General features: G+C 70.3%; 52 protein-coding genes (1 of these 52 cut by a window edge). 13 read left to right on the top strand and 39 right to left on the bottom strand.

The window, feature by feature from the left end; all coding sequences use genetic code 11:
* The 11 genes from lepB (GFH49_RS21390) to proS form a co-directional block, all read right to left on the bottom strand.
* Positions 1–593: the 5' portion of a signal peptidase I gene (lepB, locus tag GFH49_RS21390; RefSeq protein WP_155057708.1), read on the bottom strand. Its footprint begins 187 nt before the window's first position; only the first 593 of its 780 coding nucleotides appear in the window; it begins with the start codon at positions 591–593; its stop codon lies off the left edge, out of view.
* 70 nt (positions 594–663) lie between these two features.
* Positions 664–1,659, bottom strand: a complete 996-nt coding sequence (gene lepB, locus GFH49_RS21385) for a signal peptidase I (protein ID WP_155057707.1) — start codon at positions 1,657–1,659, stop codon at positions 664–666.
* On the bottom strand, positions 1,550–2,641 hold the full coding sequence (gene lepB / locus GFH49_RS21380) for a signal peptidase I (protein WP_155057706.1): 1,092 nt from the start codon (positions 2,639–2,641) through the stop codon (positions 1,550–1,552). Before lepB (GFH49_RS21380) ends, lepB (GFH49_RS21385) begins: the two co-directional genes overlap by 110 nt.
* A complete protein-coding gene (lepB, locus tag GFH49_RS21375; RefSeq protein WP_155057705.1) occupies positions 2,634–3,368 on the bottom strand; it encodes a signal peptidase I in 735 nt (244 codons plus the stop codon). The genes lepB (GFH49_RS21380) and lepB (GFH49_RS21375) overlap by 8 nt, the downstream gene beginning before the upstream one ends.
* A 45-nt stretch (positions 3,369–3,413) precedes the next feature.
* Positions 3,414–3,764, bottom strand: a complete 351-nt coding sequence (rplS, locus tag GFH49_RS21370; protein ID WP_155057704.1) for a 50S ribosomal protein L19 — start codon at positions 3,762–3,764, stop codon at positions 3,414–3,416.
* 135 nt (positions 3,765–3,899) lie between these two features.
* Complete coding sequence (gene trmD / locus GFH49_RS21365) at positions 3,900–4,733, bottom strand: tRNA (guanosine(37)-N1)-methyltransferase TrmD (protein WP_155057703.1); 834 nt, start codon at positions 4,731–4,733, stop codon at positions 3,900–3,902.
* A complete protein-coding gene (gene rimM / locus GFH49_RS21360; RefSeq protein ID WP_155057702.1) occupies positions 4,730–5,275 on the bottom strand; it encodes a ribosome maturation factor RimM in 546 nt (181 codons plus the stop codon). Before rimM ends, trmD begins: the two co-directional genes overlap by 4 nt.
* Before the next feature lie 88 nt (positions 5,276–5,363).
* Positions 5,364–5,603, bottom strand: a complete 240-nt coding sequence (locus GFH49_RS21355) for an RNA-binding protein (protein WP_007384965.1) — start codon at positions 5,601–5,603, stop codon at positions 5,364–5,366.
* A gap of 2 nt (positions 5,604–5,605) precedes the next feature.
* Positions 5,606–6,034, bottom strand: a complete 429-nt coding sequence (rpsP, locus tag GFH49_RS21350) for a 30S ribosomal protein S16 (protein ID WP_155057701.1) — start codon at positions 6,032–6,034, stop codon at positions 5,606–5,608.
* 381 nt (positions 6,035–6,415) lie between these two features.
* Entirely contained in the window at positions 6,416–7,012 is a 597-nt protein-coding gene (locus GFH49_RS21345; RefSeq protein ID WP_155057700.1) for a hypothetical protein, read from the bottom strand.
* Positions 7,013–7,272: 260 nt separating this feature from the next.
* Positions 7,273–8,688, bottom strand: a complete 1,416-nt coding sequence (proS, locus tag GFH49_RS21340) for a proline--tRNA ligase (protein WP_155057699.1) — start codon at positions 8,686–8,688, stop codon at positions 7,273–7,275.
* A gap of 199 nt (positions 8,689–8,887) precedes the next feature.
* Here proS and GFH49_RS21335 point away from each other — a divergent pair, with 199 nt between their 5' ends.
* The gene (locus tag GFH49_RS21335; RefSeq protein WP_155057698.1) at positions 8,888–9,745 is read left to right on the top strand and encodes a type 1 periplasmic-binding domain-containing protein; all 858 of its coding nucleotides are present in this window, start codon (positions 8,888–8,890) and stop codon (positions 9,743–9,745) included.
* A gap of 30 nt (positions 9,746–9,775) precedes the next feature.
* Here the strand turns inward: GFH49_RS21335 and ftsH are convergent, their stop codons facing one another.
* The 6 genes from ftsH to nsdA all read right to left on the bottom strand — a co-directional run bounded on the left by ftsH (position 9,776) and on the right by nsdA (position 19,616).
* Entirely contained in the window at positions 9,776–11,713 is a 1,938-nt protein-coding gene (gene ftsH / locus GFH49_RS21330) for an ATP-dependent zinc metalloprotease FtsH (protein ID WP_155057697.1), read from the bottom strand.
* A gap of 108 nt (positions 11,714–11,821) precedes the next feature.
* Positions 11,822–13,372, bottom strand: a complete 1,551-nt coding sequence (gene ffh / locus GFH49_RS21325; RefSeq protein WP_155057696.1) for a signal recognition particle protein — start codon at positions 13,370–13,372, stop codon at positions 11,822–11,824.
* Positions 13,373–13,593: 221 nt separating this feature from the next.
* A complete protein-coding gene (locus GFH49_RS21320) occupies positions 13,594–16,041 on the bottom strand; it encodes a [protein-PII] uridylyltransferase (protein ID WP_155057695.1) in 2,448 nt (815 codons plus the stop codon).
* 25 nt (positions 16,042–16,066) lie between these two features.
* The gene (locus tag GFH49_RS21315; protein WP_003997576.1) at positions 16,067–16,405 is read right to left on the bottom strand and encodes a P-II family nitrogen regulator; all 339 of its coding nucleotides are present in this window, start codon (positions 16,403–16,405) and stop codon (positions 16,067–16,069) included.
* Complete coding sequence (locus GFH49_RS21310) at positions 16,402–17,745, bottom strand: ammonium transporter (protein ID WP_155057694.1); 1,344 nt, start codon at positions 17,743–17,745, stop codon at positions 16,402–16,404. The genes GFH49_RS21315 and GFH49_RS21310 overlap by 4 nt, the downstream gene beginning before the upstream one ends.
* Positions 17,746–18,140: 395 nt before the next feature.
* Positions 18,141–19,616, bottom strand: a complete 1,476-nt coding sequence (gene nsdA, locus GFH49_RS21305; protein ID WP_155057693.1) for a transcriptional repressor NsdA — start codon at positions 19,614–19,616, stop codon at positions 18,141–18,143.
* A 463-nt stretch (positions 19,617–20,079) separates the two neighbouring features.
* Between nsdA and GFH49_RS21300 the strand changes: the two genes are divergently transcribed.
* Complete coding sequence (locus GFH49_RS21300) at positions 20,080–20,745, top strand: bifunctional DNA primase/polymerase (protein WP_155057692.1); 666 nt, start codon at positions 20,080–20,082, stop codon at positions 20,743–20,745.
* Positions 20,746–20,846: 101 nt separating this feature from the next.
* On the opposite strand, the gene ftsY is transcribed toward GFH49_RS21300, so the two are convergent.
* Positions 20,847–22,058 (bottom strand): signal recognition particle-docking protein FtsY, encoded by a 1,212-nt coding sequence (gene ftsY / locus GFH49_RS21295; RefSeq protein WP_155057691.1) that lies wholly within the window; start codon positions 22,056–22,058, stop codon positions 20,847–20,849.
* A gap of 159 nt (positions 22,059–22,217) precedes the next feature.
* Here ftsY and GFH49_RS21290 point away from each other — a divergent pair, with 159 nt between their 5' ends.
* Positions 22,218–23,267, top strand: a complete 1,050-nt coding sequence (locus tag GFH49_RS21290; RefSeq protein WP_155057690.1) for an LLM class flavin-dependent oxidoreductase — start codon at positions 22,218–22,220, stop codon at positions 23,265–23,267.
* A gap of 9 nt (positions 23,268–23,276) precedes the next feature.
* Here the strand turns inward: GFH49_RS21290 and smc are convergent, their stop codons facing one another.
* The 3 genes from smc to GFH49_RS21270 all read right to left on the bottom strand — a co-directional run bounded on the left by smc (position 23,277) and on the right by GFH49_RS21270 (position 27,949).
* Positions 23,277–26,825: a chromosome segregation protein SMC gene (gene smc / locus GFH49_RS21285; RefSeq protein ID WP_155057689.1), complete on the bottom strand. Its 3,549-nt coding sequence runs from the start codon at positions 26,823–26,825 to the stop codon at positions 23,277–23,279.
* A 220-nt stretch (positions 26,826–27,045) separates the two neighbouring features.
* On the bottom strand, positions 27,046–27,285 hold the full coding sequence (locus GFH49_RS21280) for a hypothetical protein (protein WP_155057688.1): 240 nt from the start codon (positions 27,283–27,285) through the stop codon (positions 27,046–27,048).
* Positions 27,286–27,667: 382 nt separating this feature from the next.
* Entirely contained in the window at positions 27,668–27,949 is a 282-nt protein-coding gene (locus GFH49_RS21270; protein ID WP_155057686.1) for an acylphosphatase, read from the bottom strand.
* A gap of 159 nt (positions 27,950–28,108) precedes the next feature.
* Between GFH49_RS21270 and GFH49_RS21265 the strand changes: the two genes are divergently transcribed.
* Together GFH49_RS21265 and GFH49_RS21260 are read left to right on the top strand one after the other, a co-directional pair.
* Positions 28,109–29,224 carry a CAP domain-containing protein gene (locus GFH49_RS21265; protein ID WP_155057685.1) on the top strand — a complete coding sequence of 372 codons (1,116 nt, stop codon included), beginning with the start codon at positions 28,109–28,111 and terminating at the stop codon, positions 29,222–29,224.
* 68 nt (positions 29,225–29,292) lie between these two features.
* Positions 29,293–29,694, top strand: a complete 402-nt coding sequence (locus GFH49_RS21260; RefSeq protein WP_155057684.1) for a winged helix-turn-helix transcriptional regulator — start codon at positions 29,293–29,295, stop codon at positions 29,692–29,694.
* On the opposite strand, the gene mutM is transcribed toward GFH49_RS21260, so the two are convergent.
* The 8 genes from mutM to GFH49_RS21220 form a co-directional block, all read right to left on the bottom strand.
* Positions 29,667–30,551: a bifunctional DNA-formamidopyrimidine glycosylase/DNA-(apurinic or apyrimidinic site) lyase gene (gene mutM / locus GFH49_RS21255; RefSeq protein WP_155057683.1), complete on the bottom strand. Its 885-nt coding sequence runs from the start codon at positions 30,549–30,551 to the stop codon at positions 29,667–29,669. The two genes, GFH49_RS21260 and mutM, sit on opposite strands and share 28 nt — an antisense overlap.
* An 81-nt stretch (positions 30,552–30,632) precedes the next feature.
* Positions 30,633–31,481 carry a ribonuclease III gene (rnc, locus tag GFH49_RS21250; RefSeq protein WP_155057682.1) on the bottom strand — a complete coding sequence of 283 codons (849 nt, stop codon included), beginning with the start codon at positions 31,479–31,481 and terminating at the stop codon, positions 30,633–30,635.
* A gap of 19 nt (positions 31,482–31,500) precedes the next feature.
* On the bottom strand, positions 31,501–31,674 hold the full coding sequence (gene rpmF / locus GFH49_RS21245) for a 50S ribosomal protein L32 (RefSeq protein ID WP_003951102.1): 174 nt from the start codon (positions 31,672–31,674) through the stop codon (positions 31,501–31,503).
* 2 nt (positions 31,675–31,676) lie between these two features.
* Positions 31,677–32,333, bottom strand: a complete 657-nt coding sequence (locus GFH49_RS21240; RefSeq protein WP_155057681.1) for a YceD family protein — start codon at positions 32,331–32,333, stop codon at positions 31,677–31,679.
* Between the two features lie 145 nt (positions 32,334–32,478).
* Positions 32,479–33,582 carry a F0F1 ATP synthase subunit B gene (locus GFH49_RS21235; protein WP_155057680.1) on the bottom strand — a complete coding sequence of 368 codons (1,104 nt, stop codon included), beginning with the start codon at positions 33,580–33,582 and terminating at the stop codon, positions 32,479–32,481.
* 157 nt (positions 33,583–33,739) lie between these two features.
* Positions 33,740–34,219 (bottom strand): pantetheine-phosphate adenylyltransferase, encoded by a 480-nt coding sequence (gene coaD / locus GFH49_RS21230; RefSeq protein ID WP_196218073.1) that lies wholly within the window; start codon positions 34,217–34,219, stop codon positions 33,740–33,742.
* Positions 34,220–34,248: 29 nt separating this feature from the next.
* Positions 34,249–34,833: a 16S rRNA (guanine(966)-N(2))-methyltransferase RsmD gene (gene rsmD, locus GFH49_RS21225; protein ID WP_155057678.1), complete on the bottom strand. Its 585-nt coding sequence runs from the start codon at positions 34,831–34,833 to the stop codon at positions 34,249–34,251.
* Positions 34,834–34,998: 165 nt separating this feature from the next.
* A complete protein-coding gene (locus GFH49_RS21220; protein WP_155057677.1) occupies positions 34,999–38,091 on the bottom strand; it encodes a helicase-related protein in 3,093 nt (1,030 codons plus the stop codon).
* 168 nt (positions 38,092–38,259) lie between these two features.
* Between GFH49_RS21220 and GFH49_RS21215 the strand changes: the two genes are divergently transcribed.
* Together GFH49_RS21215 and GFH49_RS21210 are read left to right on the top strand one after the other, a co-directional pair.
* Entirely contained in the window at positions 38,260–40,089 is a 1,830-nt protein-coding gene (locus GFH49_RS21215) for an HSP90 family protein (protein ID WP_155057790.1), read from the top strand.
* A complete protein-coding gene (locus GFH49_RS21210; RefSeq protein ID WP_155057676.1) occupies positions 40,086–43,295 on the top strand; it encodes a tetratricopeptide repeat protein in 3,210 nt (1,069 codons plus the stop codon). The genes GFH49_RS21215 and GFH49_RS21210 overlap by 4 nt, the downstream gene beginning before the upstream one ends.
* A 72-nt stretch (positions 43,296–43,367) precedes the next feature.
* Here the strand turns inward: GFH49_RS21210 and fakA are convergent, their stop codons facing one another.
* On the bottom strand, positions 43,368–45,191 hold the full coding sequence (gene fakA / locus GFH49_RS21205) for a fatty acid kinase ATP-binding subunit FakA (protein ID WP_155057675.1): 1,824 nt from the start codon (positions 45,189–45,191) through the stop codon (positions 43,368–43,370).
* 258 nt (positions 45,192–45,449) lie between these two features.
* On the opposite strand from fakA, the gene rpmB reads away from it, so the two are divergent.
* A complete protein-coding gene (gene rpmB, locus GFH49_RS21200; protein ID WP_003993230.1) occupies positions 45,450–45,635 on the top strand; it encodes a 50S ribosomal protein L28 in 186 nt (61 codons plus the stop codon).
* A gap of 148 nt (positions 45,636–45,783) precedes the next feature.
* On the opposite strand, the gene thiD is transcribed toward rpmB, so the two are convergent.
* Complete coding sequence (gene thiD / locus GFH49_RS21195; RefSeq protein WP_155057674.1) at positions 45,784–46,581, bottom strand: bifunctional hydroxymethylpyrimidine kinase/phosphomethylpyrimidine kinase; 798 nt, start codon at positions 46,579–46,581, stop codon at positions 45,784–45,786.
* Entirely contained in the window at positions 46,578–47,543 is a 966-nt protein-coding gene (locus GFH49_RS21190; RefSeq protein WP_155057673.1) for a thiamine-phosphate kinase, read from the bottom strand. The genes thiD and GFH49_RS21190 overlap by 4 nt, the downstream gene beginning before the upstream one ends.
* Positions 47,544–47,749: 206 nt before the next feature.
* Between GFH49_RS21190 and GFH49_RS21185 the strand changes: the two genes are divergently transcribed.
* Together GFH49_RS21185 and GFH49_RS21180 are read left to right on the top strand one after the other, a co-directional pair.
* The gene (locus GFH49_RS21185) at positions 47,750–47,983 is read left to right on the top strand and encodes an Lrp/AsnC family transcriptional regulator (RefSeq protein WP_003997603.1); all 234 of its coding nucleotides are present in this window, start codon (positions 47,750–47,752) and stop codon (positions 47,981–47,983) included.
* A 20-nt stretch (positions 47,984–48,003) separates the two neighbouring features.
* Positions 48,004–48,486 (top strand): DUF3515 domain-containing protein, encoded by a 483-nt coding sequence (locus GFH49_RS21180; RefSeq protein WP_155057672.1) that lies wholly within the window; start codon positions 48,004–48,006, stop codon positions 48,484–48,486.
* A gap of 42 nt (positions 48,487–48,528) precedes the next feature.
* Here GFH49_RS21180 and GFH49_RS21175 read toward each other — a convergent pair whose 3' ends face one another.
* The 3 genes from GFH49_RS21175 to GFH49_RS21165 all read right to left on the bottom strand — a co-directional run bounded on the left by GFH49_RS21175 (position 48,529) and on the right by GFH49_RS21165 (position 51,537).
* On the bottom strand, positions 48,529–49,683 hold the full coding sequence (locus tag GFH49_RS21175) for a D-alanine--D-alanine ligase family protein (protein WP_155057671.1): 1,155 nt from the start codon (positions 49,681–49,683) through the stop codon (positions 48,529–48,531).
* Positions 49,684–49,753: 70 nt separating this feature from the next.
* Complete coding sequence (locus GFH49_RS21170; RefSeq protein WP_155057670.1) at positions 49,754–50,764, bottom strand: NAD(P)H-dependent glycerol-3-phosphate dehydrogenase; 1,011 nt, start codon at positions 50,762–50,764, stop codon at positions 49,754–49,756.
* The gene (locus tag GFH49_RS21165; protein ID WP_155057669.1) at positions 50,761–51,537 is read right to left on the bottom strand and encodes a lysophospholipid acyltransferase family protein; all 777 of its coding nucleotides are present in this window, start codon (positions 51,535–51,537) and stop codon (positions 50,761–50,763) included. Before GFH49_RS21165 ends, GFH49_RS21170 begins: the two co-directional genes overlap by 4 nt.
* Before the next feature lie 187 nt (positions 51,538–51,724).
* On the opposite strand from GFH49_RS21165, the gene cofC reads away from it, so the two are divergent.
* Positions 51,725–52,363 carry a 2-phospho-L-lactate guanylyltransferase gene (gene cofC, locus GFH49_RS21160; protein WP_155057668.1) on the top strand — a complete coding sequence of 213 codons (639 nt, stop codon included), beginning with the start codon at positions 51,725–51,727 and terminating at the stop codon, positions 52,361–52,363.
* A gap of 168 nt (positions 52,364–52,531) precedes the next feature.
* Positions 52,532–52,735 carry a hypothetical protein gene (locus tag GFH49_RS21155; RefSeq protein ID WP_155057667.1) on the top strand — a complete coding sequence of 68 codons (204 nt, stop codon included), beginning with the start codon at positions 52,532–52,534 and terminating at the stop codon, positions 52,733–52,735.
* A 64-nt stretch (positions 52,736–52,799) separates the two neighbouring features.
* Here the strand turns inward: GFH49_RS21155 and GFH49_RS21150 are convergent, their stop codons facing one another.
* From GFH49_RS21150 to leuC, 4 genes are all read right to left on the bottom strand, one after another.
* Complete coding sequence (locus GFH49_RS21150) at positions 52,800–53,435, bottom strand: HU family DNA-binding protein (protein WP_155057666.1); 636 nt, start codon at positions 53,433–53,435, stop codon at positions 52,800–52,802.
* 138 nt (positions 53,436–53,573) lie between these two features.
* The gene (locus GFH49_RS21145) at positions 53,574–53,804 is read right to left on the bottom strand and encodes an SCO5555 family protein (RefSeq protein ID WP_155057665.1); all 231 of its coding nucleotides are present in this window, start codon (positions 53,802–53,804) and stop codon (positions 53,574–53,576) included.
* 265 nt (positions 53,805–54,069) lie between these two features.
* Complete coding sequence (leuD, locus tag GFH49_RS21140; RefSeq protein ID WP_155057664.1) at positions 54,070–54,663, bottom strand: 3-isopropylmalate dehydratase small subunit; 594 nt, start codon at positions 54,661–54,663, stop codon at positions 54,070–54,072.
* Between the two features lie 6 nt (positions 54,664–54,669).
* On the bottom strand, positions 54,670–56,100 hold the full coding sequence (gene leuC / locus GFH49_RS21135) for a 3-isopropylmalate dehydratase large subunit (RefSeq protein ID WP_155057663.1): 1,431 nt from the start codon (positions 56,098–56,100) through the stop codon (positions 54,670–54,672).
* A 197-nt stretch (positions 56,101–56,297) separates the two neighbouring features.
* Here leuC and ndgR point away from each other — a divergent pair, with 197 nt between their 5' ends.
* On the top strand, positions 56,298–57,014 hold the full coding sequence (gene ndgR / locus GFH49_RS21130) for an IclR family transcriptional regulator NdgR (protein ID WP_155057662.1): 717 nt from the start codon (positions 56,298–56,300) through the stop codon (positions 57,012–57,014).
* Positions 57,015–57,274 lie beyond the last annotated feature (260 nt).

Raw genomic sequence — 57,274 nt, 5'->3', positions numbered from 1 at the left:
ATGCCGTCCATGGGCCAGACGACCGCGTCGACCCGGGCGCTGACGGCACTGCGCGCCACGGTGCCACTCGCGGCGTCCGTCAGGTGGGCGGTGGAGTCCAGGGAGCCCTGGCGTTCGTCGCCGAGCAGGAAGAGCCGTCCCTCGGGGACCGTCACGGCCGGGAAGTCCGTGGCCTCGGCCGCGCTGCCCTCGGGCAGATACGGTTCGTCGATCTGCTTGCCGTTGACGGTCAGCTTGCCGTCGGTGCAGCAGGCGACGGTGTCCCCGCCGACGGCGACGACGCGCTTGACCACGGGCGAGTCGCTCACCCAGGTCCGGTCGGTGAAGACGACGACGTCACCACGGCGTACGTCTGCGCCGTCGACCCGCTCCGCGAGCACCCGGTCGCCCATGCCGATCGTCGGCGCCATCGAACTGGTGGGCACGGTGTACGGCCGGTAGACGACCGCTCCCCAGGCGAACCCACCGAGGAACAGCACAAGGCCCAGCGCCACGGCTACTCCGGACAACCGCTGTCCGAGCCGGCCGCCCGCCGGGCTCCTGTCCACCCCACCGCTGCGCGGGGCCGTACGTGTCGTGCTCTCGCCACCCATGAGTCCGCACCCTACCCGGGGGTACGGCACCAGGTCAGCCCAAGGTTTGGTTCATAAACCGGCCGGGGCGTTACTCGGAGACCTTCTGGGACTCGGACGTCTTGCGGTACTCGGAAACCTTCCGCCGCCGCACCAGCACCAGCGGCACCGCACCGGCGAGCCCCAGGGCACCCGGCGAGGTGACCGCGGTCGCCAGCTGGTCGCCCAGGCCGGACTGGCCGAAGGTGTCCGGGACCGGGAGCGTGCCCCAGCGGTTGATCGGCCAGGCCTTGACGATGGCGCGGCCGACGACCTTGTCCACCGGGACCATGCCGTTGTTCGCGTCGGACTGGTTGTAGCGGGAGTCGCGGGAGTTCTGCCGGTGGTCGCCCATGACCCAGATGAAGCCCTCGGGGACCTTCACCTTGAACTGACCGCCCTGGTCGTCGACGCTGCACGGGGTGTTGCCCGGGTAGACGTACGACGTCTCGTTCAGCGCCTTGCCGTTGACCGTCAGCGGGCCCGTGCCCTTGCACTCGATGGTGTCGCCGCCGACGCCGATCACGCGCTTGATCAGGTCCTTCTCCTCCGCGGACGGCATCAGGCCGATCCAGCTGAGGAAGGTCTGCAGCGCGTTCGGGTCGGTTGTCGGCTCGCCCGCCAGCCAGTTGTCGGGGTCGTGGAAGACGACGACCTCGCCGCGCTCGGGCTCGGCGCCGAACCACGGGGTGAGCTTGTCGACCAGGACGCGGTCACCCTGCTGGAGGGTGTCCTGCATCGAGTCGGAGGGGATCGAGAAAGCCTGCACCAGGAACGTCTTGATCAGCAGCGCGAGAACCAGCGCGATACCGATCAGGATGGGCAGCTCCTTCCAGAAGGAGCGTGGCTTCTTCGCCTGAGGGGTCGAGTCGCCCGGCCCCTGGGGACCGGTCGGGTTCTGCTGGTCCGCCGTTGTGCCGTCGCCGGCCGCCCCGGAGTCACTTCCGGAGGTCACGGCGTTGTCCGCCGCCGGGACAGCCGCGTCCACGGGGCGCCCGCGGTCCTCGCCGTCGTGCCCGGACCGTGCGCCAACCGCCACATCCCCCACGCCAACTCCTTACTCTGTGCCGCCGCCTGCCCCATGCGCGGCGCAGGCCCACCACTCCCATAACGAGCGGGAGTTCCGCAGGGGTCGGGAGCTGGATCATTCTGTTCGGATCGTCGGGTGCAACCCTATGCGACAGCCGGGGAGCCGCGGTCGTCCCGGACGCCGAGTCGGTCACGGATGCGTAGGTTTTCGGTTCGTCCAGGCCGTTCCAGTGGCTGAAAGGCCAGGCGATGACCATGGCCCGGCCCACGACCTCGTCCTCGGAGACCGTGCCGCCGTACTCCTGGTCCTGGTGGGAGCGGGAGTCCGCGGAGTTGCTGCGGTGGTCGCCCATCACCCACAGCCGTCCCTCCGGGACGGTGATGTCGAACTGGGTCTGGGAGGGGGCGTTGCCGGGGTAGAGGTAGTCACCCTCCTCCAGCGGAACGCCGTTGACGGTCACCCGTCCCTGCGTGTCACAGCACTTGACGCGGTCGCCGCCGACTCCGACGACCCGCTTGATGAGGTCCTTCTCGTCGTCGGACGGCAGCAGGCCGATGAAGGTGAGCGCTTCCTTGACCTGCTTGACGATGATGGGGTCTTCCTGCTTGGTGGTGGTCTGCTCGTCCTGGAGCCAGCCGCCGGGGTCCTTGAAGACGACGACGTCCCCGCGCTGCGGCTTGGAGCCGAACCACGGGGTGAGCTTGTCGACCAGGACGCGGTCGCCGATCTGGATCGTCTGTTCCATGGAGCCGGACGGGATCACGAAGGCCTGCACGAGGAAGGTCTTCAGGACGAGGGCTATGAGGACGGCGACGCCGACGAGAAGGGGTATCTCCTTGACGGCGGAATGCCTGCGGCGCCGCTTGACCTTGCGCTGGAGCTTGCGCCGCTCGGCCCGGGTACGGCCACCGGCCGGGGAGGCGGCCCGCCGGACACCGGTGGGCAGCAGATTGTCGGCCGCGTGCGCGGAGACCCCGCGCGGCCTGCCGCGGTTACCCATCGGCGCCCGCCCGTGTCGACGCCTCCTGGGCGGCGGGCACGCGCGCGTAGGCGTCGGGGCGGTGCAGGCGCGTGGCGTGTCCGGCGGGCCAGACGATCCAGTCGGCACGGCCCACTACGTCGCCGACGGGGACCATGCCGCCGCCCGGTGAACCGAGGTGGTCGCGGGAGTCGCTGGACTTGCTGCGGTGGTCGCCGAGGACGAACAGGGTGCCTGGCGGCACGACGACGTCGAAGGGCACCGTGGACGGGCTGTCGCCGGGGTACAGGAACGACGACTCGTCGACCGACCGGCCGTTCACCACGATCCTCCCCTCCTTGTCACAGCAGACCACGTGGTCTTTCCCCACACCGACGACGCGCTTGATGTAATCCGCGTCCCCGAAGTACCCGGTTCCGTCGAACACGATGACATCGCCACGCCGCGGCTGAGCACCGAAACGGTACGCCAACTTATTTACGAGAACACGGTCCCCGATCCTCAACCCGCGCTCCATGGATCCGCTGGGGATCTCGAACGGCTGCACCACAAACGCGTTGAGCAGCAGGAGAAACAGCAGGCAGACAAGCAGGGTCAGGCTGATCCGCCCGCCGGGGAGCCAGTCGGTGATCCGCGACGCCAACGCGAAACGCGACCGTCCCTCCTGCCCCCCTGTGGCCGAGATCTCCTCGGATGCGAAAGGGCGGGAGGAGCGGTCGCGCTCCGTCGGCTGTGCTTCGGTGTCCATCGGGGCCAGATGCTATCCGGCCCCGCTGAGACCTCCGGGAAGCGCTCAGTTCTCGCGCTTCTCCTTGATCTTCGCTGCCTTGCCGCGCAGGTCGCGCAGGTAGTACAGCTTGGCCCGGCGCACGTCGCCCTTGGTGACGAGCTCGATCTTCTCGACGATCGGGGTGTGCACCGGGAAGGTGCGCTCGACGCCGACGGAGAAGGAGACCTTGCGGACCGTGAAGGTCTCGCGGACACCGGCGCCCTGGCGACGGATGACCACGCCCTTGAACTGCTGCACACGGGAGCGGTTGCCCTCGATGACGCGGACGTGGACGTTGACCGTGTCGCCCGGGCGGAAGGCCGGGACGTCACTGCGCAGCGACGCGGAGTCGACGATGTCGAGCAGGTGAGACATTTCGTCTGCTTTCCTCGCTGATGCCACAGGTCATCAACGGAAACTAGGTGTTGCGGGATGAGAGCCGTGCTCGTCGGGGCGGGCGTCGTGTCCCCCTGTGGCAGGGGCGCACGCCGGACGGCGCACAGCAGCGGCCTATTCTTCCACGCCCTCTGGCCTGCGCCAAAATCGGCCGTACGGCTCACCCTCCGGGGCGGGCATCCAGCCCAGGATGGAGAGCATCTCGCGGTCCTTCTTGTCGAAGACCTCGGGGTCGCAGCGCTCGATGAGGTCGGGCCGGTGGGCCGTCGTACGTTTCAGCGCCTCGTCCCGGCGCCAGCGGGCGATCTTGCCGTGGTGGCCGCTGAGCAGCACCTCCGGGATCTCCCGGCCGCGCCACTCGGGCGGCTTGGTGTAGACGGGCCCCTCCAGCAGGTTGGCCATGGCGCCGGGCGCGAAGGAGTCGTCCCGGTGCGACTCGGCGTTGCCCAGCACACCGGGCAGCAGGCGGGCCACAGCTTCCGTGATGACGAGTACGGCCGCCTCTCCGCCGGCGAGGACGTAGTCGCCGATGGACACCTCGTAGACGCGCATCCGGGTCGCGTACTCGTCGATGACACGGCGGTCGATGCCCTCGTAGCGGGCGGGCGTGAAGATCAGCCAGGGGCGCTCGGAGAGCTCGACGGCGAGTTCCTGGGTGAAGGGGCGTCCGCTGGGCGTGGGGACGAGGAGTGCGGGGGCGTGGGAGCCGGTCTCGTAGCCGTCGGCGAGGACGGAGTCCAGGGCGTCGCCCCAGGGCTCGGTCTTCATCACCATGCCCGGGCCGCCGCCGTACGAGGTGTCGTCGACGGTGTGGTGACGGTCGTACGTCCAGGCCCGAAGATCATGCACGTGCACGTTCAGCTGTCCACGCGCGCGTGCCTTGCCGACGAGGGAGACGTTCAGGGGCTCCAGGTACTCGGGGAAGATCGTGACGACGTCGAGTCTCATGCTTCGGGGTCCCTCGACGACACGATCTCCGCCTGGTCGTCGATCAGGCCCGGCGGCGGGTCGATGACCGCCCGCTGCTCCTCCAGGTCGATCTCGGTGACGATCTCCGCCACGAAGGGGATCAGCACCTCGCTGCCGTCCGGGCGCTCCACGATGAACAGGTCCTGCGAAGGCAGGTGCGAGATCTCCGTGATCCGGCCGACCTCCGTGCCGTCCTCGGTGACGACGTCCAGGTCCATCAGCTGGTGGTCGTAGTACTCGTCCTCGCCCTCGGGCAGTTCCTCCGGGTCGATCTCGGCGATCAGGAGGATGTTGCGCAGGGCCTCGGCGCCGGTCCGGTCGTGTACGCCCTCGAAGCGCAGCAGGAGGCGGCCGCTGTGCACCCGGCCGGTCTCGACGGTGAGCGGGCCCGCGGACGGGGGGTCGGTGGCCAGTACGGCGCCGGGGGCGAGCCTGAGTTCCGGCTCGTCGGTGCGTACCTCGACGGTGACCTCGCCCTTGATGCCGTGGGCGCGGCCGATCCGGGCGACTACGAGCTGCACTTTTCGAAGATCTCCTGTCGTACGTACGACTGCGGGCCGGGGACGGCCCAGTGGCCCTCCCCGGCCCGAGCCGGTGCTGTGTTCAGCGTCAGCGGACGTGGTCCACGTCGACGAGGTCGACGCGGACACCGCGGCCGCCGATGGCGCCCACGACGGTGCGCAGAGCGCGTGCGGTACGGCCGTTGCGGCCGATGACCTTGCCGAGGTCGTCGGGGTGGACCCGGACCTCCAGCACGCGTCCGCGGCGCAGGGTGCGCGAGGCGACCTGCACATCGTCAGGGTTGTCGACGATGCCCTTCACGAGGTGCTCGAGAGCCTCCTCGAGCATGCTCAGGCCTCGGTCGACGCAGACGAAGAAGACTCAGCGGCGGCCTCGTCCTTCTTCTCAGCCTTCTTCTTCTGGGTGATCGCCTCACCCTTGCCCTCGTCGTCGCCGCCGAGAGCCTCGAAGGACGGACGCGCCGCCTTCTCGGCCGGCTGCAGCAGCGGCGCCGGGGCGGGCTCGCCCTTGAACTTCTGCCAGTCGCCGGTCTTCTTCAGGATGGCGAGGACGGGCTCGGTCGGCTGGGCGCCGACGGAGAGCCAGTACGCCACGCGGTCGGCGTTGACCTCGATGCGCGAGGGGTTCTGCACCGGGTGGTACAGACCGATCTCCTCGATCGCACGGCCGTCACGGCGGGTGCGGGAGTCGGCGATGACGATGCGGTAGTGAGGCGAACGGATCTTGCCCAGACGCTTCAGCTTGATCTTGACTGCCACGGGAGTGGGTTCTCCTGGATTTGACGTGGTTGGGCACGGCGAGATGGCCGCGTGGGGTTGCGGTACCCGAGTGCCCGATGGACGCGTCAGCCGGAGGAGAGAGGGGTCCTGTGCGGCTGTCGAGTACAGCTAGCCATTGTGCCATACCCTGCGGGTCGCTTTGAGCCGACGGTGCGTGAAGCTGGGCATGCTTCAGGGGCACCCGGCGTCTTGGGTGCCTTCGGGGTGGGTCGCGCAGCCCGGCGCTTACGGGGTGCAGCCTGCGCCCACCCGTGCCGCCCCAGCGGCACGACTGCCCGCAGGCTGCGCGAGCTGGGGCGGCACCCCATCGCCACGTGTCCGACCGGCAGCCACGAGATGCCGGTGCTGGAGGTGCCGTGGTTACGCCGCGCCCATAACCTCCGGGATCCGGAACGGCTTGCCGCAGCCGCCGCAGACGATCGGGGCCTGGGCCAGGACCGACGGGACGACGCGGACGTTGCGACCGCAGTCGCAGACGGCTTTGACGCGGACGCCGCCGCCCGAGGAGCCGTGGCGGGCCGCCGGGCCGCGGAAGGTGCGGGACGTGTCGGCGGACGTCGCCACGGTGTGGGCCTTGAGGGCGCGCTGGAGCCGCTCGATCGTCGGGCGGTAGCGGCGCTTCGCCTCGGGGTTGAGCGTGACCAGGGAGAAGCCGCTGCTGGGGTGCGGTTCCTCCGGGTGGTCCAGGCCCAGCTCCTCGGCGATCGCGAGGAATCTGCGGTTGTGGTAGCGGCCGGCGCGCGAGGTGTCGCGGACTCCGCGAGCGGCGGCGATGCCGTGGACTGCCTCATGGAGCAGTCGCTCGAAGGAGAGCTCGTGCCCGCAGGCGGACGACGACTCCCCGATCAGTGACTCGGGCGCGGCAAGATCCGGCAGCTCGGGGTGGTACCGCTGAATGTCGGCCCACGCCTGCGCCAGCTCTGCGGCGAGAACAGGTGGTGTCTGTGTCGTGCTCACGTAATGACAACGAGCCAGAGTGCCGCTGTGTTCCTATTCCGGGGCATCCCAAATAATTTGCACGTACCCGTCAGTTGCCGCTGATGCGTCCGGACGAGGGCGGGTGCGCTGATCTGCGGAGAAGCCTCACAGCTCATGCCAAGCCGGTACGTAGTCTGACGTAGGACCCGGCGCGTAGAGCCTGTCCGCGCGCCGGGCACGTGTGTTCGCGCGATGCGCAAGAGGCGTTTCGGTCGCTCTCCCACGGGAAGGACGCTGTCTCAGTAAGCGCGCGCGACGATCGCGACGTTACCGGGTGCGTCGTCGGCGTCCGGCACCGACCCGTCCTCGGCGACCAGACATCGCACGGTCACCGCATGCTCACCCAGCTTGACCTCGCCTTCTTCGCCGAGGACCGCCCAGGGGATGCGCGCCCAGCCACCGGCGATCGTCGCGTCGACGGCCTCCGCGATGCTCGACACGTCGGACGTACGCGACTCGCGGCGCTCGCGGGACTGGGCCAGCAGCAGCGCCTGATCCTCTTCGAGGACCGTGGGGAGCAGTCGTACGAGCGAGTCGATCGCCACCGGCTCCTTGCCTCCGGGAATCCGGCGGGCCAGCATCGCGGTGCCGTTCTCCAGGTCGCGGGGCCCGACCTCGATGCGTACCGGCACGCCCTTCAGCTCCCAGTCGACGGCCCGGCGCCCGAAGGGGGTGTCCGTGCGGTCGTCGACGTGGACGCGGATGCCCGCGGCCTTCAGCTGATCGCCGATCTCGCGAACCTTGGCCAGAACCGCCTCGTCGCCCTTGATCGCAAGGACGACGGCCTGCACCGAGGCGAGCCGCGGCGGGACCCGCAGCCCGTTGTCATCTCCGTGAGTCATCACCAGGGCGCCGATCATGCGGGTGGTGGACCCCCAGGACGTCTGCCAGACCAGTTCTTCCCTGCCGTCCCTGGACAGGTACCGGGTGTTGAAGGCCTTGGCGAAGTTCTGGCCCAGCTCATGACTGGTGGCCAGCTGGAGGGCCTTGCCGTCGCCCATCATCGCTTCGAGGGTGAGGGTGTTGAGGGCGCCCGCGAAGCGCTCCTTGGGGGTCTTGCGGCCGGGGACGGAGTCCATGGCGAGGACGTTCACCATGAAGTCCTCGTAGACCTCGCTGTGGATATGCGCGGCGAAGTCGCGGGCGTCCTCGTAGGTGGCGTGCGCGGTGTGGCCTTCCTGCCACAGGAATTCGGTCGTCCGGAGGAAGAGACGGGGCCGCAGCTCCCAACGGACCACGTTCGCCCACTGGTTGATCAGCAGCGGCAGATCGCGGTAGCTCTGCACCCACTTCGAAAAGTAGTCGTTGATGATCATCTCGGAGGTGGGACGGACCACGGCCGGCTCTTCGAGGTCCTTGCCGCCGCCATGGGTGACGACGGCGAGTTCGGGCGCGAAGCCCTCGACGTGCTCGGCTTCCTTGGCGAAGTACGACTGCGGGATCAGCAGCGGGAAGTACGCGTTCTGGGCGCCCGTCTCCTTGATGCGGGCGTCCATCCCGGCCTGGATCCGCTCCCACAGCCCGTACCCGTACGGTCGGATCACCATGGTGCCGCGCACCGGACCGTTGTCGGCCAGTTCGGCCTTGCTGATCAGATCCTGGTACCAGCGCGGGAAGTCGTCCGCCCGCGGGGTGAGTACGGGTGCCTTTGCCATGGCGAGATGGTACGGGCCCACGTTGCCGGAATGTGAAATCTGGCCACTCGCACAGCGAACCCACAAGCCCGGCGGCACAACCCTCTGGACGAGGCGACGGACGCGGAGTTTCCTGGCATACGGGGGGACAGCGAGCGCACGTCACGGGGGCTACGGAATCGGGTACAGCGGCAACTCTCGTCGGATTGGGGCGCTTTAGATGACACCTACGCTCGTGCGGCAGCACCTGTCTCCCGCGGGCCCCAGGCCACGCGTGGATCTGTGTGCACGCGCGCGTGACTGGTCCGAGATCCAGGAGCGGATGCTGGTTCCGCTCTTCGAGGCCGTCTACGAGCGACTGGAAGTGGGCGCCGGCACCCGGCTCCTCGGCCTCGGCTGCGGATCCGGGCTGGCCCTGTTGATGGCGGCCTCCAGAGGCGCCGCCGTCACCGGTGTCGAACCCTCCTCCGCAGAGCGGCTCGCCCTCGCGCGGGAGCGGCTGCTGCCCGGGGCGTGGGACACGCGCGCGCGTGCGGGCATCCGGCTCGTCGACGGCTCACCGCGGGACACGGCCGACGCCAGGACGCCCGCGTACAGCGTGGTGACCGCCTTCGAGCCCATCGGGTGTCTCGCGGGCGACTCGGAGGGGCTCGGCGAGCTGATCGAGGCAGCGACACCGCTCGCCGGGCGGCGGGCGCCCATGGTGCTGGCCGGCTGGGGTCCGCCGGAACGCTGCACCACGTCGTCCGTGCTGCGGGTGGCCGCAAAGCTGGCGGATCCGCTGCGCAGCACGGGGAGTTGGCGCCCCGCACTCCGCGACGATCTGGAGGAGGTCGCCCAGCGGGCGGGTCTGAAGCCCGACGGTTCGGGCCGGGTGGCGTGCCCCTTCGGCTACGCCGACATGGACAGCGCGCTGCGCGGGCTGCTGTCCACGAGGCTCTTCGACGCGGCGATCAGCGCGACGGATCAGGCGCAGGTCGAGAAGGAGCTGACGGAGGCCCTGCATCCGTATCTGCGGCGGGACGGGACGGTGTGGATGCCGAACGTGTTCCGGTATCTGATCGCCCGCACGCCCTAGGGGGTGCGGGCGCCGGCTCACCGGTACGCCCTACACGTCCACGTCCTTCGCCAGCCGCGTGATCCCCGCGATCCGGTACGCGTCCGCCTCCTCCAGCGTCTCCCGCTCCAGGAGGGCCTGGGCGAGGGCGTCCAACCGGCCGCGGTGGTCGCGGAGTTTGCGGCAGGCCTCGTCGTAGCACTCGTCGACGATCCGGCGCATCTCGCTGTCGATCACGTCGAGCGTCTGGGGCGCGGCGGCGAGGCCGTACGCCTGCTGGGCGTCGTTCGGGAGCGCGGACAGCCGTCCCACCCGCTCGCTCATCCCCCACCGCGCGACCATGCCGCGCGCGATGGCGGTGACCGTTTCGAGGTCGCTCTCGGATCCCGTGGTCACTACGCCGTAGACCACCTGCTCCGCGGCCATCCCCCCGAGCGCGCCGATGATACGGCCGCGCAAGTACCCCTCCGAGTGCGCGTAGCGCTCCACCTCGGGGGTCGACATCGTCACCCCGAGGGCCCGGCCACGCGGCACGATGGTGATCTTGCGTACCGGGTCGGCGCCGGGCTCCAGCATGCCCAGGAGGGCGTGGCCGCTCTCGTGGTACGCGGTACGACGGCGGTCCTCCTCCGGCATCACCAGGGTGCGCTCGGCGCCCAACTGCACCTTTTCCAGGGCCTCGGACAGGTCCGACCACGTCACGTGGTCCTGCCCCCGCTTCACCGCGAGCAGCGCGCCCTCGTTCGCGAGATTGGCCAGATCCGCACCTGACATGCCTGGGGTCGTGCGAGCCAGCCGGGCCAGGTCCACGTCCTCGGCGAGCGGGATGTCGCGCGTGTGGATCCGCAGGATCGCCTCGCGCCCTCCGCGGTCCGGCGTCGCGACGCTGACCACCCGGTCGAACCGTCCGGGCCGGGTCAGTGCCGGATCCAGGATGTCGGCGCGGTTCGTCGCCGCGATGACGATCACGCCCTCCGATCCGGAGAAGCCGTCCATCTCCGTGAGGATCTGGTTCAGCGTCTGCTCGCGCTCGTCGTGACCGCTCACCGACGCGCCGCCGCCCCGCACGCGTCCGATGGTGTCGATCTCGTCGATGAAGATGATCGACGGCGCCACCTTGCGGGCCTCGGCGAACAGCTCCCGGACCCGGGACGCCCCGACGCCGACGATCATCTCGATGAACTCGGACGCGGAGGCGGAGAAGAACGGCACGCCCGCCTCGCCCGCCACCGCCCGGGCCAGCAGGGTCTTGCCGGTGCCCGGCGGCCCCGCGAGCAGCACGCCCCTCGGCATCTTCGCGCCCATCCTGCGGTAGGCGTCGGGATGTTCCAGGAAGCCGACGACATCGTCCAGTTCGCCCTTGACCTCGTCGATACCGGCCACGTCGGCGAAGGTGGTGCGCTGTCTGCCCGGCTGGAGCTCGACCGGCTTGGGTGGTGCCTTGCGGCCCAGCATGCCGCCCGCGCCGCCCAGGCCCGAGCCGATCCGCCGGGCGAAGAAGATCCACACTGCCACCAGAAGCACGATCGGGATCAAGGAGAGCAGTACGTTGGACAGCAGTCCGCGCTCCCGCACGACCGGCTCCGCTGTCACCGTCACGTCGTGGGTGCGCAGACTCTGCCAGAGGCCGTCGTCCGCGAAGGCGGGGCGCTGCGTCTTGAACCTGGTGTAGTCGCCGTCGCCTTCCGGGTTGTCCCGAGCGCTCTTGAGCTGCCCCTGGATGGAGTCGCCCTTGGAGTAGATCTTGTCGACGTTGCCCGCATCAACCTGCCTGCTGAACTCCGTGTACGAGATCGTCGGCTCGTTGCCCCTGTCGAGGTACGTCAGCCCCACATACGCCAGCAGGAACACGAGCACCGCGGTGAGCAGCAGCCCCCACCACCGCCCGCGCGTCCGCCTGCCACCCGGCTGCCTGGGCGGTTCCTCCGGAGTGCCTTCGGTGCGCCACGGCTGGTCAGGGGCCTTGCGAGGTGGCGCGGCATTGCTCATATCTGGACGTTACGGCAGATGACAAAGCACAGCACGCGCTGAGGGCGCCCCGTGTGAAGAAGGGCGCCCTCAGGGCCGTATCGAGGCAACAGGACCGTATCGAAACAATCAGCCCATGAACTTCTTGAAGTCGTCCGGCAGCTCGAACTCCTGCGCGCCCTGCTGCGGCACGCCGAACGCGTTGCCGCCCTGAGCGGCGGCGGCGCGGCGGGCGGCGGCCTCCTGCTCCTGCTGCTTGCGCTTCATCGGGTTGCCGGAGCGCTGCTTGCCCTTGGCCTTCTTGGGCTGCTTCTTCGACCGGCCGGGGCCGCCACCCATGCCCGGGACGCCCGGCATACCGGGCATACCGCCGCCCTGAGCCATGCGGGACATCATCTTGCGGGCCTCGAAGAACCGCTCCACCAGGTTCTTCACCGCGCTGACCTCGACACCGGAGCCCTTGGCGATACGGGCGCGGCGCGATCCGTTGATGATCGTCGGCTCCTGGCGCTCGGCCGGCGTCATCGACTTGATGATCGCGGCCGTGCGGTCGACGTCACGCTCGTCGAGGTTGTTGATCTGGTCCTTGATCTGGCCCATGCCGGGCAGCATGCCAAGGAGCTTCGAGATGGAGCCCATTTTCCTGACCTGCTCCATCTGGGCCAGGAAGTCGTCCAGGGTGAAGTCCTGGCCCTTCTTGGACGCCAGCTTCGAGGCCATCTTCTCGGCCTCTTCCTGGCTGAACGTCTTCTCCGCCTGCTCGATCAGGGTGAGCAGGTCACCCATGTCGAGGATGCGGGAGGCCATCCGGTCAGGGTGGAAGGCGTCGAAGTCGTCGAGCTTCTCGCCGTTCGACGCGAACATGATCGGCTTGCCGGTGATCTGCCGGATCGACAGGGCCGCGCCACCGCGGGCGTCACCGTCGAGCTTGGAGAGCACCACACCGTCGAAGCCGACGCCGTCACGGAAGGCCTCTGCGGTGTTGACCGCGTCCTGGCCGATCATCGCGTCGACGACGAAGAGGATCTCGTCCGGGCCGATGGCGTCCCTGATGTCCGCGGCCTGCTGCATCATCTCCTGGTCGATGCCGAGGCGGCCGGCGGTGTCCACGATCACGATGTCGTGGACCCGGGACTTCGCGAAGTCGATGGAGTCCTTGGCGACCTTCACCGGGTCGCCCACGCCGTTGCCCGGCTCCGGCGCGAAGACCGCGACATCGGCGCGCTCGGCGACCACGCTGAGCTGGTTCACGGCGTTCGGGCGCTGGAGGTCGGCGGCGACGAGCAGCGGGGAGTGGCCCTGCCCCTTGAGCCAGCGGCCGAGCTTGCCCGCGAGGGTGGTCTTACCGGCACCCTGCAGACCCGCCAGCATGATCACGGTGGGCGGCTGCTTGGCGAAGCGGAGTCGACGGGTCTCGCCCCCGAGGATGGTGACCAGTTCCTCGTTGACGATTTTGATGAACTGTTGCGCCGGGTTGAGAGCCTTCGAGATCTCGACGCCGAGCGCCCGCTCCTTCACGTTCTTGATGAACGTGCGGACGACAGGGAGGGCGACGTCTGCTTCCAGCAGCGCGATGCGGATCTCGCGCGCCGTGGCGTCGATGTCCGCCTCGGACAGCCTGCCTTTGCCGCGGAGGTTTTTGAAAGTCGCGCTGAGGCGGTCGGAGAGGGTATCGAACACGGTGGCGTCGGTCCTCGGGGTCGGAGTCGTTTTGGGCTGCCCTCCAGGGTATCCGGCCCCGCAAGCAATTCGTCCCCGGCCGCTGTGTTCGGCGGCCGGGGACGAGAACCCCCGCGGTGGCGGGGAGCAGGCGTTGCCCGACTTCAGCACGTGCTGAGCCGGGGGACCATCCCCGCGTCTGCAGGGAGCACATCAGCTGAACGCACGACATGACCGCAAGGTCACGCCCGCAACGTCTCCTCCAGCTTCCGCGCCACGGCCCCCGCTTCCCCGGTCGGCAGCGGTGCGCCATCCTGGCCGGTCACGTAGAAGGCGTCCACCGCGTTGGCGCCCAGCGTGGACACATGCGCGCTGCGTACCCGCACTCCCGCGTCCTCCAGCGCGCGTCCGATCCGGTGCAGCAGTCCGGGCGCGTCATGGGCGCGCACCTCGATCACCGTCGCCAGCCGTGACGCCGCCGGTGCGACCGTCACCCGGGGCGGCGGCGCCACGACGCCCCGGCGCCGCGGGTAGGCCGCGTCCCGCTCGGCGAGGCGGCCCGCGATGTCCAGGGATCCGTCCAGGGCCCGGACGAGATCGGCCCGCAGCCGCGCGGCCTGCGGCAGGGAGCCGTACTCGGCGGCGACCCGCCAGTCCAGCAGCAGGACGGATCCCTCGACGCCGTCCGGCAGGTCCAGGGCCCGCAGTTCCGCGGTGCGCACGGTCAGCCGGTGCATCGCCAGCACACCGGCCACCGCGGGCAGCACGCCCTTCTGGTCCGGTACGGCGATCAGCAGCTCGACGCCGAGCGGTTCGGGATCGCCGGACGGCTGGTCCTCCGTGGGCGGCTCGGTCTGCGCGCGCAGCGACAGCACGGGGCTGCCGGTGGCGACCGCCTCGATGGCGAGCCGCTCCTGCTCGGCGGTGGGCGCGGCGGCCTCAGGCTCCTCCGGAGCGTCCCCGGCGAGCACCGCCGAGACCCGCCGCACCAGGTCGGCGACGAGGGATCCGCGCCAGGACGACCAGGCGGCCGGCCCGGTGGCCAGCGCGTCCGCCTCGGTCAGCGCGTGCAGCAGCTCCAGGGTGCTCTGCGTGCCGACCGCCTCGGCGACCGCGCGCACGGTGGCCGGGTCCTCCAGGTCGCGCCGGGTGGCCGTCTCGACGAGCAGCAGGTGATGCCGTACGAGGGTGGCGAGCACGGCGACGTCCTCGCGGTCGAAGCCGATCCGGGCGGCCACGTCGCGCGCGATGATCTCGCCGGCCACCGAGTGGTCGCCGGGCCAGCCCTTGCCGATGTCGTGCAGCAGCGCGGAGACCAGGAGCAGGTCGGGGCGGCTGACGCGGCGGGCGAAGTCGGAGGCGCGGACGGCCGTCTCGATGAGATGCCGGTCCACGGTCCAGATGTGCACGGCGTTGCGCTGCGGGCGGCAGCGGACCCGCTCCCAGTCGGGGAGCATGCGGGTGATCAGGCCCTCGGCCTCCAGCGCCTCCCACACCTCGACGGTCGGGCGGCCGGAGCCCAGCAGGGTCACCAGCTGTTCGCGTGCCTCGGCGGGCCAGGGCGTGGGCAGGGGGCGCGTGGTGGCCGCCATGCGCCGTACGGCGTGCAGGGAGAGCGGGAGGCCGGCCTCCGCGGCGGCGGCAGCGGCGCGCAGGGGCAGCACGGGGTCGCGTTCGGGGCGCGCGGCGCGGGCGAGCACCACCTCGCCGTCCTGTTCCACCACGCCTTCGGCCAGCGGGGAGCGCTCGGCGACCGGCTTCCCGCCGCCCAGCATGGCGCGCAACCGCGGCCGCACAGCGCGCGACCGCAGCACGCGCCCCACTTCACGCCAGGTGACATCGCTTGCATACGACACCACGCGCGCCGCCTCGTACACCTGCCGCAGCAGGGTGTCCGCGTCGAGGAGTCCCAGCTCGCCGGCGACCTGGTCCTGCTCCTGGAGGGACAGCCGGTCGGTCGCCCGGCCCGTCGCCAGATGCAGGGCGTCGCGGACGTCGAGCAGCCGGCGCCGGGCGTCGTCGAGGCCCTCGCGCGGGGCGTCGGCCAGCCAGGAGGCGGCGACGGCGCGCAGGGCGGTGGCGTCACGGAGGCCGCCGCGGGCCTCCTTCAGGTCCGGCTCCAGCAGGTACTGCAGCTCACCCTGGCGCTCGGCGCGCTCGGCGCACAGCTCCTGAAGTTCGGGGAGTCGTTTCGGCGCCTGGTTGCGCCAGTCGGCGAGGACGGCCGTGCGCAGTCCTGCGGTCAGGCCGAGGTCGCCCGCGATGTGCCGCGCGTCCAGGAGACCGAGTTGGACTTTCAGATCCTCGGCCGCGGTCTTGCGGGCCTCGGCCGGGGTGCGCACCGAGTGGTCGAGGGCCAGGCCCAGATCCCAGACGGGGTACCAGATGCGGTCGGCCAGCGCGGCGACCGCGTCCGTGTCACCGCCGTCGTGCAGCAGGAGCAGGTCGAGGTCGCTGCGCGGGGACAGCTCGCCGCGGCCGTAGCCGCCGACCGCGATCAGGGAGGCGCCCTTGAGCCCGTCGGAGCCCGCGCCGAAGAGCCCCGACAGCCAGTCGTCGGTCAGTTCGGCGAGGGCCGCACGGCGCGGCGGCCCGGACCGCGCCCCCTCCGTCAGGAGGCGCAGCCGGGCCGCCGCGTAGCCGCTGGGTCCCGAGTCCTCTGCATCTTTCCGTACGTCCGTACTCGTCACCCAGCGACTCCTGTTCTTCTTCTTTTTAGAGCGCGTCCGGGCCGCGCTCGCCGGTCCGCACCCGTACGGCCGTCTCGACCGGGAGGGACCAGACCTTGCCGTCACCGATCTTGCCGGTACGGGCCGCCTTGACGATGACGTCGATCAGCTGTTCGGCGTCGTCGTCCTCGGCCAGGACCTCGATGCGGATCTTGGGGACCAGGTCGACCGTGTACTCGGCGCCCCGGTAGACCTCGGTGTGGCCCCGCTGACGACCGTAACCGCTCGCCTCGGTGACCGTCAGTCCGTGCACCCCGAAGGCCTGGAGGGCTTCCTTGATCTCGTCGAGCCGGTGCGGCTTGACGACGGCGGTGATGAGCTTCATGCGTCCACCTTCTTGCTGGCAGTGTCGGCGACCGGGGCCGGGGCTGCGGCCTTGGCGGCACCGCCGCCGGCGCCGCTGAAGTCGTATGCGGTCTCGGCGTGCTCGGCCTGGTCGATGCCGGCCACCTCCTCGTCCTCGGAGACCCGCATACCGATGGTCTTGTCGAGGAGGAAGGCGAGGAGCGCGGAGACGACCAGGGAGTAGCCGAGGACGGCACCGACGCCCGCGAGCTGCTTCCACATCTGCTCCATGCCGCCGCCGTAGAACAGGCCCTCGACATCGGACTGGCCCTTGCCGCTGGCCAGGAAGCCGATGAGCAGGGAGCCGACGACACCGCCGACGAGGTGGACACCGACGACGTCGAGCGAGTCGTCGTAGCCGAGCTTGTACTTCAGGCCGACGGCCATGGCGCACAGCAGACCGGCGACGACACCGACGACGATCGCGCCGACCGGGGAGACCGCGCCACCGGACGGGGTGATCGCGACCAGACCGGCGACCGCGCCGGAGGCGGCGCCCAGCGTGGTGAACGCGCCGTGGCGGATCTTCTCGTAGATCAGCCAGGACAGCATGGCGGCGGCGGTGGCGATCTGCGTGTTGACGAACATCAGGGAGCCGACGCCGTCGTCGTTGCCGAGCCACGAGCCGGCGTTGAAGCCGAACCAGCCGAACCACAGCAGACCGGCACCGAGCATGACCAGCGGGAGGCTGTGCGGGCGCATCGGGTCCCTCTTGAAGCCGACCCGCTTGCCGATGACCAGGATCACGCCGAGCGCCGCGGCACCGGCGTTGATGTGGACCGCCGTACCACCGGCGAAGTCGATGACGCCCAGGTCGAATGCCCAGCCGCCCTCGCCCCAGACCCAGTGGGCGACGGGGAAGTAGACGATCGTGGCCCACAGGGCGACGAACAGCGCCCATGCCGTGAACTTCACGCGGTCCGCGAGAGCACCGCTTATAAGAGCCGGGGTGATGATCGCGAACATCAGCTGGAAGACCAGGAAGGCGAGGACCGGGATGTTGTAGGCACCCCACAGGTCACCGGTCTCGATGCCGCTGAGTCCGACATAGTCCGAGGTCCAGCCGATGATGCTGCCACTGTCCGTGCCGAAGGCGAGGGAGAAGCCGTACAACACCCACAGGATGGTGACGATGCCGATGCTGATGAAGCTCATCATCAGCATGTTCAGGGTGCTCTTCACCCGGACCATGCCGCCGTAGAAGAAGGCGAGACCGGGGGTCATGAGCAACACCAGAGCCGAGCAGATCAGCATGAACCCGGTGTTTGCGGCAGACAGCGTGGGAGCGTCTGCGGCTAGCGTGATGGCGGTTGATGCCATCGGCGTCTCCTCGTCGTTGGTACGGCCCCGTGCGGGCGAAGCCTTGAGCGGATTTGAGGGGTGGGACCGGTTTATGCGCCATGAGATTGGCGCAGCGCCGTTTCGATGGAAGCCCCTCGTTGTTTCGCCGCCGTGACGAAGGCGCCCCGCGTGTTACGCGTTGATGAACTGCGAGATGCCCGCCCGCCCGATCGTTATCGTGGCGCAACCTTCCACGACTGCCGCCGCAACCCCCCATTGAGCAACCCCCACGGCGACCAGCCACCTCCGCGAGAGCGGCGCCGGTTTAGGCGCAAAGGCGCGCATCCGGCCGCGGTCGGCCCTCCGATGACCTGGCAGGGGGGAGCCGAGTCGGGCGGTTCGGGAGGGCCGGCCGCGGCCGGGGTTCTGGGGTGTCAGACCGCTTCGGCGGTCTCCGGCAGCTCGATGGCGAGGCGGTCGGTGAGGTCCACGACCTCGGCGAGATCACCGAAGTCGCGTACGGCCGTGTCGACCGTCTTTCGAATACGAGTGGTCACGCGCTCGGAGCGGACCTTCTTGGCGATGCCCATGGCCTCGGCGGCGAGGACCGAGGCCTGCTCGGGCTCCCGCCGCAGCAGATGCACGGTGGCCATCCCGATCGCGTTCAGCGCATACGACCGCTGGTGCTCGGTGTCCTTGGCGAAGAGGTCGACGGCCCGCTGCATCAGGGGCTCGGCGAGGGACGCGTAGGTGGGGCTGCGGCCCGCCACATAGGCGAGGTCGCGGAAGGAGTGCGAGTTCTCGCCGTACAGCTCGGCCTCGGAGAAGAAGCGGATCCAGTCGGGGTCGGGCTCGTCCCACTCGTCGGCCTCGCCGAAGGTGTCCTCGGCCATCCGCACCGCCCGCTTGCACTTGCCGGGCTGGCCCATGTTGGCGTAGGCCCGTGCCTCCATCGCATACAGCATCGACTGGGTGCGGGGGCTCGCGCAGTCCCGGCTGCCGTACTGCGCGAGGTGGATCAGTTCCAGGGCGTCGTCGGGCCGGCCGAGGTGGATCATCTGGCGGCTCATGCTGGACAGGATGTACGAGCCGAGCGGCTTGTCACCCGCCTCCTTGGCGGCGTGCAGGGCGAGCACGAAGTACTTCTGCGCGGTGGGCTGGAGCCCGATGTCGTACGACATCCAGCCGGCCAGCTCGGCCAGCTCGGCGGCGACCTTGAACAGCTTGCGGGCGGTGGACTCGGGCTGGGGCTCCTGGAGGAGGTCGGTCACCTCGTGCAACTGGCCGACGACGGCCTTGCGGCGCAGGCCGCCACCGCACTGGGCGTCCCACTGCCGGAACATCACGGTGGTGGACTCCAGGAGGTCCAGCTCCGGCTTGGACAGCCGGCCACGCGCGCGTGAGGACGGGACGGGCCCGGTCTCCTGCTGCGGGGCCTGCGGCGCCGGCACCAGCCAGCGCTGCATCGGCTCGATCAGGGACGGGCCCGCGGAGAGGGCCAGCGAGGTCCCGAGGAAGCCGCGCCGCGCCAGCATCAGGTCGCTGCGCGAGAACTCGCTGAGCAGGGCCACGGTCTGCGGGCCCGTCCAGGGGAGGTCGACTCCGGAGACGGAGGGTGCCTGGCGAGCGGCGCGCAGCCCCAGGTCCTCGACGGAGACGACACAGCCGAACCGCTCGGAGAACAGCTCGGACAGGATCCGGGGGATCGGCTCACGCGGATTCTCGCCGTCCAGCCAGCGACGCACCCGCGAGGTGTCCGTGGAGATGTGGTTGGCGCCCAACTGGCGGGCCCTGCGGTTCACTTGCCGCGCAAGTTCCCCCTTGGACCACCCGCTGCGCACGAACCACGAGCCGAGCAGCTCATTGGGGCGCTTGTCAGCGTTCGTACCGCTTCCGCCGTTGCCGCCCACTGGAACGCCCCCATCCCTGAGACCACATGTCCCCTGAGACCACTTGCCGCCGAGTGTGTCGCCGGGTGGCCAAGCCCTATCAGAATGCCGGTACATACGGCTGCCCGTCCGGCAGTTGTCACCCTTCGAACGGGAAGCCTAGTTGCCCTCGGCATACCCACCACGGCATGTGCCGCTCAGGACTCGCGCACTCAAAGTAATCCTACGATCACCGTTCCAGCCATGGCGATCCCGAAAACGCCACCATTCGCCACCCCTTCGAATGAACTCACGGTCGCTCGTACGCGATTCACTTGACATAGAACGGACAGGAGTGGGCGGAGCGGTGCACTCAGGGGCGCACGAAGCCTGGCACACAACCCGAGTCGCTCGAAGGCGCCATTTCGTGCCGAGCCGGGGACACGGTCAGTCACATTCCGGGTCGTCTCGTAACCACCGGTGCGTCGGACCCGTTGGAGGGGGCATGGGCTTCACGATCGGCAGCAGTCGGGGCATCCGCGACATCCGGTCCGGCTCGCGCCGCCGCGGCCGCACCGCGGAGTGCACCGCCGTGGCCGAGTTCACCGGGCTCTGGGGCTGGGACGTGGTGCCGGGCGCGCGGGCCGCGGCGGGCGCCTGTTCCTGCGGCCACCCCGACTGCCGCACGCCGGGCGCACATCCGCTGGACTTCGCGCCGGAGGTGCCCGCCGGCGCAACCCTCGACCAGGTGACCGAGTCCTGGGGCGAGTTCCCCGGCGCCTCGGCGATGCTGCCGGTCGGCCGGATGTTCGACGTGATCGAGGTCGCCGAGCCCGCCGGACGCCGTGCCCTGGCCCGGCTGGAGCGCATGGGCCTCCCGGTCGGCCCGGTGACAGCGTCCCCCGAGGGCCGCGCCCACTTCTTCGTCGCCCCCGGCGCCGCCACCGAACTCCAAGAGCTGCTCTACCGCATGGGCTGGGACGACCCCACCTCCCTCGACCTGCACGGCCTCGGCCCGGGTACGTACATCACGGCCCCGCCCTCCGACCGGGGCGGCCTGGGCCCGGTGCGCTGGCTGCGCTCCCCCGAGCTGGACTCGGCGACCCGGCCACCGGAGGCCCGGCTGCTGCTCGGGACGCTGGCCTACGTGGCACATCGATCGCGGGCGTAGCCCCGCCGGACAGCGACCTCGCGGACGTAGCCCCGCCGCACAGCAACAGCGAAGGGCGCCACCGCACTGCACCATGCGGCGGCGCCCTTCTCGAAGGGGCCTCACTCTCCGATAAGCGCATCCACGAACGCCTCCGGCTCGAACGGCGCCAGGTCATCGGCGCCCTCGCCGAGACCGACCAGCTTGACCGGCACGCCCAGCTCACGCTGCACGGCGACCACGATGCCGCCCTTCGCCGTACCGTCCAGCTTGGTCAGGACGATGCCGGTGATGTCGACGACCTCGGCGAAGACGCGGGCCTGCACCAGCCCGTTCTGGCCAGTGGTGGCGTCCAGCACGAGCAGCACCTCGTCCAGCGGAGCGTGCTTCTCCACGACCCGCTTGACCTTGCCCAGCTCGTCCATCAGGCCGGTCTTGGTGTGCAGCCGCCCGGCGGTGTCGATGAGGACGACGTCGGAGCCCATCTCCTTGCCCTCCTTGACCGCGTCGAAGGCGACGGAGGCGGGGTCGCCGCCCTCGGGCCCGCGCACGGTGTACGCACCGACCCGCTCACCCCAGGTCTGCAGCTGGTCGGCGGCGGCGGCCCGGAAGGTGTCGGCGGCGCCCAGGACGACGCTGTTGCCGTCGGCGACGAGGACCCGGGCGAGCTTGCCGGTGGTGGTGGTCTTGCCGGTGCCGTTGACACCGACGACCATCACGATGCCGGGCTTGCGGCCCTCCGGCTCGGTCTTCACGACACGGTCCATGTCGGTGCCGATCAGCTTGAGCAGCTCCTCCCGCAGCAGGCCTCGTAGCTCCTGGGGCGTCCGGGTACCGAGCACCTTCACGCGCTCACGCAGCCCGTCGACCAGTTCCTGGGTGGGTTGCACACCGACGTCGGCGGTGAGCAAAGTGTCCTCGATCTCCTCCCAGGTGTCGTCGTCGAGGTGCTCGCGCGAGAGCAGCGCGAGCAACCCCTTGCCGAGGGTGTTCTGGGAGCGGGAGAGACGGGCGCGCAGGCGCACCAGGCGCCCCGCGGTGGGCTCCGGGACCTCGATCTCGGTCGGCGGGAGCTCTTCGACGACGGGCGGTTCCTCGACGGCGGCCGGGGCCGAGCCGTCGGGAAGATCCACCTCCTCTATCGTCCGGCGCGGTTCGTCGCGCGGCGTTTCGGCCTCGTCGCCGATGTGCGGCTCGGCCGGCGGGGCGGTGATGTCGGGCGCGGCGGGCGGCGGCGGAGGCAGCGGCTTCTTGCGCCGGCTGCCGACGATGAGCCCGCCCAGCGCGCCGAGCACGACCACGGCGATGACTACAGCAAGGATGACGGTTTCCATAACAGGTCCAGTATTGCGTGACCTCCCGCTCGGCCGTTCGTACTCCACCCGGGACCGCGGGTCCCACTCCCACCTTCCTTGATCGAAGGCCGGACCCCTGGCGAACTGACGCACCGTCAGCTATGGTCCCCGCACATCCGCCGCTGAAGGGGACCTGTCATGCCCGTCACGGTCGTCCGTCTCAACCTCGTCGAGCCCGGCGCCACCCCCGCCTCGCTGAGCGCCCGCTACCGGGCGGCGCTGGAGATGGCCACGTACGCCGACGAGCACGGGATCACCACCGTGCAGACCGAGGAGCACCACGGCGCCGCGAACAACTGGCTGCCGTCGCCCTTCGTCTTCGCGGGAGCGGTCTTCGGCGCCACTCAGGGAAATTCAGGCGCCACTCAGGAAGATTCCGCGGCGCGCACCGGCTCGTCGCTCAGTGGTGGCCGGCCGACGGGCGGGCGGATCGCCGTCACGGTCTCGGCGATCATCGGCCCACTGCACGACCCGCTGCGGCTGGCCGAGGACATCGCCGTACTGGATCTGCTCAGCGGCGGACGGCTGGTGACGGTCGCCGGGATCGGCTACCGGCCCGAGGAATACGACCTGTTCGACGTGGAGTGGAAGCGGCGGGGGCGATTGCAGGACGAACTCCTCGAAACGCTCCTCAATGCCTGGACCGGCGACGAGTTCGAGTACCGGGGCCGTACGGTCCGGGTCACCCCGCGCCCCTACACCGAGCCGCACCCCCTCCTCCTGGTCGGCGGCTCCTCGCAGGCCGCCGCCCGCCGGGCCGCCCGCCTCGGCCTGCCCTTCTTCCCCAGCGCGCATCTGCCGGAGCTGGAGACGTACTACAAGGAACGGCTCATCGAGTACGGCACCGAGGGCTGGACCATGATGCCCGCGACCGAGCAGCCGCTGCTGCACATCGCCGAGGATCCGGACCGGGCGTGGAGCGCGTACGGCGGGCACTTCCTGCACGAGGCACGGACGTACGCCTCCTGGCAGTCGGGCGGCATACGGTCCGCGGTGAAATCGGCGGCCACGACCGTGGACGAGCTGCGCGCCGAGGGCGTCTACCGGATCCTCACGCCGGACGAGTGCGTGACGCAGGGGCTCGACAACTACGTACTGCATCCGCTGTCGGGCGGGATGCCGGTGGAGGAGGGGTGGCGCAGTCTGCGGCTGTTCTGCGAAAACGTACTGCCCCAGCTCGCAGATTGATCATCTCGTCTAGCGCAGGCGCTGGGAGATGACCTTCGACACACCGTCGCCCTGCATGGAGACGCCGTACAGGGCGTCGGCGACCTCCATCGTCCGCTTCTGGTGGGTGATCACGATCAGCTGCGAGGCCTCCTGCAGCTCCTGCATGATGCGGATCAGCCGCTGCAGGTTGGTGTCGTCGAGCGCGGCCTCGACCTCGTCCATCACGTAGAACGGGCTGGGCCGCGCCTTGAAGATCGACACCAGCAGCGCTACGGCGGTCAGCGAGCGCTCGCCGCCGGAGAGCAGGCTGAGCCGCTTGACCTTCTTACCCGGGGGACGCGCCTCGACATCGACGCCCGTGGTGAGCATGTTGTCGGGATCGGTCAGGATCAGCCGTCCCTCACCGCCCGGGAACAGCCGGCTGAAGACGCCCTCGAACTCCCGGGCCGTGTCCCGGTAGGCCTCGGTGAAGACCTGTTCGACGCGCTCGTCGACCTCCTTGACGACCTGGAGCAGATCCGCGCGGGTCTTCTTCAGGTCCTCCAGCTGCTCGCTGAGGAACTTGTGCCGCTCCTCCAGCGCCGCGAACTCCTCCAGCGCGAGCGGGTTGACCTTGCCGAGCTGCTGATAGGCCCGCTCGGCGGACTTGAGCCGCTTCTCCTGCTCCGCCCGGGTGAACGGCCTGGGCTGGTTGCGGGGATGCCCGGGATCCTCCGGCAGCTGCTCCCCCTCCGCCGGGAGCGAGGGCGGGACGAGCTGATGCGGGCCGAACTCGTCGACGAGCCCGGCCGGCTCGACACCCAGTTCCTCCAGCGCCTTGGTCTCCAGCTGCTCGATCCGCATCCGCTTCTCGGCGCCGAGCACCTCACCGCGGTGCACGGAGTCCGTCAGCTTGTCCAGTTCGGCCTTGAGATCACGCCCCGTGTTGCGGGCGACGGTCAGCTCCTGCTCGCGCCGCGCCTTGGCGGCCTCGGCGGCGGTGCGTTCCTCGTCGGCGCGGGCGAGGGAGACCTCGACGTGCGCGAGCAGCTGCCGCGCTCCGGAGGCGACCGCTTCCGCGACTGCGGCCTCGTGCCGCATCCGGGCCCGCCGCTGCTCGGCACGCGCGCGTGCCTCGCGTTCCGCTCGGGCGGCGCGGTCGAGGGAGTCGGCGCGTCCCGCGAGTCCCTTGACCCGCTCCTCGTGCGTACGGACCTGAAGCCGGGCCTCCATCTCGGTCTGCCGGGCGTTGGCCCCGTCGGCGGCGAGCCGATCCCGTACGGAGGTGTCGGGCTCCTCCTCGACCGGCATCTCCTCGGCGACAGCGAGCCGCTCGGCCAGCTCCTCTGCCTCTTGTACGGCCTTGTCGAGCGCCTCCTGTGCCCGAGCCGCCGCCGCGGTGGACCGCTCCGCCTCCCCCGCGGCGCCGCGCGCCTGACCGGCGAGCCGCCCGAGCTGCTGCGCCACGGCCGACTTCTCCCGGTCGGCGGCCCTGCGTCGCTCCCCTACGGCTTCGACGAGCGCGGCGCACTCCTGGCGCCGGTCGGCCGCCGCGGCTTGCGCCTCGGTGAGTTCCTCGCACCGGACGGCCAGCTCTTCCAACTCGGTCGCGGCCTCGTCCACGGATGCCTGTACTTCGAGGAGGCTGGGTGCTCCGGCGGAGCCGCCGTGCGCGAAGTGGGCGCCCAAAAGGTCGCCTTCGGCGGTTACGGCGGTGAGGTCGGGATGGGCGTGGACCAGGTCTTCGGCGTCTTCGAGGGTGGCTACGACGACGATGCCGTGGAGGAGACGTCGTACTGCGGGCATGAGGTCGACGGGGGCGCGGACCAGGTCTGCCGCGTAGGCATGCGGCCCCGCGTCCCTTTGGGGCCCTTCCGGCCCCCCTGCCAGGAGAAGTGCCGCACGGCCGCCGTCCTCCTTGCGCAGCAAGCGGATCGCGTCCGCCGCCGACGACGTCGACGTCACCGCGATCGCGTCCGCCGCCGCCCCGAAAGCCGCCGCCAGCGGGACCTCGTAGCCCGGTGTCACCGTCAGCAGCTCCGCGGCCGGGCCCAGCAACCCCGTGAGGCGGTCCTTCGCGCCCAGCAGCGCTCCGGTACCGTCCTTGCGGCGCAGGCCCAGCGCCAGCGCCTCATGGCGGGCCTGGGTGGCGGCGCGTTTGCGCTCCGCCGCTGTGGCCGCCTCGCGGGCCGCCGTCAGCGCGGTTTCCGCCTCGGTCAGTGCTGTCCTGGCCGCTTCGTGCTGCTCGGCGAGTTCCGCGTCGTCCGCATCCAGGCCGTCCACCTCGGCCTTGAGGGTTTCGTACTCCTCCTGAGCGGTGACGGCGCGTTCCTGGGCCTCGTCGCGGGCGGCGGCGAGGCGGTCGATCTCCGCCTGGGCGGAGGCGGCGCGCGAACGGGCCGCGTTGACCTGGCCGTTCAGCCGGGCGAGGCTCTCGCGGCGATCGGCGATGGAACGGGCGACGTCCTTCAGGCGCCGTTCCTCCAGGGCCAGTTCGCGCTCCAGTTCGGCGCGGTGCGCGACCGTGTCGTCCAGCGCCCGCTCAGCCGCCTCCAGAGCCGCTTCGAGCTCGGCCTCCTGCTCACGGATCCGGTTGGCCTCACGCTCCATGTCCTCGGGGTCACGGCCCCGGCGTTCCTCGGCGGGCGCGGAAGTGGCGCTCTTCACCCGGGCGTCGGCCAGCGAGATCGTGCCGCGGACGCGTTCGGCGAGCTGGGAGAGTTCGTACCAGGTCTGCTGGGCGCGCTGGAGCCGCGGCGTGAGCTGCCGGACCTCGTCCTCCAGGAGCGCCTCCCGCTGGAGTGCCTTCTTCAGCTCCAGTTCGGCCGCTTCCTTGCGTTCCTTCAGCGCGGCCTCGTCGGCGACTTCGGCGTTGAGCGCCTCTCGGAGTCGTACGAGATCGTCGGCGAGCAGGCGGAGGCGGGCGTCACGGAGGTCGGCCTGGATGACGGCGGCCCTGCGCGCGACGGCGGCCTGCCGGCCCAGCGGCTTGAGCTGTCTTCGGAGTTCGTCGGTCAGGTCCTGCACGCGCGCGAGGTTGGCCTGCATCGCGTCCAGCTTCCGGAGAGCCTTCTCCTTTCGCTTGCGGTGCTTCAGCACACCCGCGGCCTCTTCGATGAAAGCCCTGCGGCCCATCGGATCCGCGTGCAGTACGGAGTCGAGCTGGCCCTGGCCGACGATGACGTGCATCTCGCGGCCGATGCCGGAGTCGGAGAGGAGTTCCTGGATGTCGAGCAGGCGGCAGGTGTCGCCGTTGATCTGGTACTCGCTGCCGCCGTTGCGGAACATGATCCGCGTGATGGTGACCTCGGCGTACTCGATGGGCAGCGCCCCGTCGGAGTTGTCGATGGTCAGGGACACCTCGGCGCGGCCCAGCGGCGGGCGGCCCGTGGTGCCGGCGAAGATGACGTCCTCCATCTTGCCGCCGCGCAGCGACTTGGCGCCCTGCTCACCCATGACCCAGCTGAGCGCGTCCACCACATTGGACTTGCCCGAGCCGTTCGGTCCGACGACACACGTGATCCCCGGCTCGAACCGGAGCGTGGTCGCCGAGGCGAACGACTTGAACCCACGGAGGGTCAGGGCCTTGAGGTGCACGCCGCTGGACTCTACCTCCCGCCGGTGTCTCAGACGCCGAACCCTGGGGTCCCCTTGCGGTTTCACCTTTGAACGTGCAGGGCACACCAGACGTTAAAGAAGGTGAAAGGATGCGCGGGGGCAAGAAAGAAGGGACGCCGAAGCGTCCCTTGCAAACTCTGACAACTTAAGCGGTTGATACGGGCTGCCCAACCACTGCTGTCGTGGTGTGATGCAGTGATCAGGTGAGCGCAGGCTCCGCCTGGTGTGCGTCGATACTCTCCATGACCCTGTCGTGAGAGTCGATGTCGATGCTCTCCATGATCCTGTCGTGAGAAGCGGCAGCCGTCAGCGCGTCGTTCTCCGCCTGGATCCGGCCGAGCTCGGATTCCAGATCCTGGACGCGCTGCTGGAGCCGTCGCATCTCGGCGAGGAGTCGAGGGTCGGAGCCGCCGACGTAACCGAGAAGCGCCTTTGCCATGATGGATGGTCCTCCACACTGAGTGACCGACCGATGCGGTGTGGGTCGTGAGGGATTCGCACCCGCGGTGCTTGGCACTGTTGAGTTTGTGCTGCCGTTCATCCATGCCAAACAGCTAAGGTGCGCGGGGCTTTCAGCGTCTCACCAAAAAGTTTGACGGTCAACACGATCACGCCCTGCATTGGCGGGCATCCCGGGGGCGCGCGGCCGTGAAAGCGGCGGCGCTGCTGCTCCTGCGGGCCCCTCAGGGCGTGACGATCATCCTTGTCTGCGGAGCCTGCCACGGTAAGCGGTTCTTGGCAACCACCAGGGCCTTTCTGCTCGGGGCAACTGCCGGTGGCACGCCCCTCCGCTTCGGCCCGGCCCGCTTTACGGAAATCGCTCAGCGGATCGAGAAGCCGTCGTAGCCGCCGCGGGGTGTGTCCCAGATCTCGGTGACTCCGTCTACGCGGCCGGGCGTGTCGGCGCCCTGAAGCCAGTCGAGGAGTCCTTGACACGCTCCGCGCGGGCCCTCCGCGACCACCTGGACCCGTCCGTCCGCCAAATTGAGAGCAAAACCACTCAGGCCGCCGAGTTCGAGCGCCTTGGCCCGCGTGAACCAGCGAAAACCCACACCTTGCACGCGTCCGCGCACCCAGGCGACCAACCGCACATCCTCGCTCATGGGTGCAACCTAACGGGCCGATGTCTCTCCGGACACTTCCTCATCCAGCGCCATGCGGTACCGTCCAGCCCCAATGAATCTCATATGAAACTCACTCGATCGAGTGAGTCGCGTTGACCGCACGGGCGAATCGACCGCCAGGACGAGGAAGGCAAGGACATGGGACGCCACCGACGCTCAGCCGCCGGCCGCGCCGCCACGGGCCGCGCCACGGGGGTCACGGAAACGCACGGTTCCCACACGGGGAGCCACGACCCGCAGGACTCGTACAACGCATACGACGCATACGACGCATACGCAACCGACCGTCCCGCGATGGGCATGGCGCCCTACCTGAACAACGAGGCGTACGCCGAGACCACCGCGCGCAGCGAGCGCTACCTCTTCGCCTCGGACGAGGACTACCGCGTCGTCTTCCCTGAGGAAGCACCCGGCGACAGCGCACGGCGGGCGGGTGGGCGCCGCCACAAGAAGAAGGCGGCGCGTCCGGTGCGCACCGGGCTGCTCGGCGTCTCCGCCGCGGTCGCCATCGGCACCGTCGCGGTCGCCACGGGTGTGGTGCCCGGCGTGGACGACTACCAGCTCGGCGGCGGCAGCGACGGCGGCGACAACGTGCAGGCCGTGGACACACCGTCGAACACCGCGACCGAGCAGGGCGGCACGTCCGGTGCTGCCGAGAGCCGCGGGACCGACGAGTCGACGAGCCGTGACACCGAGCGTTCGGCCTCGCCGACGCCGTCCGCCTCGGCGTCCTCCGCGGCGCCGGCCAAGACTCCGTCGAAGGAGCCGAAGGCCCCGCCGGCCAAGACCGAGAAGCCGAAGCCCACCCCCACCCCGTCGCGTACGGCCACCAAGGCGCCGGAGAAGGAGAGCAACGCCCCGGTGACGGTCTCCGCTGAGGCCAGGGCCGAGGCGGAGGTGCTCAGGCTGGTCAACCAGGAGCGGGCGAAGGTGGGCTGCAGCCCCGTGGCCGCCAACAGCGCCCTGGCCGAGCTGGCCCGGGACTTCAGCGACGCCATGGCCGCCCAGGGGTTCTTCGACCACACCGACCCCAGCGGGGCCACTCCGTGGGACCGGGCCGAAGCGGCCGGGATAACCGACCTCGGCGGCGAGAACATAGCCCGCGGCCAGGCCGACGCGGCCGCCGTCATGGATGCCTGGATGAACAGCCCCGGACACAGGGCCAACATCCTGAACTGCGACTTCAAGACGCTGGGCGTGGGTGTCCACCTCGGGGCCGGCGGGCCGTGGTGGACACAGGACTTCGGCTACTGAGCGCTCAGCTGGAAGTTCCGGCCTAGCACTAACCCTCGGTTAGCGCTATACACGAGTACGCTTGTGCTATGGACATCGCTCAGGAGCGCGCCGAGGCGCAGGATCTCCCGTACAACGTGTTCGCCAGGGCCTGCCCCTCGCGCGGCACGCTGGAGCACGTCACGGGCCGCTGGGGCGGACTGACCCTCGGCGTGCTGTACGAAGGTTCGCTGCGCTTCAATGAGCTGCGCCGCCGCGTCGACGGCGTGAGCGAGAAGATGCTGTCCCAGACGCTGCACGCGCTGGAGCGCGACGGCCTGGTGCACCGCGAGGCCCAGCCGACCAACCCGCCCCGCGTGGACTACGAGCTGACCCCGCTCGGCCGCGAGGTCGCCGAGCGCCTGCTGACCCTCATCCACTTCGTGGAGGGCCGCATGGACGACGTGCTCTCCGCGCGCACGCGCTACGACGAGACGCGCGGCGCCCTCTGACACGTCGGGCAGAAGTAGCTCGACCGGTTCATCCAGGGGCGGCGGCGCATCGGCGTACCGCACCTCTTGCACGGCAGCCCTTCACGGCCGTACGCGTCGAGTGAGCGGTCGAAGTAGCCGGACTCCCCGTTGACGTTGACGTAGAGGCTGTCGAAGCTGGTGCCGCCGACGGCGAGCGCGGCGTTCATCACATCCCTTACGTGGCCCAGGAGTTCGGCCGTCCGGGGGCGGGTGAAGCCTGACGTGGGGCGCTCGTAGTGGATCCGGGCACGCCAAAGGGCCTCGTCCGCATAGATGTTGCCGACACCGCTGATCAACGACTGGTCGAGCAGGGCTCGTTTGATGGTGGTGCGCTTGCGGCGCAGCGCCTGGTGGAAGGCCTCGTCGTCGAAGAGGGGGTCGAGCGGATCGCGGGCGATGTGCGCGATGACGTCGGGCAGGCCGTCGGGGGTGGTGTCGTGCAGCGACAGGCCGCCGAAGGTGCGTTGGTCGACGAAGCGGAGTTCGGCCGGGCCCGCCGCGGCAGCCGCTGATGTGGACGTGTCGACGAACGTGACCCGGATCCTCAGGTGCTTCTCGTCGGGTGCCGCCTGCGGCTGGACCAGCAGTTGGCCGCTCATGCCGAGGTGGGCCAGGATCGACTGGTGCGTGTCCTCCAGGGGCAGCCAGAGGTATTTGCCGCGGCGGCCGGGGGTGCCGATGCGATGGCCCTTGAGGCGGTGCACGAAGTCGTCGGCACCGGCGAGATGGCGGCGTACCGCGCGCGGGTGGAGGACCTCGGCCTCGGCGACGGTGCGGTGGGCGACCCACCGGGCCAGGCCCCGCCGTACGACCTCGACCTCGGGCAACTCGGGCATGGGATCCCCCGTATACAAGCCGGTGTACGGGCCGAGCGCCCGCCCCGCAAGGCGGGGCGGGCGCTCGGCCTGCGTTGTTCGTCAGGCGGAGGCCTGCGCCTCGTCGGCGCCTCCGGCGGCTTCCGCCACCTCGGCTCCGGCCGCTGCGACCTGCGCCGTGTCGGCCTTGGCTGCCTTGGCACGCTCCTCCGCGGCGGCCTTGATGGACCGCCAGGCGGACTCGGCGGCCTGCTGCTCCGCCTCCTTCTTGCTGCGGCCGGTGCCGGTGCCGTACGAGACGCCTCCGACGCGGGCGGCAGCGGTGAAGGTCTTCTCGTGGTCGGGGCCGGTCTCCGTGACCAGGTACTCGGGTACACCGAGCCCCTCGGTCGCGGTCAGCTCCTGGAGACTGGTCTTCCAGTCCAGGCCGGCTCCGAGGTTCGAGGACTTCTCGATCAGCGGGTCGAACAGACGGTGGACCAGCTCCGACGCCGAGTCCAGACCCTGGTCGAGATAGACCGCGCCGATCACCGCTTCCAGGGTGTCGGCGAGGATGGACGCCTTGTCCCGGCCGCCCGTGCCCTCTTCACCGCGGCCGAGCCGGATGAAGGAGCCCAGGTCGAGACCACGGCCGACCTCCGCCAGCGCACGCGAGTTGACCACCGCGGCCCGCAACTTGGCCAGCTGGCCTTCGGGCAGGTCGGGGTGGGTGCGGTACAGCGTGTCCGTGACGACGAGGCCGAGCACGGAGTCCCCCAGGAACTCCAGCCGCTCGTTCGTCGGCAGGCCGCCGTTCTCGTATGCGTAGGACCGGTGGGTCAGCGCACGCACCAGAAGGGCGGACTCAAGCTTGTACCCGAGCCGCCCTTCCAACAGCGTGTGGGACGAGGCCGTGTTGTCCGCCGGGGTACTCCCGCTCGCGCGGGAAGAGTTCTTCTTTGGCGTGGACACAGTGCCTCTCACCAGCCGCTCAGACCTCGAGGACCTGGCGCTTGTTGTAAGTGCCGCAAGACGGGCACGCGATGTGCTGCTGCTTGGGCTCGTGGCAGCGCTCGCACGCAACCAGGGTGGGGACCGCAGCCTTCCACTGCGACCGGCGGTGGCGCGTGTTGCTGCGCGACATCTTCCGCTTCGGAACAGCCACGGCTACTTCTCCTGCTTCTCGTCGACGCGTGCTGACTGAGTCGCGCCGCCGCTCATCTCGTCCTTCTCGCCGTCTCCGAGTGAACCGGCGAGTCCCTGCAGTGCCGCCCAACGGATGTCGACGGCGTCGTGGTGGTGGTCCGGGTCGTCCGCCAGCCGGGCTCCGCACTGGGAGCACAGGCCGGGGCAGTCGTCCTGGCACACCGGCTGCATCGGCAGTGCGAGCACCACCGCATCGCGCAGCACGGGTTCGAGGTCGAACAGGCCGTCCTCGATGAAGAGCCTGTCCTCGTCTTCTGCGGATCCCTCGGCGTCGTCGGCCGGCTCCGCCTTGGGGCGGCCCCGGTCGTCGGCGTCAGGGTACGAGAACATCTCCTGGAAGTCCGCTTCGAGCGCCAGCTCAAGCGGCTCCAGACACCTTACGCACTCCCCCTCGGCCTGTGCACGGGCGGTGCCTGTGACAAGCACCCCTTCCATGACCGACTCAAGCCGGAGTTCGAGCTCCACCGGGGCGCCTTCCGGCACTCCGATGACTCCCTGGATACCGAGATCCTTGGGAGCGTCGATCTCGCGGGTCAGGCGCTGCAACGCACCGGGCCGCCGTCCCAGCTCGTGTGTGTCGAACACGAGCGGGTTGCGGTGGTCGAGGCGGGCTGTCACGCCGTTCCTGCTTTCGATCTTCGAACTCAGAGGGACGCCGCCCTTCGATGTCTGCCGGGCAGCATTGATCGCGGACGTACGCGCGACCGAAGAGCCAGGATACTGGACCTTTCGCTCTCGGCCCAATCCGCCGGGTACCGGGGCCTCAGCCGTTGCCGCGTCCCTGCTCGTAGGCCCGCAGTTGCTCGGCGCTGATCATGCTGGTGTCGAAGAGGCTGGTCTCGTCGAGGGCGTAGCCCTGCTGGGCCTGCTGGGGCGCCTGGTTCGGGTCGTACGCCGTCGCCGGCTGCTGGGCGTCATAGCCCTGGAAGGGGGCACCTCCCGCCGGAGCGTAGCCGGAGGTGGGGGAGTACGGGTCGGCCTGCTGGTAGCCGTAGGCGTCCTGCTGGGCGTAGGTCTGCTGCTGGTAGCCGCCGTACGGGTCCTGCTGCGCGGTCTGCTGGTAGCCGTACGCCGGCTGCGGCTGGGCGTAGTCCGGCTGCTGGGGCTGTTGGGGCTGTTCGGGCTGCTGCGGGGCCGCGGCGTCCTGCTCGGCGAGGGCCGCGAGGTCGGCGAGGTAGTCGGCGTCGCTGGAGTGCTGGACGGTGCCGGTGTCGCCGGCGAGGGCGCCGAGGTCGTCCGAGGCGATACGGCCGTGCAGCTTCTGCCGGCCGCGGCCGACGGCTTCCAGGGTCTTGGCGAGGACCGCCTCGAAGGCGCCCAGCTTGACGTCCACGTACTCGTCGGCGGAGCGGCGCAGGGTCTCGGGGTCGTGGCTGCGCTCGGGGGCGTCCTCGTCCTCGTAGCCCTGCTCGTCGAGGCCGGGTCCGGTGCCGAGGAGCTTCTCGCGGCCACGGCCGACCGAGCCGAGGGTCTTGGTGAGGACGACCTCGAAGTTGGCGAGCTTGGAGTCGACGTAGTCGTCGGCCTCGGCGCGGATCTCCTCGGCCTCCTTGCGGGCTTCGACGACGATGCGGTCGGCCTCGCTCTGGGAGCGGCGGGCGACCTCGGTGTCGGAGATCAGCGAGCCGCGCTCGGCGTGCGCGCTCTGGATGATCCGCTCGGCCTCCTGGCGGGCCTGCTCGACCATCTGCTCACGGCCGCCGATCAGCTCCTGGGCCTGCGCGAGGGAGCCGGGCAGCGCTTCGCGCACCTCTTCGAGCAGCGCGAGCAGTTCGGCGCGGTTGACCACGCACGAGGCCGACATGGGCATCGACCGGGCACTGGAGACCGCGGCGACGATCTCGTCGAGCTTCTTCTGCACGTCCACCGTGTGCTCGCCACTCTCTACAGCTGTGATGGAGACGGACGGGTCGACTGTACGACCATGGGGTGCCCGTCGGACACCGGGTAACGGATTGTCAGCTTCCGGGGGATTTTCCGCGGCTTTCCGGAGTGGTTTTCCGGGGATCCGTGATACGGCCTGCTCAGTCCTTCTTCAGACGCTCGGTGAGCGCATCGAAAACCACCGGCGGGACCAGGTGGGAGACGTCGCCGCCCCACGTCGCGACCTCCTTGACCAGGGAGGACGACAGGAAGCTATAGGTGGGGTTGGTCGGCACGAAGAGCGTCTCGACGCCCGACAGGCCGTTGTTCATCTGGGCCATCTGCAGCTCGTAGTCGAAATCGCTGACCGCGCGCAGGCCCTTGACGATGGCCGGGATGTCGCGTTCCTTGCAGAAGTCGACGAGCAGGCCGTGAAAGGCCTCGACCCGGACGTTCCCGAATTCGGCGGTGACCTGGCGGATCAGGTCGATCCGCTCCTCGATCTCGAACAGGCCCTTCTTGGCCTTGTTGATCATCACCGCGACATAGACCTCGTCATACAGCCTGGAGGCACGGCCAATGATGTCGAGGTGTCCGTTGGTGATCGGGTCGAACGACCCGGGACAGACGGCGCGGCGCACTTGAGATCCCTCGCTCTCCGGTCCGGTCATCATGCGTCTTCGCACGTAGAGGCGGCGCGACCGTACCAAAACGTTCCCTCGCCGTAACGACGGGCCCGGATCGCGTCGAAGCCTGGCGGCCAGCCGAACTCGCCGCCTCTGGTGCTGCGCTCCACGGTGACGAGGGCCTCCGGCGCTAGCCAGCCCTCGGTGCGGAGTGTGAGCAGGATCTCCCGAAGATCGTGATCTGAGACTCGGTACGGCGGATCGAGGAAGACGATGTCGTACGGCTCGGTCGGCGCGGGTGACTGGATGATCTGTTCGGCTTTGCCGGCCCTCACCTCGGCGCCGGGGAGGCCGAGAGCCTTCACGTTCTCGCGGACGATGCGGGCGGCTCGGGCGTCGGCCTCGACGAGCAGGGTGTGGCCGGCGCCACGGGAGAGGGCCTCCAGGCCGACTGCGCCTGAACCCGCGTAGAGGTCGAGGACGCGTTCGCCGTCCAGGGGGCCGCCGAGGAGGGACTGCCATGTGGAGAACAGGCCCTCGCGTGCGCGGTCGGACGTGGGGCGGGTGCCGGTCCCCGGCGGGACGGCCAGGCGGCGTCCGCCGGCTGCGCCGGCGATCACGCGGGTCATCTTCGGTCCTCGGTTGTGAGCGGCTTCAAGTTCGTTGTGAGCGGCTTTGGGTTCGTTGTGAGCAGCTTTGGGTTCAGTGTGGCTGGTCGCGCCCGCGCGGCGGTAGCCGCATATGGATTACAGCCCCGCGCCCCTGAGGTTTCTCTCCTTCATCCCTTCACCTCTTCACCCCTTTTCCAGGTACTGCTCTCTTTCCTCGTCCAAAAGGGCGTCCAGGGCCGTTCGTAGGCCTGGGAGCTGCTTCAGCTCCGGGTCGGCGGCCACCACCGCTGCCGCCTCCTCCCTCGCCTCCGCGATGATCTCCTCGTCCTCTATGACGGCGAGCATGCGCAGGCTGGTGCGGGCGCCGGACTGGGCCTGGCCGAGGACGTCGCCCTCGCGGCGTTGTTCGAGGTCGATGCGGGAGAGTTCGAAGCCGTCGTGGGTGGCGGCCACGGCGTTCAGTCGCTGGCGGGCCGCGCTGGCCTCGGGCATGTCGGTGACCAGGAGGCAGAGGCCCGGCGCCGAGCCACGGCCCACTCGGCCGCGCAGCTGATGCAGCTGGGAGACGCCGAAGCGGTCGGCGTCCATGATCACCATGACGGTGGCGTTGGGGACGTTCACGCCGACCTCGATGACCGTGGTGGCGACCAGGACGTCCGTCTCCCCCGCGGCGAAGCGGCGCATGACCGCGTCCTTGTCGTCCGGGTGCATACGGCCGTGCAGGACCTCGACCCCGAGGCCTTGCAGGGGGCCCTTGGCGAGTTGGCCGGCCACGTCCAGGACGGCGAGCGGCGGGCGCTTCTCGGCCTCGTCCTCGGCGGACTTCTTCTTTTTCGGGTCCTCCTCCTCGTCGCCGATCCGCGGGCAGACGACGTACGCCTGGTGCCCCTTGCCGACCTCCTCGCGCACCCGCTCCCAGGCCCTGGCGAGGAAGTGCGGCTTGTCGGCGGCCGGGACGACATGGCTGGCGATCGGTGAGCGCCCGGCCGGGAGCTGGTCCAGGACGGAGGTCTCCAGGTCGCCGAAGACGGTCATGGCGACCGTGCGCGGGATGGGCGTGGCGGTCATGACCAGCAGGTGGGGCGGCTGCTTGCCCTTGCCGCGCAGGGCGTCGCGCTGCTCGACACCGAAGCGGTGCTGTTCGTCGACGACGACCAGGCCGAGGTCGTGGAACTGCACCTTGTCCTCGATCAGCGCATGCGTGCCGATCACGATCCCGGCCTCCCCGGTGACCAGGTCGAGCAGCGCCTGGCGGCGGGCGGCGGCGCCCATCGAGCCGGTGAGCAGCACGACCTTGGTCGCCTGCTCGGCGCCGCCGAGCATCCCGCCCTCGGCCAGCTCGCCCATCATCTCGACGATGGACCGGTGATGCTGCTGGGCGAGCACCTCGGTGGGGGCGAGCATGGCGGACTGGCCGCCTGCGTCGACGACGGTGAGCATGGCGCGAAGGGCCACCATCGTGTTGTGGGTCACCGTGAAGTGGTCGGTGACGTAGGCACGGCTCGGGTGCGCGACGCTGATGCACTGGACGGGCTTTCGTCCTGCGTACTCCACCGCGCGGATTCCGCGCCGGAACGTGTGGTCTTCCGGCGGCCTGGGCCGTACACGCCCGGCCTTGCGACGCAACCTGAAGGGGGCGTATTCGTCGGGCAGGGCCAACGAGACGGTGCAGGCAGCGTCCTCCGGGAGAACCCGCGCCCGACCGCCGAGCGAGCGCACGAGCCAGGCGACGTCGTCCGCGAGCCTGCGCGAAGCCGGGCGGAGCGAGATGCTCAGCCCGTCTGCGTGGACGGTGCCATCGGTGTCCAGAAGCCCCTGGAGAAGAGCCAGACGGTTCTTGACCGAAGTGTTCTTGAATCCGTCGGGAACGAATTTTCCGCGTGCACCCGCTGCCACGGCATCACGCGGCTCGCCGTCGATCGTGGGCAGTCGCAGGTCGTCGTGTGGGAAGGAGCCGTCTCCCAGCAGGAGACCGAACAGATACGGATCGAGGGGCAGTGCGCAATCGCCGCCGAGATCGACCGGGGCAGCAGCCGGGAGATACCACTTCGAGGATCCGTCTGCCTCGAAGGTGTCCTTGCGAAGCTCGCGAGTCGTCATGACCTCGGGAGCCTGTCCACGGTGCCATCCGCGACTGGTGCCGACGATCCACAGATGCTCGTCATCGCACTCGACCTGGCTCCCATCAGTGAGGATCAGGCGCCAGACATCGCGCTCACCCTGCGGGAAGACCCCATCGACAAGGGCGGTCTCGCCATCGGGAACGATGATTTCGTCACCCACCCTCATGTCCCCCATGCGGCGGAAACCGGCGGGTGTGAGCACGAGCGAGTCGAGGGGCTGGGCCTTGCCCGAGCCCACCTCCCCCTGAAGCAGCCGGTGCATCGGGTGCTCGGTCGCCAGGTCGTCGAAGATCTCCTTGGAGACCTTCCGCTGGCCGTCGGTGAGGGTGAAGGGGAGGCGGTCGTCGAACGCCGTGAGGAGGCCGTCCGGCGTGGGTTTGCGGGCGACCGCCGGGAGCAGGGCGTCGGCGTGGCGGCGGCGGGCGAGGGCGACCTGGAGGACGAAGGCCTCGTCCCACTTGAGGCGGGAGCGGGCGTCGTCGATGTCCGCCTTGGTGTGCGGGCGGTGGATCTTGAGCAGGGCCTCGGGGAGGGGAAGCAGACCGCGGTCTTCACGGAGGGTGTCCGGGAGGGGGTCGAGGGCCTCCTGGGCGCTGGGCAGGACCGTCTGGAGCGCCTTGCCGATCTTCCAGGACTCCAGCTTGGCGGTGGCGGGGTAGAGGGGGATGAGGGCGCCGGCCCAGGTTTCGACGGTTTCCTCCGCTTCCTCCGTGTCACCGCGGAGCAATTCGTAGGCCGGATGTGCCAGTTGGAGGCGGCGGTTGAAGACGGAGACCTTGCCCGCGAACATCGCACGGGTGCCCGGCAGCAGTTCCTTGTGGGGCTTGTGAACTCCGTGGCCGAAGAAGACCAGTTGGAGTCGGCCGCTGCCGTCGGTGATGGTGACTTCGAGGCGCTGGCCCTTGCCTCGGGGGGCCTTGGACGAGGCGAACGAGTGCAGGCGGGCGTCGGCGACCATCGCGACCACCGTCACATGCTCGTCCATGGGGAGGTCGGCGAGGTGGGTGAGCTGGCCCCGCTCCTCATATCTGCGCGGGTAGTGGTGCAGGAGATCGCCGACGGTGTGCAGGCCGAGATGCTCGGCCATCACCTTCGCGGTGGCGGGGCCGAGCACCTTCTTCAGTGGTTCGTCCAGTGCGGGCACGAGATCCATTGCACACCACACCACTGACAATGCCGTATACGTCTCGGGAATCTCCTGGTCAGACGGCTCGTTCGGGCCATAGGATGGCGCGCTCCGGCCATCCTTTCCGCGGTCACCGCCTCACACGGGACCGCCCGACCCCGCGCCGTCGACAGTCCCCCCACCGGCGCCGTGACGATGGACTCCCAGATCTCACAGCCATCCCAGGCACCCCAGCCACCTCATACGTTCCAGGTCGACCTGCGCGGTCTGGTGGACCTGCTCTCTCATCACCTCTACTCCAGCCCCAAGGTCTACCTGCGGGAACTTCTGCAGAACGCCGTCGACGCCATCACGGCGAGACGGGCCGAACAACCCGGCTCCCCTGCCTGCGTGCGGCTGTACGCGGAGGGCGGGACCCTGCGCGTGGAGGACTCCGGGATCGGGCTCACCGAAGCGGACGTGCACAGCCTCCTTGCGACGATCGGCCGCAGCTCGAAGCGGGCGGAGGGTTTGCAGGAGGCCCGGTCCGACTTCCTCGGTCAGTTCGGCATAGGCCTGCTGGCCTGTTTCGTCGTCGCCGAGCGGATCCGGGTCGTCAGCCTGAGCGCCCGTACGCCCGGTGCGGCGCCGGTGGAGTGGACCGCGACGGACGACGGCTCGTACACCGTACGGAGCCTGCCGCCGGACGCCCGCACCGAACCCGGCACCACCGTGCACCTGGTGGCGCGTCCCGGCGCCGGGGAATGGCTCACCGAGGAACGGGTGCTCGCGCTGGCCCGGGACTTCGGGTCCCTGCTGCCGTACGACGTCCGGGTCGGCGGCGAGGCGGTCACGGACCTGCCCGCGCCCTGGGACCGTACGTACCCCTCCCCCGCCACCCGAAGGGTGGCCCTGGCCCGGCACTGCCACGAGCTGTTCGGCTTCACCCCGCTGGACGCGATCGAGCTGAACGTGCCGCTCGCCGGTGTCCGGGGCGTGGCGTACGTGCTGCCGTCCGCGGTCAGCCCGGCCCAGCGGGCGAGTCATCGCGTCCACCTCAAGGGCATGCTGCTGACCGAGCGGGCCGAACAGCTGCTGCCCGACTGGGCGTTCTTCGTGCGCTGTGTGCTCGACACCGACAGTCTGCGGCCCACGGCCTCGCGCGAGTCGCTGTATGAGGACGAGACGCTCGCCGCCGTACGGGAGGCCCTCGGGGAAAGGATTCGCTCGTGGCTCACGGGGCTGGCCGCCGGTGATCCGGAGCGGCTGGCCGCGTTCCTGTCCGTGCACTACCTGGGCGTGAAGTCCCTCGCGCGGCACGACAAGGAGATGCTGCGCACGATGCTGCCGTGGCTGCCCTTCGAGACGACCGACGGGCGGCTGTCCCTGGAGGAGTTCGCGCAGCGGCACCCGGTGGTGCACTTCACGCGGAGCGTCGAGGAGTACCGGCAGGTCGCGCCGATCGCGTCCGCGCAGGGCGTCGGGGTGATCAACGGCGGTTACACGTACGACAGCGAGCTGGTCGAGGCGCTGCCGTCGGTGCGGCCGGGGACCGTGGTCGCCGAGCTGGACGCCGACACCGTGACCGCGCATCTGGACGCGGTCGATCCGGCGGAGGAGTTGGCGCTGGCGGGGTTCTTGGCGGCGGCGCGGGCGACGCTGGACCCACTGGGATGTGACATAGTACTGCGCTCCTTCCACCCGCTGTCCGTGCCCGCACTGCACCTCGACGACCGCGCGGCCCGGCACGAGCAGGCCCGGGCCGAGGCCGAGGAGCAGGCCGACGACCTCTGGGCGGGCATCCTCGGTTCGCTGCGCGGCAGTGCGCCACGCGCGCGGCTGGTGCTCAATCATCTCAACCCGCTGATCCGCAGGATCAGTTCCCTTCAGGACCCGGAGCTGATCGGCACCGCCACGGAGTCGCTGTACGGGCAGGCCCTGCTGATGGCGCAGCGGCCGCTCAGGCCCGCCGACTCGGCGTTGCTGAACCGGGCGTTCATCGGCCTCCTGGAGTGGGCCACGCACAGCGAGGACGGTCAGCGATGAATGAGATCACGGACTTCGACTCCCTGCGCCGGGCGATGGCGGAGAACGGCGAGCAGCCGGAGGGCCCGGCCCGCAACGCGCGCGCGGAGCAACTGCTCGCGGAGGCCGAGAAGCTGAACACCCCCCTTGCGGTGATCGAGGCGCTCGGGCACCAGCTGAAGGTCTACAACTACAGCTCCGAGAAGGACAAGATGTTCGTCCCCTTCGCGCGCCTGCTGCGCATGTGGGACGAGCGGCCGGAGGACTTCGACGAGTACGAGACCCATTCGCTGCACTGGGTCTTCAAGTGGATGTCGTCCGGCATGCTCGACCAGCCGCACATCCCGCTCGCGTCCGTCGAGAAGTGGCTCGGCGAGATGGAACACCGCTACCGGCTCGCCGGGCACTCCGAACGGGCCGTGCGCAGCGCCGAGTTCAGTGTGGCCGCGCACGTCGGGGACGTCGACCGGGCCGAGCGGGCGTACGCCGCGTGGCTGGCCGCCGACCGGGACAGCATGGCCGACTGCCACGCGTGCGAGCTGCACGGGCAGGGGTGGTGGCAGGCGGAGCGGGGGCGGGACGCGGCGGCGCTGGAGCTGTGGGCGCCCGTTCTGGAGGGCGAGTTCAGCTGCGCCCACGAGCCGCACACGGTCCTGGCGTCGTCCCTGGTGCCCCTGCTGCGGCTGGGCCGCCTGGATGAGGCCCGCGCCAACCATCTGCGGGGTTTCCGGCTCGTACGGCCCATGGAGAGCATGCGCGGCGCGTACGCGGACCACGTGGAGTTCTGTGCGCTGACCGGTAACGAGGCGCGCGGCCTGGAGCTGCTCGCGGAGCGGCCGACGTACTTCACCGACAGCGGGCATCCGCGCAGCAGGCTGGACTTCATGAGTGTCGTGGCCCTGCTCATGGACCGGCTGACCGCGCTGGGGCTGGGCGGCGGGCGGGTGCCGGGTCCGGCCGGGCGGGAGTGGAGCGCGGGTGAACTCGCCGCCCACGCGCGCGTGGAGGCCCTGGCGCTGGCCGGGCGGTTCGATCAGCGCAACGGCACGGCGCGGGTGAGCGAGCAGGCACGTGCGCGTATGGAGCAGCGGCCACTGGTGGAGCGGCTGCCGCTCGGGGTGCGCTCGGCACGTCCCGCGACGGTTCCCCTCCCGCCGGTTCCGGCGCACGATGAGGCCGTGGAGCCCGATCTGCCCGCGCTGCTGGCCGAGGCCCGGCGGCTGTCGGACACCCTGCAGCCGAACGCCGTCGAGGCATGGGCGGCGGTCGCCCGAGCCGCCGAGGGGGCCGAGCTGGACCCACGGGACCGCGCTGAGATCGCCGACCACCGTGCGATGAGCCTCGGCCCCGAAGGCATCGCCCTGTTCGAGCGCGCCGCCGAGCTGTACGCGGAGGCGGGCGACCCCGGTGAGGCCTTGGCGGCACGCGCGCGTGCGGCGTACATGCTCGCGCTCGCGGGCGACATCGACGAGGCACTGAGGTCCGTCGCCGGCCCGTACGACGAGGTCCTGGCGCTCTACGCCGAAGGCGGCACCGGCCTGCCGCAGACGGCGTCGGTATTGATGGGCAAGGCCCGGATCCTGATGCGGCGGGTGCACGAGACGGCGCATTCCGCGGGTGCCGCGGCCCCGGACGACGACTCGTCACCGAACACGAACGACGACTTCCCACCCGCCGAGATCCCGGCCAACGGCCCGGCCCAGGACGCGTCCGCCGACCGCCCCTCACCGGATCCAGGCGACAACGTCCGCCACAGCGACCCGCACAGCCACAGCGACCCGCCCGCCACACCCTCCCCACCGGACGCGACCGGGGACGGCGGCTCCCCGGAACACGAGATCCCGGGCCGCAGCCCGGCGCGGGATGTGTCCGTCGAGCAGTCCTCGCCTGTCGAGCTGGCCTTCGTGCGTGCCGAAGGTGCCGCTCGGGAGGTGCTGGCGCTGGTGGAGGGGCGGGTCGGGGGCGATGTGCGGCTTGCCTCGCGGGTCGCTGAGGGGCAGGCGATGCTCGCGGAGCTGGCCGCGCTCGCCGGGGACGTGGAGGGGGCCGCGGAGCTGTTCGCGCGGGCCGCGGCCGCGTTCGTCGGGGCCGGGCTGCCGTGGTTCGCGGTGGAGTACGAGGCCCGGCTGGCGGGACTTGCGCACCACCTGGGCGACACGGCGGAGGCCGAGCGGGCGCTGCGTGCGGCGCTGGAGCACGGCGGACCGCACCTGGAGCCGGTCGGCCGCGCCCAGCTGCACCTTCAGCTCGCCGAGGTCCTGGGCGGCCTGGGCCGGTCCGCGGAGGCCGCCGAACACGCCCTGGACGCGGCGCACTGGGCCGAGGAGGCGGGCGAGGGCCCGACGCTCGGCGCCTGGGCACGGCATCAGCTCGGCGGGTTCCTGCTGCGCCAGGGCCGTTGGGCGGAGGCCGCGGAGGTGCTGGAGTCGGCGCTGCCCGACGTGACCGCCGAAACACACGGCGACGGCGCGGTCGTACAGACGCAGTGGTGGCTCGGCGACTGCCTGAGCGAGCTCGGCGAACACCGCGCGGCGGCCGAACGGCGTTTGCAGGCCGCCGAGATCGCCCGGAACTGGCCCGAGCAGCACGACCATGCCACGCTCGCCCATCTCGCCGCGGAGTCCCTGGGGCACGCGGGGCTGCACGACGAGGCCGACCAGGCCTACGCGCGCGCGGGCGCGCTGTGGCGCGAACTCGGCAACGTACACGGCCTGGTGCGTTCCCTGCGCGCCCGCGCCTGGCTCGCGCTGCGCACCCAGGAGGGGCCGGAGGAGGCACGGGAGCTGATGGCGGGCGCAGTCCGCGAGTGCGCGACGGCACGGGACGCCACCGCCGACGAAGAGTCCCGGCAGCGGCTCACCGCGGAACTCGGCCACACCCACCGGCAGTTCGGCGACCTGCTCGCCCGGTCCGCCACCGAGGACGCCGAGGACGACTCGATCCGGGCCACCCTCGAAGATGCCCTGGGCCAGATGCTGGACGCGGTCACGGTGTTCGCCGCCGCCGGTGATGACGCCCTGCACGCCCGCACCGGCGCCGAACTCGCCGCCGGCTGGCTGGAGGCAGACCTGAGCCGCCCCGCGCAGGCCGCGGCACGCGCGCGTGCGGTGCTGGTCGCGTACGACGGTGCCGACGACGGCGACGAGACGGTACAGGCCCGGCGGGCGGAGGCGGAGCAGATGCTCCAGCTGATGCAGGAACAGGGTCTGGAGGGACAGGGCCTGTAGGGACGGGGCTGGAGGGACGGGGCCTGAACGAATAGGGCTTAGGAAGACCGCGGTCTACAGGAAGAACGCGGTCTATTCGACGCCGATGAGCAGCAGCGAACCCTGCCGCCCGCCCCGGTACACGACCGTGTCGACGGCGAGGTGCACCTCACGCACGCGTGCTTCGACGCGCTCGGCGATGGAGTCGGGCGCTTCATCGCCGAGGACGAGGGTGACCATCTCGCCGCCCGCCTGGAGCATGCGGTCGATGACCGTCTCGGCGGTGGCGGTGACGTCCGAGCCGATCACGGCGACATCGCCCTCGATGAGGCCCAGGACGTCCCCGGCCTGGCAGATACCGGCCGTGGTCCACGACTGGCGCTCGGCGACGGTCACCTCGGCGTAGCGGGTCGCACCGGCCGCCGAGGTCATCTGCACGACGTCCTCGTCGAACCGGCGGTCCGGTTCGTGCACGGCCAGCGCAGCGATCCCCTGCACCGCGGAGCGCGTCGGGATCAGCGCCACCCGGATGCCCTCCGTGCGAGCCTGCTCGGCCGCCGCGGCGGCGGTGTGGCGCAGGTCGGCGTCATTGGGCAGCAGCACGACCTCGCGCGCGTGGGCCCGTCGTACGGCGTCGACGAGCTCCCCGCTCGCGAGCGGCTCGCCGGGGCGCGCGAGCACCGTGGTCGCGCCCGCTTCGGTGTAGAGCCCGGCCAGCCCCTCGCCGGGCACCACGGCCACGACGGCACGCTGGACGCGCTCCCGGGACGGGCGTCCGCCGCCGGTGGTGTGCACGTCGCCGACGGCGAAGTGCGTGATCCTGATCCGGTACGGCCGCCCGGCCTCCACGCCCGCCTCCACGGCGGCGCCCGCGTCGTCCACGTGTACATGGACGTTCCACAGCCCGTCACCGCCGACCACGACGAGCGAGTCACCGAGTTCGTCGAGCCGCTCCCGCAGCCGGGTCACGGCCGCGTCCTCGGCCTCCAGCAGGTAGATCACCTCGAAGGCGGGCCCGCCCTCCTCCGGGGTCACGGCCCCGTCCACGCACTCGCCGGGGCTGTCGGCGCCCACGCGCGCGTGCTCGTCGCTCGTGCCGAGGCCGTCCACGCGCGCGTGCCCCCCGCCCACCGGCGACACGACGGCCACCGGGGGCACCATGGCTACCGGGGGCACCACGGCCACCGCCGCCGGCCGCTCCCCCGTGAACGTCTCCACCAGCGCCCCCAGCACCGCCACCAGGCCCCGCCCGCCCGCGTCCACGACGCCCGCGCGCGCCAGGACGGCCAGCTGGCCCGGCGTCGCGGCGAGGGCCGCTCGCGCGCCGTCGTACGCCGCCCGCGCGACCGTCCCGCAGTCCCCCTCGGTTCCCGTCGCGGCGTCCGCGGCGGCCGAGGCGACCGTGAGAACCGTGCCCTCCACGGGGTGGGCCACGGCCTGCCGGGCGGAGTCGGCCGCATGCCGGAGCGCGAGCCGCAGCCCCCGGGCGTCGCTGTGAGCGCTCTCACCGGGGGACGAGCCCCCGGACCCACCGCCGGCCCGTCCCCCGCCGCCCTCCCCGCCGCCCTCCCCGTCCGCGGCGAGCACCTGCGCCATCCCCCGCAGCAGCTGCGCCAGAATCGTTCCGGAGTTCCCGCGCGCCCCGATGAGCGCGCCGTGCGCCATGGCCTGCACGGTGTCGGCGAGCGACGGCACCCCCGCGCCGCCCCCGACCTCGTGGCCGGTGAAGACCGCCTCGACCGCGGTGAGCGCCGACTCCACTGTCAGATACAGGTTCGTGCCGGTGTCCCCGTCGGCGACCGGGTAGACGTTGATCGCGTCGATCTCCTCGCGCGACCTCCCCAGCGCCGCCAGCGCGAGACCGCACCAGGTGCGCACCGCGAGAGCATCGAGGAATGTCTGCGGCGCCTGCGCCACCTGCGCCTCCTTAGGACTGCCGGACGTGGGACGCAGCGTAGACCCCGGGCCGGTGGGCCGCCGGAAGTGGGCCGGAGCGTGGCCCTGAGCAGCCATGGTAGTTTCGTTGTACTGGCGCAGTCGTTGTATGCTGCTCCGGTTGCCCGATCCAGATCGGGCCATTCCCCTGGCAACGCCACCCAGATCTCTGATCCTGCGATCTTGATCCCGGCCTGCCGGGATCAACCGTAAGTGCATCTGAAGTCTTTGGAGTGACCCGTGGCTGCCAACTGCGACGTCTGCGGCAAGGGGCCGGGCTTCGGCAACAACATCTCGCACTCGCACCGCCGTACGTCCCGTCGCTGGAACCCGAACATCCAGCGCGTCCGTACCGTGGTCGGCGGGACGCCGAAGCGCGTGAACGCTTGCACCTCGTGCATCAAGGCCGGCAAGGTCTCGCGCTGACGCTACGCGGTAGCGCGCGGCCCATGCTGGTTCGCTGCAGAAGCCGGTCCACCTCGGGTGGACCGGCTTTTTGCTGCGCCCTCCGGGGCCCGGGCCTCGACGACCCAGGCGCCCACGACCCAGGCGCCCACGACCCAGGCGCCGACGACTAGACGTCGCCCCTGAACCGCCACCCGTGATCCACCGGCCCGATCCCCCCACCGAGCGCGAACCCCGCCTCGATCGCCCCGGTGACGTACTCCTTCGCCGCCGCGACCGCCGTCGGCACAGGCAGCCCCGTCGCGAGCCCGGAAGCGATCGCGGAGGCGAGCGTGCAGCCCGTGCCGTGCGTGTGCCGGTTGTCGTGCCGGGGCGCCCGCAGCCAGTGCTCCTCCGCCCCGTCGGTGAGCAGATCCACGGCGTCCCCGGGCAGATGCCCGCCCTTGATCAGCACCCAGCGCGGCCCGTACGCCAGAACAGCCGCCGCGGCCCTGCGCATCTGCTCCTCCGACTCGACGTGCACGCCCGTCAGTTGGGCCACCTCGTCCAGGTTCGGCGTCGCCACGGTCGCGACCGGCAGCAGCTTCGTCCGTACGGAGTCCAGCGCGGACGGAGCCAGCAGCGAGTCGCCGTGCTTGGAGACACCCACCGGGTCGATCACGGCCGGAACGTCCGTACCGGCGATCAACTCGGCCACCGCCTCGACGAGTTCGGCGGACGCGAGCATCCCGGTCTTCACGGCCTGGACGCCGATGTCGTCGACGACGCTCCGGTACTGCGCCCGCACCGTCTCCACGGGCAGCGGCCATGCCCCCTGCACGCCCAGGGAGTTCTGCGCGGTCACGGCGGTGACGACGCTCATGCCGTGCACGCCGAGCGCGAGCATCGTCTTCAAGTCGGCCTGGATTCCGGCGCCTCCGCCGGAATCGGAGCCGGCGACCGTCAGCGCTCTCGGCGGCGCGCTCACGACTCGATGTCCCCGAAGTGGTCCCAGCCGCCCTTGCTGGTCCACGGGGCCCCGTCGACCGTCACCTGGGGCAGCGCCGAGGGGCCCCGCACCTCGCCGATGACCTTCCAGCGGGCGGGCAGTTTCACGTCCGGCGGGAAGGTCGCCACGATCGCGTGGTCCTCGCCCCCGGTGAGCACCCACTGCATGGGATCGACGCCCACGGCCTGCCCGATGTCGTTCATCTGCGAGGGGATGTCGATCGCGCCGGAGCGGATGTCGATACGGACCTTGCTGGCCTGCGCGATGTGCCCGAGGTCGGCGATCAGCCCGTCGCTCACGTCGCACATCGCGGTCGCGCCGAGCCCGGCCGCGGCCGGCCCCGCGTGATACGGCGGCTCCGGGCGCCGGTGCGCCTCCACGAAGGCCCGCGGCGAGCGGAAGCCCCGGGACAGCACGGCGTAGCCGGCCGCGGACCAGCCCAGCCAGCCGGTCACCGCGACGAGGTCGCCGGGCTGCGCACCGCCCCGCGTCACGGGCTCCTGGTTGCGCAGATCGCCGAGCGCGGTGATCGACACCATGATCGAGTCGCCGCGTACGACATCGCCGCCGACCACCGAGGCCCCCGCGACCTGGCACTCGTCGCGCAGTCCGTCCATCATCTCGGTCGGCCAGGTCACCGGGAGTTCGGCCGGCACGACCAGGCCGAGCAGCAGCGCGGTCGGTACGGCGCCCATGGCCGCGATGTCCGCGAGGTTCTGTGCGGCGGCCTTGCGGCCGACGTCGTAGGCCGTGGACCAGTCGCGGCGGAAGTGCCGCCCCTCGACGAGGATGTCGGTGCTCGCCACGACCCTGCGATCGGGTGCGGCGACCACCGCGGCGTCGTCGCCGGGGCCGACCCGGACCGCCGGGGTGGTGGTGAGACGGGAGGTGAGCTCCCTGATGAGCCCGAACTCCCCCAGCTCACCAACAGTGCCCTTCATTGTCCTTTCGCCCCTTCTGTACCTGTCCGTGCCCGGTCGCGCGTCACCAGTGTGCTCGATACGGTCAAGTTGACCGTCAACTTCTGTCGTGCCTGCACCCCGGCGCGGGGGCCGCGGTCCCCGCAGGTCTCCCCGTGGCGAGCGGCGACGCGATACCGTGGCGTTCCTTTTCCCCACATGATCCTCGTGGCCGCCCTGGAGGTTCCGTGGTACAGGCGTACATCCTGATCCAGACGGAGGTCGGCAAAGCGTCGACCGTCGCCGAAACGATCAGCAAGATTCCTGGGGTGATCCAGGCTGAGGACGTGACAGGACCTTATGACGTGATCGTGCGTGCCCAAGCTGACACCGTCGACGACCTCGGCCGCATGGTGGTCGCCAAGGTCCAGCAAGTGGACGGCATCACGCGAACCCTGACCTGCCCGGTCGTTCATCTGTAGCCCCCGTCTACCCTTGGCCGGTGACCTTCTCTCCCCACCGGCTCGTCGGCCTGCCCACCGTCGCACTGTTGATCACCGTCGCGGGCTGCTCCTCAGCAGACGACAGTTCCCGGGCCGCGGTTCCCGGTCCGGGCACCGAGGTCACGACGCTGTGCCGAAACCTGGACAGGGCGTTGCCGTCCACGGTCGACGGTCAGGATCGCCGGGATCCCGAACCCGCCTCCGCGTTGACCGCGGGGTGGGGAGACCCGGCGATCATACTGCGGTGCGGTGTGGACCGGCCTGCGGACATGAGCGAGACCAATGCCGACGGCGTCGATGTGAACGGCGTCGGGTGGCTGCTGCAGGAGCAGGACGACGGGGACTTCCGGTTCGTCACGACGTTGCGCAAGGCGTACGTGGAGGTGACCATCCCCAAGGACCGCACGGACGACGGGATGGCGCCGCTGGTCGATCTGGGGCCCGCGATCAAGAAGGCGGTGCCGGAGGGGATCGCCGACTGAGCGCCGTGGGCGCGACAGTTGTGTCTCGCGCCCACGGATCAGTCACCTCAGACCCGTTGAACGGCGCAGCGCCGCCTGGATCAGCCGGTCCACCAGCTCCGGGTAGCCGACTCCGCTCGCCTGCCACATCTGCGGATACATCGAGATCGGGGTCATGCCGGGCATGGTGTTGATCTCGTTGATGACGAAGCCGTCGCCGGTGAGGAAGAAGTCGGCGCGGACCAGGCCCTCGCAGGAGGCGGCCTCGAAGGCGTCGACGGCGAGCTTCTGGACCTCGGCCGTCTCCTCCGGGGTGAGCGGCGCGGGCACGATGCCCGGTGTGGAGTCGATGTACTTGGCCTCGAAGTCGTAGTAGGCGTGGGTCTCGGGTGACGGGATCTCGGAGGGCACCGATGCCCGAGGGCCGTCCTCGAAGTCCAGCACCCCGCACTCGATCTCCCGGCCGCGCAGCGCCGCCTCGACGAGGATCTTGGGGTCGTGGCGCTGGGCCTCTGCGATCGCCTCGTCGAGCCCGGAGAGGTCGTCGACCTTGGTGATGCCGATCGACGAACCCGCGCGCGCGGGCTTCACGAAGAGCGGCCAGCCATGGTCGCCGGCAAGGTCGATGATCTTCTTGCGGGCGGCGGACCCGTCCTGGTCCCACTCGCGCGGCCGGATCACCACGTACGGGCCCACCTTGAGCCCGAAGGAGGTGAACACCCGCTTCATGTACTCCTTGTCCTGCCCGACGGCCGAGGCGAGCACGCCCGAGCCGACGTACGGCACTCCGGCGAGCTCCAGCAGGCCCTGAAGGGTGCCGTCCTCGCCGTACGGCCCGTGCAGCACCGGGAAGACGACGTCGATCTCACCGAGCGCCTTGGGCACCGATCCGGGCTCGGTGTAGACGACTTCGCGGTTCGCGGGGTCGACGGGGAGCACGACGCCGCCCTCGCCGGAGTCGGCCAGCTGCTCGACGTCGGGCGTACGGCGCTCGGTGATCGCCATGCGTTCCGGATCGTCGGCTGTGAGCACCCACCGGCCGCTCTGCGTGATGCCGATCGGCAGGACGTCGTACTTCGTCCGGTCGATCGCACGCAGTACGGCGCCGGCGGTGACCATGGAGATCCCGTGCTCGGAACTGCGTCCGCCGAACACGACGGCCACGCGTGGCTTGCGAGGCGGCTGCTGAGGGCTCTGGGCGAGGTTCTCGGTGCTCATATCGCGTTGAGGGTACCCGTTGGTAGCGCCCGGACACAGCGTCCGCACCCCGGCGTTGCCCGGGCGTCGCTCAGTGTCGTTCGGGCTTCGCGCTGCGCGACATCAGCTCCTTGAGGGCGACCACCGGGGGCTTGCCCTCGTGCACGATGCCGACGACCGTCTCCGTGATGGGCATGTCGACGCCGTGCCGGCGGGCCAGATCCAGCACGGACTCACAGGACTTGACGCCCTCGGCGGTCTGCCTGGTGACCGCGATGGTCTCCTGAAGGGTCATGCCCTTGCCGAGGTTGGTGCCGAAGGTGTGGTTGCGGGACAGCGGCGAGGAGCAGGTCGCCACCAGGTCGCCCAGGCCCGCGAGTCCGGAGAACGTCAGCGGGTCGGCGCCCATGGCCAGCCCGAGCCGGGTGGTCTCGGCGAGGCCGCGGGTGATCAAGGATCCCTTCGCGTTGTCGCCGAGCCCCATGCCGTCCGCGATGCCGACGGCGAGGCCGATGACGTTCTTCACGGCACCGCCCAACTCACAGCCCACCACGTCGGTGTTCGTGTACGGACGGAAGTACGGCGTGTGGCAGGCGGCCTGGAGCCGCTGGGCGACGGCCTCCTCGGTGCAGGCGACCACGGAGGCGGCCGGCATCCGGGCGGCGATCTCACGGGCGAGGTTGGGCCCGGTGACGACGGCGACACGGTCCTGGCCGACCTTGGCGACGTCCTCGATGACCTCGGTCATCCGCATGGCGGTGCCGAGTTCGACACCCTTCATGAGGGAGACGAGGATCGTGTCGGGTGCGAGCAGCGGCACCCAGTCGGCGAGGTTGCCGCGCAGCGTCTGCGAGGGGACGGACAGGACCGTGAAGTCGGCGCCGGCCGCTGCCGCGGCGGGGTCGGTGGTGGCCCGCAGGTTCTCCGGAAGCTCGATGCCCGCAAAGTACTCGGGGTTCATCCGGCTGGAGTTGACGGCGTCGGCGACCTCGGGGCGGCGTGCCCAGAGGACGACCTCGCAGCCCGCGTCGGCGAGCACCATGCCGAAGGCGGTACCCCACGAACCGGCGCTGAAGACAGCCGCCTTGACCGGCTTGCTCACGTGCCCTGCCCCTCTTCCTGTACGGCCTTGCCCTCCGCCTGGACCCTGCTCCTGCGTCGCTGCTCGATCCGCTCCTGGCGCGGGTCGTACGGCGTCTCGGGCGCCCGCTCGCCGCGGATGTCCTCCAGCTGGCGGGTGATGGCGGCCATGATGACCTCGGTCGCCTGCTTCAGCAGCTCCGGGGTCATCTCCTTGTCGTAGAACCCCGTCAGGTCCACGGGCGGGCCCGCGAGCACATGGTGGGTCTTGCGCGGAAGGAGGTTGGGTTTCTTGGCGTACGGCGGCAGCAGTTCGTTGGCGCCCCACTGGGCGACGGGGATCACCGGGCACTTGGTCTGCAGGGCGACGCGCGCGGCACCGGTCTTGCCGGTCATCGGCCACTGGTGCGGGTCGCGAGTGATCGTCCCCTCGGGGTAGAAAGCCACGCACTCGCCTCGCTCCACGGCGGCGATCGCGGCCCGGAAGGCGCTGAGCGCGTCCGTGGTTTCCCGGTAGACGGGGATCTGCCCGGTGCCGCGCATCGCGGCACCGACGAATCCCTTCCTGAAAAGGCCGCTCTTCGCGAGGAATCGCGGAACACGGCCGGTGTTGTACTGGAAGTGTGCGTACGCGAAGGGATCGATGTGCGAATTGTGGTTCACCGCGGTGATGAATCCGCCGTCGGCCGGAATGTGCTCCATTCCACGCCAGTCCCGCTTGATCAGAACCACCAGCGGCGGTTTGCAGAGGACCGCTGCGAAGCGGTACCAGAAGCCGATTCTGCGGCGGGGCACGCGGACACCTTCCTCTAGGGCCTGGGCTGCCGCACAAGTGTCGCCCCGGGCCGCCGGTCTGTCGAGAACACCGTACGCCCGCCCGTCTCCCACCACCGCCCTTGCAGGAGCTTCGCGCCCCTCCCCAGCACGCGCCTGCCAGATGGCCCGGGTGACAATGGCCGCGACAAGAGAGGGACGAACGCTCGTGCAGTGGACCTTGGTGATACCCCTGAAGCCTTTGGCGCACGCCAAGAGCAGGCTCTCGGACACCGCCGCCGACGGGCTGCGCCCGGGCCTCGCCCTCGCCTTCGCCCAGGACACCGTGGCGGCCGCGCTGGCCTGCCCGGCGGTCCGCGATGTGGCAGTTGTCACGGGCGACGCCCTGGCCGGCCGGGAGCTGGCCGCGCTGGGCGCCCACATCGTCGCGGACGAACCCGCGGGCGGCCTGAACGCGGCCCTGACACACGCCGAGGCAGTCGTCCGGGCAGCTCATCCCCGAACTGCCCTGGCCGCACTCAATGCCGATCTTCCCGCCCTGCGCCCACCGGAATTGGCCCGGGTACTGGACGCGGCCGCTGAATTCCCCCGCGCTTTCCTCCCGGATGCGGCCGCAATCGGCACAACTCTGCTGGCCGCCACTCCCGGCCGTGAATTGCATCCGGAATTCGGCACTGATTCCCGTACCCGCCACCGTGCCTCCGGCGCGGTGGAACTGACCGTCACCGCAGTGGATTCCGTACGCCAGGACGTCGACACCGGCGATGACCTACGCGCCGCACTGGCGCTGGGCGTGGGCCCGAGAACCGCGAAGGCAACCGCCGGCCTATTGATCACAGGGCTGTAGCCGCGTCCCATAGGGCCGCGGGGCTGTATCGATGTGCGGCTCCGCGGCGATGGGGGTCCCCCGGGTTCGAGCGAAGCCGAGAACGTGGGGGAGCGACCGGCCACAACGGCGCCGCAGACGCACGGCACCCCCTCGCGGCCCGCCCGGCGGAGCGCATACCCTGCGAACATGCAGGCCACCGCATACACCTACGACGCCGACACCCGCAGCGGCAGTGTGCTGCTCGACGACGGCACCCCCCTCCCCTTCGACACCGCCGCCTTCGACGCGGGCGGTCTGCGACTGCTGCGCCCCGGACAGCGCGTGCGGATCGAGGTGGAAGGCCCGAACGACGGCCTGCGCATCACGCTGGTGACACTGCAGACCCTGTAGAAGCGCCGCGGGCCGGACTCCATGAGGGAGTCCGGCCCGGCGCGTGAGTGCCCCTGTGCCCCGCTTACTTGCGAGCGGTGGACTTCTTGGCGGCGGTCTTGCGCGCGGACGACTTCTTGGCGGGGGCCTTCTTGGCCGTCGCCTTCTTCGCCGGGGCCTTCTTGGCCGTCGTCTTCTTGGCGGTGGTCTGCTTCGCCGCGGTCTTCTTGGCAGCCGCGGTGGTCTTCTTCGCGGTCGTCTTCTTGGCCGTCGTCTTCTTGGCGGTGACCTTCTTCGCCGGGGCCCGCTTCGCCGCGGTCTTCTTCGCGGCGGCGGCCTTGGTGGTCTTCTTGGCCGCGGCCTTCTTGACCGTGGCCGCGGCACCGCCGGTCAGGCTGCCCTTGGGCGCCTTCTTGACGGCGACCTCCCCACCGCGCGGGAGCTTCTTCGAGCCGCTCACCAGGTCCTTGAAGCCCTGGCCCGCGCGGAAGCGCGGCACGGAGGTCTTCTTGACCCGAACCCGCTCGCCCGTCTGCGGGTTGCGGGCGTAACGGGCGGGACGGTCGACCTTTTCGAACGAACCGAAACCGGTGACCGAGACCCTTTCGCCTCCGACCACCGCGCGGACGATGGCGTCCAGTACCGCGTCGACAGCATCGGCGGCCTGCTGGCGGCCGCCCATCTTGTCGGCAATCGCTTCTACGAGCTGCGCCTTGTTCACGTCTTCCCCTTCGGAGACATCGCCAGAACGAAAGTGTTCAAGCTTTTTCGCACGTTAGGCAGATATATACCGCAAATCAAACACGAAACGGGCTTATCACCCTTGTGCCGCAGCGGACTCGACGGCCTTAAGGGCTGTTCAGCGTTCCTCTTCGGGGAATCGACCCTCGTCGAGGTCGGCAGTGAACCGCTCCAGACGCCTTGCCGCATCGGCGAGATCGTGCTTGGCCGCGGCCGTAATGACCAGCAGCTTCCGGGTCAGCGCCATCCGTACGCCCTCCGGGACTTGCAGTGCGCGCACTCTTGCGTGCGCTTCCTTCAGTTGGCCCGCGACTGCCGCATAGAGCTTGAGTTGGCCGTCGTGTTCCATGCACAGATTGTGCCATCTGGGGCGAGTTGTCGCCTGCCCAGGGTGCAACTGCCGCCTCAAACGGCCTTCCGAGCACGCGCGAAAGCCGCGGCTACAAGGCTCGCGTACCCCGGCAACAACCGCTCTAACGTGGGAAGTTGAAGACGCGGTTCGGGCCGCGCAGGGCCGTTCGGGTGCAGACAAGGCCGTACCCCCGATCGGGCTGATCGGGGGTACGGCGGGGGTGTTGAGGTGGCCGAAACTCGACTTGCGCCGGGCCGTCGGCTCAGACTTTCAGCGTCTGCGGCTTGTGCGACGGCCGCTTGGCTTCGTACGTCGCGATGTCGGCCTCGTTCTGCAGGGTGATGGAGATGTCGTCCAGCCCGTTCAGCAGCCGCCAGCGGGAGTTCTCGTCCAGCTCGAAGGAGGCGGTGACGCCCTCGGCGCGCACCTCACGCGTCTGAAGGTCGACCGTGATCTCGGCCTGCGGGTCGTTCTCGGTGAGTTCCTGCAGCGCTTCCACGATCTTCTGCTCCAGAACCACCGTGAGCAGGCCGTTCTTGAGCGAGTTGCCGCGGAAGATGTCGGCGAAACGGGACGAGATCACCGCCTTGAAGCCGTAGTTCTGCAGCGCCCAGACCGCGTGCTCGCGCGAGGAGCCGGTGCCGAAGTCGGGACCCGCGACCAGGACGGTCGCGCCCTGCCGCTCGGGCCGGTTGAGGATGAAGTTCTCGTCCTTGCGCCAGGCCTCGAACAGCCCGTCCTCGAAACCGTCCCGCGTGACCTTCTTGAGCCAGTGAGCAGGGATGATCTGGTCGGTGTCGACGTTGCTGCGACGCAGCGGGACGGCCCGGCCGGTGTGGGTGGTGAATGCTTCCATGGCTGATCAGACTCCAGCGGGCGTACGGGTCTCGGCGTCGGACAGGTCGGCCGGGGAGGCCAGGTGGCCCAGCACGGCGGTCGCGGCGGCGACCCGCGGCGACACCAGGTGCGTACGACCGCCCTTGCCCTGCCTGCCCTCGAAGTTGCGGTTTGAGGTGGACGCGGAACGCTCACCGGGCGCCAGCTGGTCGGAGTTCATGCCGAGACACATCGAGCAGCCCGCGTGCCGCCATTCGGCACCGGCCTCCTTGAAGACGAGGTCCAGGCCCTCGGAGACGGCCTGCAGACCCACGCGAGCGGAGCCGGGCACGACCAGCATCCGTACCCCGTCGGAGATTTTGCGGTCTTTGAGGACCTCGGCGGCGGCGCGCAGGTCCTCGATACGGCCGTTGGTGCACGAGCCTACGAAGACGGTGTCCACCTTGATGGAGCGCAGCGGCTGTCCGGCCGCCAACCCCATGTATTCCAGGGCCTTTTCGGCGGCGTCGCGCTCCGAAGGGTCTTCGTACGAAGCAGGGTCGGGGACCGCGCTCGAAAGCGGCGCTCCCTGGCCCGGGTTGGTGCCCCAGGTGACGAACGGGGACAGCTCGTCGGCGTTGATGAGGACCTCGGCGTCGAAGACGGCGTCCTCGTCGGTGCACAGCGACTTCCAGTACTCAACAGCCGCGTCCCAGTCAGCACCCTCGGGCGCGTGCGGGCGGCCCTTGAGGTACGCGAAGGTGGTGTCGTCAGGTGCGATCATGCCCGCGCGGGCACCGGCCTCGATCGACATGTTGCAGATGGTCATCCGGGCCTCCATCGAGAGCTTCTCGATGGCGGGGCCGCGGTACTCCAGGATGTAGCCCTGGCCGCCGCCCGTACCGATCTTGGCGATGATCGCCAGGATCAGGTCCTTGGCCGTGACACCCTCGGGCAGTTCGCCCTCGACGGTGATGGCCATGGTCTTCGGGCGGGCCATCGGCAGCGTCTGGGTGGCCAGTACGTGCTCGACCTGGGAGGTGCCGATGCCGAAAGCCAGCGCACCGAAGGCGCCGTGCGTGGAGGTGTGCGAGTCACCGCACACGACGGTCGTGCCGGGCTGGGTCAGGCCCAGCTGCGGTCCGACGACATGGACGACGCCCTGCTCGACGTCGCCCAGCGGGTGCAGACGTACACCGAACTCGGCGCAGTTCCTGCGCAGCGTCTCCAGCTGGGCCCGGGAGACCGGGTCCGCGATGGGCTTGTCGATGTCGAGGGTCGGGGTGTTGTGATCCTCGGTGGCGATGGTGAGGTCGAGGCGGCGCACCCGGCGCTCGCTCTTACGCAGACCGTCGAAGGCCTGCGGGCTGGTCACTTCGTGCAGCAGGTGCAGATCGATGAAGAGGAGGTCGGGCTCGCCCTCGGCGTGCCGGACGACATGATCGTCCCAGACCTTCTCCGCGAGTGTCCTACCCATCGCTTTCCCTCCGGCCGACAAGAGTTGCGCCGACCCAACTAGAGATCTTGACGAAGCGGCTGCCCGCGCCCGCTTTTCCGGGCGTCCGCCGCCGGGCCCGTTGGTCCGTGGGCCGCTGCGCCTTTGTCCCTCCAGGGTGGCGCCTTCTACGGATAATTGAACTTGCGTTTCACAGAGTGAGACGCAAGTATCGTTTCATGGACAACAGTAGCGGCGTCGGCGTTCTGGACAAGGCGGCCCTTGTCCTGAGCGCCTTGGAGTCCGGTCCGGCCACCCTCGCGGGTCTGGTCGCGGCGACCGGGCTGGCACGACCCACGGCGCACCGCCTGGCCGTGGCTCTGGAACACCACCGTATGGTGGCACGCGACATGCAGGGCCGTTTCATTCTCGGCCCGCGCCTGGCGGAACTGGCCGTGGCCGCGGGCGAGGACCGCCTCCTCGCCACCGCCGGCCCGGTACTCACCCACCTCCGTGACGTCACGGGCGAGAGCGCGCAGCTCTACCGCCGCCAGGGCGACATGCGCATCTGCGTCGCCGCGGCGGAACGCCTGTCCGGCCTTCGGGACACGGTCCCGGTCGGCTCGACGCTCACGATGAAGGCCGGCTCCTCCGCCCAGATCCTCATGGCCTGGGAGGAGCCGGAGCGCCTGCACCGCGGCCTGCAGGGCGCCCGCTTCACCGCCACCGCGCTCTCCGGCGTACGACGCCGGGGCTGGGCCCAGTCCATCGGCGAGCGCGAGCCGGGCGTCGCGTCCGTCTCCGCGCCCGTACGCGGCCCGTCGAACCGCGTGGTGGCCGCCGTCTCGGTCTCCGGCCCCATCGAGCGCCTCAGCCGCCACCCGGGCCGTATGCACGCCCAGGCAGTCATCGACGCCGCGGCTCGCCTGTCCGAGGCCTTGCGCCGCACGGGCTGACCACACGGAAACGCCGTAGGGAACGAGCAGCCTCAACGCCGCGGCAGCTCATCCCCACGGCGCGGACGCCGCCGCTCAGCGGCGCGGTGCAGCCGCGCGAGAGCCCAACTGCTGTCGGTCAACGCCCGGTTGATGCAGGAAGCGAAGCATCAGGAACGACAAAGGCCCTCCGCCGAAGTGGAGGGCCTTGCCTTCGAGTACCCCCGACCGGATTCGAACCGGCGCTACCGCCTTGAGAGGGCGGCGTGCTAGGCCGCTAC

It is taken from the genome of Streptomyces blattellae, assembly GCF_009709555.1.
In the GTDB taxonomy this organism is placed as follows: Bacteria; Actinomycetota; Actinomycetes; order Streptomycetales; family Streptomycetaceae; genus Streptomyces; species Streptomyces blattellae.
This window is presented reverse-complemented; position numbering and strand designations above follow the sequence as displayed.

Bases quoted from the DNA above. Each gene is read 5' to 3' on its own strand.
- lepB (WP_155057706.1), bottom strand. From the start codon at position 2,641: ATGGGTAACCGCGGCAGGCCGCGCGGGGTCTCCGCGCACGCGGCCGAC.
- lepB (WP_155057705.1), bottom strand. From the start codon at position 3,368: ATGGACACCGAAGCACAGCCGACGGAGCGCGACCGCTCCTCCCGCCCT.
- rplS (WP_155057704.1), bottom strand. From the start codon at position 3,764: ATGTCTCACCTGCTCGACATCGTCGACTCCGCGTCGCTGCGCAGTGAC.
- trmD (WP_155057703.1), bottom strand. From the start codon at position 4,733: ATGAGACTCGACGTCGTCACGATCTTCCCCGAGTACCTGGAGCCCCTG.
- GFH49_RS21355 (WP_007384965.1), bottom strand. From the start codon at position 5,603: ATGCTCGAGGAGGCTCTCGAGCACCTCGTGAAGGGCATCGTCGACAAC.
- proS (WP_155057699.1), bottom strand. From the start codon at position 8,688: ATGGCAAAGGCACCCGTACTCACCCCGCGGGCGGACGACTTCCCGCGC.
- GFH49_RS21335 (WP_155057698.1), top strand. From the start codon at position 8,888: ATGACACCTACGCTCGTGCGGCAGCACCTGTCTCCCGCGGGCCCCAGG.
- ftsH (WP_155057697.1), bottom strand. From the start codon at position 11,713: ATGAGCAATGCCGCGCCACCTCGCAAGGCCCCTGACCAGCCGTGGCGC.
- GFH49_RS21315 (WP_003997576.1), bottom strand. From the start codon at position 16,405: ATGAAGCTCATCACCGCCGTCGTCAAGCCGCACCGGCTCGACGAGATC.
- GFH49_RS21310 (WP_155057694.1), bottom strand. From the start codon at position 17,745: ATGGCATCAACCGCCATCACGCTAGCCGCAGACGCTCCCACGCTGTCT.
- GFH49_RS21300 (WP_155057692.1), top strand. From the start codon at position 20,080: ATGGGCTTCACGATCGGCAGCAGTCGGGGCATCCGCGACATCCGGTCC.
- ftsY (WP_155057691.1), bottom strand. From the start codon at position 22,058: ATGGAAACCGTCATCCTTGCTGTAGTCATCGCCGTGGTCGTGCTCGGC.
- GFH49_RS21290 (WP_155057690.1), top strand. From the start codon at position 22,218: ATGCCCGTCACGGTCGTCCGTCTCAACCTCGTCGAGCCCGGCGCCACC.
- GFH49_RS21280 (WP_155057688.1), bottom strand. From the start codon at position 27,285: ATGGCAAAGGCGCTTCTCGGTTACGTCGGCGGCTCCGACCCTCGACTC.
- GFH49_RS21270 (WP_155057686.1), bottom strand. From the start codon at position 27,949: ATGAGCGAGGATGTGCGGTTGGTCGCCTGGGTGCGCGGACGCGTGCAA.
- GFH49_RS21265 (WP_155057685.1), top strand. From the start codon at position 28,109: ATGGGACGCCACCGACGCTCAGCCGCCGGCCGCGCCGCCACGGGCCGC.
- GFH49_RS21260 (WP_155057684.1), top strand. From the start codon at position 29,293: ATGGACATCGCTCAGGAGCGCGCCGAGGCGCAGGATCTCCCGTACAAC.
- mutM (WP_155057683.1), bottom strand. From the start codon at position 30,551: ATGCCCGAGTTGCCCGAGGTCGAGGTCGTACGGCGGGGCCTGGCCCGG.
- rsmD (WP_155057678.1), bottom strand. From the start codon at position 34,833: ATGACCCGCGTGATCGCCGGCGCAGCCGGCGGACGCCGCCTGGCCGTC.
- GFH49_RS21220 (WP_155057677.1), bottom strand. From the start codon at position 38,091: ATGGATCTCGTGCCCGCACTGGACGAACCACTGAAGAAGGTGCTCGGC.
- GFH49_RS21215 (WP_155057790.1), top strand. From the start codon at position 38,260: ATGGACTCCCAGATCTCACAGCCATCCCAGGCACCCCAGCCACCTCAT.
- GFH49_RS21210 (WP_155057676.1), top strand. From the start codon at position 40,086: ATGAATGAGATCACGGACTTCGACTCCCTGCGCCGGGCGATGGCGGAG.
- GFH49_RS21190 (WP_155057673.1), bottom strand. From the start codon at position 47,543: ATGAAGGGCACTGTTGGTGAGCTGGGGGAGTTCGGGCTCATCAGGGAG.
- GFH49_RS21175 (WP_155057671.1), bottom strand. From the start codon at position 49,683: ATGAGCACCGAGAACCTCGCCCAGAGCCCTCAGCAGCCGCCTCGCAAG.
- GFH49_RS21155 (WP_155057667.1), top strand. From the start codon at position 52,532: ATGCAGGCCACCGCATACACCTACGACGCCGACACCCGCAGCGGCAGT.
- GFH49_RS21145 (WP_155057665.1), bottom strand. From the start codon at position 53,804: ATGGAACACGACGGCCAACTCAAGCTCTATGCGGCAGTCGCGGGCCAA.
- leuD (WP_155057664.1), bottom strand. From the start codon at position 54,663: ATGGAAGCATTCACCACCCACACCGGCCGGGCCGTCCCGCTGCGTCGC.
- leuC (WP_155057663.1), bottom strand. From the start codon at position 56,100: ATGGGTAGGACACTCGCGGAGAAGGTCTGGGACGATCATGTCGTCCGG.
- ndgR (WP_155057662.1), top strand. From the start codon at position 56,298: ATGGACAACAGTAGCGGCGTCGGCGTTCTGGACAAGGCGGCCCTTGTC.